General features: G+C 37.3%; 49 protein-coding genes (2 of these 49 cut by a window edge). 24 read left to right on the forward strand and 25 right to left on the reverse strand.

The annotated features are described in order from the left end of the window. Positions 1-455 carry the 5' end (the start) of a hypothetical protein gene (locus IW16_RS05060; RefSeq protein WP_131327837.1) on the reverse strand. 2,215 nt of this gene lie to the left of the window's left edge, so 455 of the gene's 2,670 nt are visible here — the first part of the coding sequence; its start codon is at positions 453-455; its stop codon lies off the left edge, out of view. Positions 456-665: 210 nt separating this feature from the next. Between IW16_RS05060 and IW16_RS27060 the strand changes: the two genes are divergently transcribed. From IW16_RS27060 to IW16_RS25600, 3 genes are all read left to right on the forward strand, one after another. After that, positions 666-2,354 (forward strand): M23 family metallopeptidase, encoded by a 1,689-nt coding sequence (locus tag IW16_RS27060; RefSeq protein ID WP_034740308.1) that lies wholly within the window; start codon positions 666-668, stop codon positions 2,352-2,354. A gap of 76 nt (positions 2,355-2,430) precedes the next feature. After that, on the forward strand, positions 2,431-3,723 hold the full coding sequence (locus IW16_RS05070; protein WP_034740310.1) for a phenylacetate--CoA ligase family protein: 1,293 nt from the start codon (positions 2,431-2,433) through the stop codon (positions 3,721-3,723). 89 nt (positions 3,724-3,812) lie between these two features. After that, positions 3,813-4,418: a hypothetical protein gene (locus tag IW16_RS25600; protein WP_051889922.1), complete on the forward strand. Its 606-nt coding sequence runs from the start codon at positions 3,813-3,815 to the stop codon at positions 4,416-4,418. A gap of 33 nt (positions 4,419-4,451) precedes the next feature. Here the strand turns inward: IW16_RS25600 and IW16_RS05080 are convergent, their stop codons facing one another. Continuing rightward, positions 4,452-5,702 carry an NAD(P)/FAD-dependent oxidoreductase gene (locus IW16_RS05080; protein ID WP_034740311.1) on the reverse strand — a complete coding sequence of 417 codons (1,251 nt, stop codon included), beginning with the start codon at positions 5,700-5,702 and terminating at the stop codon, positions 4,452-4,454. 97 nt (positions 5,703-5,799) lie between these two features. Between IW16_RS05080 and IW16_RS05085 the strand changes: the two genes are divergently transcribed. From IW16_RS05085 to IW16_RS05125, 9 genes are all read left to right on the forward strand, one after another. Next, on the forward strand, positions 5,800-7,320 hold the full coding sequence (locus tag IW16_RS05085) for an HAL/PAL/TAL family ammonia-lyase (RefSeq protein ID WP_034740313.1): 1,521 nt from the start codon (positions 5,800-5,802) through the stop codon (positions 7,318-7,320). A 73-nt stretch (positions 7,321-7,393) separates the two neighbouring features. Continuing rightward, positions 7,394-8,125: a 3-oxoacyl-ACP reductase FabG gene (gene fabG / locus IW16_RS05090; protein WP_034740315.1), complete on the forward strand. Its 732-nt coding sequence runs from the start codon at positions 7,394-7,396 to the stop codon at positions 8,123-8,125. A 99-nt stretch (positions 8,126-8,224) separates the two neighbouring features. Next, positions 8,225-9,445: a beta-ketoacyl-[acyl-carrier-protein] synthase family protein gene (locus tag IW16_RS05095; RefSeq protein ID WP_034740317.1), complete on the forward strand. Its 1,221-nt coding sequence runs from the start codon at positions 8,225-8,227 to the stop codon at positions 9,443-9,445. 4 nt (positions 9,446-9,449) lie between these two features. Continuing rightward, complete coding sequence (locus IW16_RS05100; RefSeq protein WP_034740593.1) at positions 9,450-9,704, forward strand: acyl carrier protein; 255 nt, start codon at positions 9,450-9,452, stop codon at positions 9,702-9,704. A 116-nt stretch (positions 9,705-9,820) separates the two neighbouring features. Continuing rightward, the gene (locus IW16_RS05105; protein WP_034740319.1) at positions 9,821-10,705 is read left to right on the forward strand and encodes an LpxL/LpxP family acyltransferase; all 885 of its coding nucleotides are present in this window, start codon (positions 9,821-9,823) and stop codon (positions 10,703-10,705) included. Positions 10,706-10,874: 169 nt separating this feature from the next. Beyond that, positions 10,875-12,410, forward strand: a complete 1,536-nt coding sequence (locus IW16_RS05110; protein ID WP_034740321.1) for a phytoene desaturase family protein — start codon at positions 10,875-10,877, stop codon at positions 12,408-12,410. Then, positions 12,397-14,079 carry a C45 family autoproteolytic acyltransferase/hydolase gene (locus IW16_RS05115; RefSeq protein ID WP_084694496.1) on the forward strand — a complete coding sequence of 561 codons (1,683 nt, stop codon included), beginning with the start codon at positions 12,397-12,399 and terminating at the stop codon, positions 14,077-14,079. The genes IW16_RS05110 and IW16_RS05115 overlap by 14 nt, the downstream gene beginning before the upstream one ends. After that, positions 14,076-14,441: a hypothetical protein gene (locus tag IW16_RS05120; protein WP_034740324.1), complete on the forward strand. Its 366-nt coding sequence runs from the start codon at positions 14,076-14,078 to the stop codon at positions 14,439-14,441. The genes IW16_RS05115 and IW16_RS05120 overlap by 4 nt, the downstream gene beginning before the upstream one ends. A gap of 232 nt (positions 14,442-14,673) precedes the next feature. Then, a complete protein-coding gene (locus IW16_RS05125) occupies positions 14,674-17,313 on the forward strand; it encodes a T9SS-dependent M36 family metallopeptidase (protein ID WP_228376904.1) in 2,640 nt (879 codons plus the stop codon). A 122-nt stretch (positions 17,314-17,435) separates the two neighbouring features. Here IW16_RS05125 and IW16_RS05130 read toward each other — a convergent pair whose 3' ends face one another. From IW16_RS05130 to IW16_RS05210, 17 genes are all read right to left on the reverse strand, one after another. Beyond that, complete coding sequence (locus IW16_RS05130) at positions 17,436-18,608, reverse strand: DUF2062 domain-containing protein (protein ID WP_034740326.1); 1,173 nt, start codon at positions 18,606-18,608, stop codon at positions 17,436-17,438. A gap of 4 nt (positions 18,609-18,612) precedes the next feature. Next, positions 18,613-19,089 carry a hypothetical protein gene (locus tag IW16_RS05135; RefSeq protein ID WP_034740328.1) on the reverse strand — a complete coding sequence of 159 codons (477 nt, stop codon included), beginning with the start codon at positions 19,087-19,089 and terminating at the stop codon, positions 18,613-18,615. A 4-nt stretch (positions 19,090-19,093) separates the two neighbouring features. Next, positions 19,094-19,465, reverse strand: a complete 372-nt coding sequence (locus IW16_RS05140; protein WP_083536076.1) for a 3-hydroxyacyl-ACP dehydratase — start codon at positions 19,463-19,465, stop codon at positions 19,094-19,096. A 4-nt stretch (positions 19,466-19,469) separates the two neighbouring features. Further along, positions 19,470-20,072, reverse strand: coding sequence for an outer membrane beta-barrel protein (locus tag IW16_RS25605; protein ID WP_051889926.1), 603 nt, complete (start codon positions 20,070-20,072; stop codon positions 19,470-19,472). Position 20,073: 1 nt separating this feature from the next. Next, entirely contained in the window at positions 20,074-20,715 is a 642-nt protein-coding gene (locus IW16_RS05150) for a hypothetical protein (RefSeq protein ID WP_034740330.1), read from the reverse strand. Further along, a complete protein-coding gene (locus IW16_RS05155; protein WP_034740333.1) occupies positions 20,681-21,307 on the reverse strand; it encodes a LolA family protein in 627 nt (208 codons plus the stop codon). Before IW16_RS05155 ends, IW16_RS05150 begins: the two co-directional genes overlap by 35 nt. Further along, positions 21,304-22,056 (reverse strand): polysaccharide deacetylase family protein, encoded by a 753-nt coding sequence (locus IW16_RS05160; protein WP_034740335.1) that lies wholly within the window; start codon positions 22,054-22,056, stop codon positions 21,304-21,306. Before IW16_RS05160 ends, IW16_RS05155 begins: the two co-directional genes overlap by 4 nt. A gap of 71 nt (positions 22,057-22,127) precedes the next feature. Beyond that, a complete protein-coding gene (locus IW16_RS05165; RefSeq protein ID WP_034740337.1) occupies positions 22,128-23,192 on the reverse strand; it encodes a beta-ketoacyl synthase N-terminal-like domain-containing protein in 1,065 nt (354 codons plus the stop codon). Further along, positions 23,189-24,388, reverse strand: a complete 1,200-nt coding sequence (locus tag IW16_RS05170; protein ID WP_034740339.1) for a beta-ketoacyl-[acyl-carrier-protein] synthase family protein — start codon at positions 24,386-24,388, stop codon at positions 23,189-23,191. Before IW16_RS05170 ends, IW16_RS05165 begins: the two co-directional genes overlap by 4 nt. A gap of 87 nt (positions 24,389-24,475) precedes the next feature. Then, positions 24,476-24,733 (reverse strand): phosphopantetheine-binding protein, encoded by a 258-nt coding sequence (locus IW16_RS05175; RefSeq protein ID WP_034740340.1) that lies wholly within the window; start codon positions 24,731-24,733, stop codon positions 24,476-24,478. A 125-nt stretch (positions 24,734-24,858) separates the two neighbouring features. Then, positions 24,859-25,401, reverse strand: a complete 543-nt coding sequence (locus tag IW16_RS05180; RefSeq protein ID WP_117590627.1) for a 3-oxoacyl-ACP synthase — start codon at positions 25,399-25,401, stop codon at positions 24,859-24,861. A gap of 7 nt (positions 25,402-25,408) precedes the next feature. Then, positions 25,409-26,542 carry a beta-ketoacyl synthase N-terminal-like domain-containing protein gene (locus IW16_RS05185; protein WP_034740342.1) on the reverse strand — a complete coding sequence of 378 codons (1,134 nt, stop codon included), beginning with the start codon at positions 26,540-26,542 and terminating at the stop codon, positions 25,409-25,411. After that, entirely contained in the window at positions 26,542-26,967 is a 426-nt protein-coding gene (locus IW16_RS05190) for an acyl-CoA thioesterase (RefSeq protein ID WP_034740344.1), read from the reverse strand. Before IW16_RS05190 ends, IW16_RS05185 begins: the two co-directional genes overlap by 1 nt. Continuing rightward, entirely contained in the window at positions 26,957-28,225 is a 1,269-nt protein-coding gene (locus IW16_RS05195) for an ABC transporter permease (RefSeq protein WP_034740346.1), read from the reverse strand. The genes IW16_RS05190 and IW16_RS05195 overlap by 11 nt, the downstream gene beginning before the upstream one ends. Next, complete coding sequence (locus IW16_RS05200; RefSeq protein ID WP_083536075.1) at positions 28,212-28,970, reverse strand: ABC transporter ATP-binding protein; 759 nt, start codon at positions 28,968-28,970, stop codon at positions 28,212-28,214. The genes IW16_RS05195 and IW16_RS05200 overlap by 14 nt, the downstream gene beginning before the upstream one ends. A gap of 1 nt (position 28,971) precedes the next feature. Further along, positions 28,972-29,967: a BtrH N-terminal domain-containing protein gene (locus IW16_RS05205; protein ID WP_034740348.1), complete on the reverse strand. Its 996-nt coding sequence runs from the start codon at positions 29,965-29,967 to the stop codon at positions 28,972-28,974. Positions 29,968-30,032: 65 nt separating this feature from the next. Next, positions 30,033-30,437, reverse strand: coding sequence for a hypothetical protein (locus IW16_RS05210; RefSeq protein WP_034740350.1), 405 nt, complete (start codon positions 30,435-30,437; stop codon positions 30,033-30,035). Positions 30,438-30,699: 262 nt separating this feature from the next. On the opposite strand from IW16_RS05210, the gene IW16_RS05215 reads away from it, so the two are divergent. Then, positions 30,700-33,612: a M16 family metallopeptidase gene (locus IW16_RS05215; RefSeq protein WP_051889927.1), complete on the forward strand. Its 2,913-nt coding sequence runs from the start codon at positions 30,700-30,702 to the stop codon at positions 33,610-33,612. Between the two features lie 77 nt (positions 33,613-33,689). Here the strand turns inward: IW16_RS05215 and IW16_RS05220 are convergent, their stop codons facing one another. From IW16_RS05220 to IW16_RS05245, 6 genes are all read right to left on the reverse strand, one after another. Then, a complete protein-coding gene (locus IW16_RS05220; protein ID WP_034740354.1) occupies positions 33,690-33,959 on the reverse strand; it encodes a hypothetical protein in 270 nt (89 codons plus the stop codon). 127 nt (positions 33,960-34,086) lie between these two features. Beyond that, on the reverse strand, positions 34,087-34,530 hold the full coding sequence (locus IW16_RS05225; RefSeq protein WP_034740356.1) for an ABC transporter permease: 444 nt from the start codon (positions 34,528-34,530) through the stop codon (positions 34,087-34,089). A 5-nt stretch (positions 34,531-34,535) separates the two neighbouring features. After that, complete coding sequence (locus IW16_RS05230) at positions 34,536-34,967, reverse strand: hypothetical protein (protein ID WP_034740358.1); 432 nt, start codon at positions 34,965-34,967, stop codon at positions 34,536-34,538. After that, on the reverse strand, positions 34,967-36,106 hold the full coding sequence (locus IW16_RS05235; protein ID WP_034740360.1) for a beta-ketoacyl-ACP synthase III: 1,140 nt from the start codon (positions 36,104-36,106) through the stop codon (positions 34,967-34,969). Before IW16_RS05235 ends, IW16_RS05230 begins: the two co-directional genes overlap by 1 nt. A gap of 1 nt (position 36,107) precedes the next feature. Continuing rightward, positions 36,108-37,022, reverse strand: coding sequence for a hypothetical protein (locus IW16_RS05240; protein ID WP_034740362.1), 915 nt, complete (start codon positions 37,020-37,022; stop codon positions 36,108-36,110). 43 nt (positions 37,023-37,065) lie between these two features. Further along, complete coding sequence (locus IW16_RS05245) at positions 37,066-40,719, reverse strand: MMPL family transporter (RefSeq protein ID WP_034740364.1); 3,654 nt, start codon at positions 40,717-40,719, stop codon at positions 37,066-37,068. Positions 40,720-41,054: 335 nt separating this feature from the next. On the opposite strand from IW16_RS05245, the gene IW16_RS05250 reads away from it, so the two are divergent. From IW16_RS05250 to IW16_RS05300, 11 genes are all read left to right on the forward strand, one after another. Continuing rightward, positions 41,055-42,194 (forward strand): EpsG family protein, encoded by a 1,140-nt coding sequence (locus IW16_RS05250; protein ID WP_223878096.1) that lies wholly within the window; start codon positions 41,055-41,057, stop codon positions 42,192-42,194. 423 nt (positions 42,195-42,617) lie between these two features. Further along, on the forward strand, positions 42,618-45,923 hold the full coding sequence (locus IW16_RS05255) for a T9SS type A sorting domain-containing protein (RefSeq protein ID WP_165571956.1): 3,306 nt from the start codon (positions 42,618-42,620) through the stop codon (positions 45,921-45,923). Positions 45,924-46,198: 275 nt separating this feature from the next. After that, positions 46,199-48,757 (forward strand): type I DNA topoisomerase, encoded by a 2,559-nt coding sequence (gene topA, locus IW16_RS05260; RefSeq protein WP_034740368.1) that lies wholly within the window; start codon positions 46,199-46,201, stop codon positions 48,755-48,757. A gap of 158 nt (positions 48,758-48,915) precedes the next feature. Beyond that, positions 48,916-49,983 (forward strand): formimidoylglutamase, encoded by a 1,068-nt coding sequence (locus IW16_RS05265; RefSeq protein ID WP_051889931.1) that lies wholly within the window; start codon positions 48,916-48,918, stop codon positions 49,981-49,983. A gap of 11 nt (positions 49,984-49,994) precedes the next feature. Continuing rightward, positions 49,995-50,771 (forward strand): SGNH/GDSL hydrolase family protein, encoded by a 777-nt coding sequence (locus IW16_RS05270; RefSeq protein ID WP_034740369.1) that lies wholly within the window; start codon positions 49,995-49,997, stop codon positions 50,769-50,771. After that, positions 50,768-51,754 carry a glycosyltransferase family 2 protein gene (locus IW16_RS05275; protein WP_034740371.1) on the forward strand — a complete coding sequence of 329 codons (987 nt, stop codon included), beginning with the start codon at positions 50,768-50,770 and terminating at the stop codon, positions 51,752-51,754. The genes IW16_RS05270 and IW16_RS05275 overlap by 4 nt, the downstream gene beginning before the upstream one ends. A 116-nt stretch (positions 51,755-51,870) precedes the next feature. After that, positions 51,871-52,998: a glycosyltransferase family 4 protein gene (locus IW16_RS05280; RefSeq protein WP_034740373.1), complete on the forward strand. Its 1,128-nt coding sequence runs from the start codon at positions 51,871-51,873 to the stop codon at positions 52,996-52,998. Positions 52,999-53,024: 26 nt separating this feature from the next. After that, complete coding sequence (locus IW16_RS05285) at positions 53,025-53,891, forward strand: polysaccharide biosynthesis/export family protein (RefSeq protein ID WP_034740375.1); 867 nt, start codon at positions 53,025-53,027, stop codon at positions 53,889-53,891. A gap of 2 nt (positions 53,892-53,893) precedes the next feature. Then, positions 53,894-56,386, forward strand: a complete 2,493-nt coding sequence (locus tag IW16_RS05290; RefSeq protein ID WP_034740377.1) for an exopolysaccharide transport family protein — start codon at positions 53,894-53,896, stop codon at positions 56,384-56,386. A gap of 213 nt (positions 56,387-56,599) precedes the next feature. Beyond that, the gene (porG, locus tag IW16_RS05295) at positions 56,600-57,490 is read left to right on the forward strand and encodes a type IX secretion system protein PorG (protein WP_034740378.1); all 891 of its coding nucleotides are present in this window, start codon (positions 56,600-56,602) and stop codon (positions 57,488-57,490) included. 5 nt (positions 57,491-57,495) lie between these two features. Then, positions 57,496-57,671: the beginning of an isoprenyl transferase gene (locus IW16_RS05300; protein WP_034740380.1), read on the forward strand. Its footprint extends 574 nt past the window's final position; only the first 176 of its 750 coding nucleotides appear in the window; the start codon lies at positions 57,496-57,498; its stop codon lies beyond the right edge, outside the window.

Below are 57,671 nucleotides of genomic sequence, written 5' to 3' on the forward strand. Positions count from 1 at the left end.
TTTTTTTCTTTAATACCTATTTCTGTATGATGAGTGTATTTTTTAGGATCAATATAGCCGGGGCTTACATTGACCCAAACTTTGTTGTCCATACGTTCTAAAAATGAGTTTTGAAATTTTGCATCCTCTATTTTAGGCTCCTGGATGACAAGCTTTTCAATCATTTTGGTTTTTACCCTTACATTATCAATTCTTGAGGGAGGTATTGCTTTTAGGTTTACTTTTTCCACTCCCTGTGAAGAATTGATAAAGTTTTGTTTCGCATTAAAGAGATAGGTACTGAAATCTGTTGAAGACGTCAGTAGTCTGAAGATCTTTTCCTCATCCACCCAAAGGTTTGTGAAAAAAGGTTCTATAGAACTGGTGACTATTTTTTCACCCTTCATGTCTGCCCATATTTCCCGGCTTATCTTATCAAAATCGTCTATTCCTTTTAAGTATTCTTTAAAATTCATTTTTTTGTTTTTTTCATTAAATAATATTTTCTGTTTTGGTTCCTGTCTCGATATGGGTTCAGATAAGGTAATATTCATCTTGATTTATGATCCCAACCTTTATGATGCAAATATCAATGCTGTAAACGCCAGAACTTGACGTATAAAAAACAGTTTCTTCATTATTTAAAATTTTGTAACTTTAAATAATCCTCTAAATCTAACGACCGCATGACTGTTTTTTGCAAACTCCTGGTGATCACTTTATTCATCAATGCTTTCACAATAAAAGCTCAGAAAAACTATCCGCAAAATTATTTCCGGAATCCTTTAAACATTCCCATGCAGCTGGCTGCCAACTTTGGAGCCGTACGTACTAATCATTTTCATATGGGTTTGGATTTGCGGACCAACAGCCAGGAGAACCTGAGCGTTGTGTCAGCCGCTGACGGTTATGTAAGCAGGATAAAAGTGGAACGTTACGGTTTTGGAAATGCAGTTTATATTACGCATCCGAATGGCTATACCACTGTGTATGCACACCTGAATAAATATTTTGACAAACTGGACGAATATGTAAAAGAAAGACAGTATAAAGATGAAAAATGGGAACAGGATATCACCTTTTCTGCCGGACAGTTTCCTGTAACCAAGGGACAGCTCATTGCTCTAAGTGGAAATACCGGTGGTTCAGCAGGCCCGCATTTGCATTTTGAAATAAGAGATACAAAAACGGAAGATTGCATCAATCCTTTATTATTCGGTTTTAATATTCCGGATCAGATAGCACCAATTATCAGTGGGCTTTATTGGTATGACAGACGTTTCAGTGCTTATGAGCCCGGAGCCAACGGAATTGCTGTGAAAAAAGCTGGAGGGGTATATACAGCTGACGTCATTCAGGTTGACTCACCAATGGTAAGTTTTGGAATTAAGGCAGTAGATAAGGCCAATCAGGGGTTTAATCTCGGGATTTATCATGCAGAATTACTAATGGATGATCGCTTGATTTACAGTTTTTCCATTGATAAAGTTAGTTATGATGATACCCGGTATTTGAATGGTTGTATAGATTATCCGAAGTTTATTAGAGATAAAATGGGTATTCAGCATTTATCAGTTTTACCAGGAATGAAACTGAAGAATTACAGTCTCCCTGATTTAAATGGAATAATTAATCTTCAGGATGAAGAAGTTCACAACATAGAAATTGTGCTAAAAGATGTCAATGGAAATACAAGCAGATTGAAAACAAAAATCCGTTTTAATAAAAAAATAGATAAAGTTACTCCTGCTGGTGAAATTGTAATGGCTGGCAACGGAAAAACGATTACTACACAAAATGGCGAAATCAATTTCAGCAAAAATGCAGTGTATGACACAGTGAATTTTCAAATGTATGAAAAATCAAATACTAATGCGGATGCAGTTTCAAATACTGTTGTTCTGCACTCTCCCTATATTCCGGTGCATGATGATTACACCTTAAAAATAAAACCCAACAGGAAGCTTACCAATGAAGAAAAAGGAAAAGTAGTTGCTCTTTTAGATTATGGAAGCGATACTAATGTGGTCAAAGGAAAATGGAATGGTGACAGGGTGGAAGCAGAGTTTAACAGATTGGGTACAGCAGTGCTGTTGCTAGATGAAAGTTTGCCTTCTGTTTCTTCAGGTTGGAAGGATGGAGTGTTGATCAACAGTAGCTCTTTACGATTGAAAGGAACAGTTAAAGTGGGCGACATTGTTTCATTTCGGGCAGAACTGGATGGAAAATGGCTTCGCTTTGCCCGCACTAAGGATGATTTTGTCTATATTTTTGATGAAAAATGTCCGAAAGGCTCAGGTCTGCATACTTTAAAGGTGACGACAACCAATACTGCAGGAAATACCAATACACAAACTTTTACCTTTCAGAGATAAAATATTTGGGCTCTAATTTTTTAATCGCTCAATCTTTTAATTTAATTAAATAAATTTGTTACTTAAAATTAAATCATTGGAATTCTATCCGGCTATCGAAAAATCAGACCTTCAGGACATCAAAAAGTTTCAGGAACATAAACTTCGGGAACTTGTAGTTTATCTTGAAAACAATTCACCTTTTTACAAGAGACTGTTTAAAGAAAATAATATCAATATCCTTGATATTCAGACCTTGGAAGATTTGCAAAAAATTCCTACCACGACAAAGAATGATCTGCAGGAGCATAACGATGATTTCTTTTGTATTTCACCTGATAAAATCGTAGACTACAGTACAACTTCCGGAACACTGGGAGATCCTGTTACTTTCGGACTGTCAGACAGTGATCTTGAAAGGCTGGCTTACAATGAAGCCATTTCCTTTGCCTGTGCAGGAATAAGGAAAGGAGATGTAGTCCAGATGATCACGACAATAGACAAAAGGTTTATGGCAGGTCTGGCTTACTTTCTGGGCCTGAGAAAAATGGGAGCGAGCGTTGTGAGAATGGGGCCCGGTATTCCGGAGCTGCAGTGGGATTCTATTTTCAGATATAAACCTAAATATCTGATTACCGTTCCTTCTTTTCTTTTGAAAATGATCGATTATGCCGAAAAACATGGAGTTGATTATAAAAATTCCAGTGTTTATGGGGCAGTGTGCATTGGTGAAAGTATCAAAAATCAGGATTTTACAGATAATATTCTTTCGCAGAAGATTAAAGAGAAATGGGATATTAAGCTATTCTCTACCTATGCTTCCACGGAAATGAGTACCGCTTTCACAGAATGTGAATTTCAGACAGGAGGACATCAGCATCCTGAACTGATCATTACCGAGATTCTTGATGATGACGAAAATCCTGTCGGTGAAGGAGAGAATGGTGAGCTAACCATTACTACCTTAGGTGTTGAAGCCATTCCTTTGCTTCGTTTCAAAACAGGAGATATTGTAAAAGCACATCATGAACCCTGTGGCTGCGGGAGAAGTACCATGAGACTTGGACCGGTTGTAGGACGAAAGCAGCAAATGATCAAATACAAAGGAACAACGCTCTATCCCCCTGCAATGAATGATATTTTAAATGATTTCAATACCATTTTGTGCTATCAGATCGTTATTCAGTCTAATGAAATAGGGCTGGATGAAATTATCATCAAATTAAGCACAGAACAGGATCATGAAACCTTTGTGAATGAAGTTCGTGATCATTTCCGCGCAAAATTGAGGGTAAGTCCTAAAATTGAAATCATTGATTTTGATATTTTGTCGAAAACTGTTTTTAATCCCAATAGCCGAAAGCCCATTACGTTTATAGATTTGAGATAATCTTTCGTTACAAAAAAAATAGAAGGTAGCTCAGGACAATTGCTTTTTGTACTACATTTGAAACTTAAAATTTTAGAAAATTATAAACCATGAGAAAATTATTTTTGCTGTTGTTGATGGTAATTACAACAACAGCTTTTGCACAGAATCAAATTAATTTCGAATCAGGAAACTTTGATTTCTTAAAAGATCAAACCGAGGTCAATGTTCAATTGAAATTTGATCATGCTGTTTATCAGGAGAAAAATTTTACCGAAGCACAGTATATTGAAAACAGAGAAAAGGATATTACAGCAAAAAAGAATGAAGAAGTTTGGAAAAACTGGATATTTCAATGGGAAAATTTTAAGAAGTCAGAATATGTAGAGTATTTCTTTAAAGGGATCAATAGTAAATCAAAAAAAATAATTTTTAAAAATGATGTAAAGGCTAAATATACATTAATTATTGATGCAAAATGGATCTATGCAGGATGGTATGGCGGAATGATAGGTTCACAGGAGGCGAAATTAACTTCGGAGTTAACCTTTGTGGAAACTGATAATCCTTCGAAAGTAGTGATGAGGTTACAGGCCGATAAAATTCAGGGAAAAAAGATGAATAAAGATTTTTCCTGGGAATATGGTAGAATTGCCGCAGCTTATGAAATCACAGGAAAGAAGTTGGGGACAGAAATCAAAAAAGCTATTAAATAAAACAAAAGCGGTCTGAAACTCAGACCGCTTTTTTTATGATTGTTCCTGCTGTTTTTCCAGCTTAATAAGATTCGCAAGGTTTTTAATAACAGTATCATGTTTCTTTACAAAAGGATTGTCTTTATTCCAGACATATCCTGCGAGTACAGCACATATTTTTCTCTTTACATCTTCATTTTCAGGTCTGTGAAAGAACAACTCCTGAAGATTTCCCGTATACCATTCCTTCACATAAGTAGTGAAAACATCCACCCCATAAAGGATATAATCGGTGTAATCTTTCTGCCAGTCGATTTTCTCGCCATTAAGCTGTCTCAGAGCTAATTTTGCGGCAAGCATTCCTGATTCTGTCGCGAAGGCCATTCCCGATGAGAAAACCGGGTCAAGGAACTCAGAAGCATTCCCGGTAAGCGCATATCCGTCACCGAAGAGTTGTTTTACGGAACATGAGTAATCTTTCAAATGCCTTGGTTCAAAAAGGAAATCTACATTGCCGAAACGTTTTACATAATAATCAGATAGAGAAATGGCTTTTCGTAAAGCTTCTGCAGCATCTCCATTTTCAGATAACTGATCGATATAATCGGTAGGCCCCACAATTCCAACGCTTGTATTTCCATTGGAGAAAGGAATAACCCAAAGCCATACTTCAGTTTCAATAATGTCAAAAGAAATCAAAGTTCCTTCTTCCCCTTCCTCTCTGTTGACGTCTTCTACATGAGAAAAAATAGCGGAGTGAGGAGATAGTTTTGAAGGTTTTTCAAGATCAAGAAGTCGCGGCAAAACTCTTCCGTAACCGCTTGAATCGATTACAAACCTGGAATGTATTTCTTTGGTTTCACCGTCTTTAGATTTTACAGTTGTGATAGAGTCTGTGCCGTTGAATTGAATATCAATAACTTCGGTCTCAAATTCCAGGTCAATACCTTTGTTGATCACTTCCTGGGCCAAAGTATTATCAAAATCAGCTCTTGGAACCTGCCAGGTCCAGTCCCAGCCTTCTCCAAACTTGTCGCTGAAATCAAAAATGCAAACCTCATCACCCCGTAAAAAACGGGCTCCCAGTTTTTTTTCAAAGCCCATTTTATCCAAAGCAGGAAAAAGCCCGGCCTCGTCAAAATGATCCATTACTCTGGGAATTAAGCTCTCACCTACTACAAGTCTTGGGAATTTTGTCTTTTCAACAACTTTTACGTTGACATTGTTCTTCTTTAAGTATGAAGAAGATACGCATCCGGAAGGTCCAGCCCCGATTACGAGAACATCAACAAATTCTTTGCTCATCTTGATTTTTTATTTTAATAATAACTTCTATCTTTGCCGCAAAATTAGTGACAATTAATTAATATTTTACAAAATTAGCAACTATTACTTTTAATTGATGAAAATAAGCAACTTTTTAGAACTGAAGGATTTTCAAAAAATTATCATTGAGAATGAAAAAATCGAACTGGACGGGCCACTTTTAGAGAGAGTAGAAACGAGTTTTCAGTTTTTGAAGGAGTTTTCACGAAATAAAGTAATATATGGTGTGAATACCGGTTTTGGGCCGATGGCTCAGTTTAAGATCAGTGATGAGGACACGCATCAGCTTCAGTATAACCTTATTAGAAGCCATTCTTCAGGGATTGGAAACCCATTGCCTGCTCAGGAGGTAAAAGCCTGTATGCTGGCAAGACTCAATACACTTTCGCTTGGTAATTCCGGAGTTCACCAATCTGTAGTTCATTTACTTAAAGAATTGATCAACAGAGATATTACACCTTTGATCTTCGAGCACGGAGGAGTGGGAGCAAGTGGAGATTTGGTCCAGCTTGCCCACCTTGCTTTGGTATTAATCGGAGAAGGGGAAGTTTTTTACAAAGGCGAAAGAAAGCTCACAAAAGAAGTTTTTGAAGCAGAAGGATTAGAGCCGATCAAAGTAGAAATCCGTGAAGGACTTGCTTTGATGAACGGAACTTCTGTGATGTCTGGGATAGGTATTGTCAATGCCTATAAGGCCAATCAGTTGACTGATATTTCTATCAGGCTTTCCTGTGCGATCAATGAGATTGTTCAGGCTTATGATGACCATCTTTCAGAGGCCTTGAACGGCACCAAAAGGCATTATGGTCAGCAGAAAGTAGCAGAAAGAATGCGTGCGCATTTAGCAGACAGCAAATTGATCAGAAAAAGAGAAGACCATCTTTATACGCACTTTGAAGAACAGGAAAAAGTATTTAAGGAAAAAGTTCAGGAATATTATTCTTTACGATGTGTTCCGCAGATCTTAGGTCCTGTTTTAGATACTTTGCAGTATACTGAAAATGTTCTTGAAAATGAGATCAATTCAGCGAATGACAACCCGATTATCAATGTAGAGGATAAACATGTGTACCACGGTGGAAATTTCCATGGAGATTATATTTCGCTTGAAATGGATAAACTTAAAATCGTTGTTACCAAACTTACGATGCTTGCTGAAAGACAGTTGAACTATCTTTTGAATGCAAAGATCAATGAAATCTTGCCTCCTTTCGTAAATTTAGGTAAATTAGGGTTTAATTTTGGAATGCAGGGTGTTCAGTTTACGGCAACATCAACTACAGCAGAAAGTCAGATGCTTTCGAATTCCATGTATGTACACAGTATACCTAATAATAATGATAATCAGGATATTGTGAGCATGGGAACCAACGCTGCAGTGATCTGCAGAAAAGTGATTGAGAATGCATTTGAAGTATTGGCGATTGAAGCTATTACCATCATTCAGGCTGTAGAATATCTTGGTTTTCAGGATAAAGTTTCGTCTTCTACTAAAGAACTGTATGACGAAATAAGAAAGATCATTCCTGCTTTCTCAGATGATATGGTGATGTATCCGTATCTGGAGGAAGTAAAGAAATATTTAAAGGCAATGTAATTATTACCATTGATTAATTGTCTTACCTTAAGAATTAAAAATTAGCTTAAAAAAACTAACTAAACACTAACACATGAAATGTGCAATTATAACAGGCGGCTCCAGGGGAATTGGAAGAGCGGTCTGTATAAAACTGGCAGAAGAAAAAAACTATCATATACTCATCAACTACGCTTCAAATGAAGCAGCAGCAAAGGAAACTTTGGCTAAAGTACAGGAACTGGGTGCTACAGGAGAAATTTTGAAGTTTGATGTAGCCAGTGCAGAAGAAAGCCTGAATGTTCTTACGGAATGGCAGGACAGAAATCCTGATGCGATCGTTGAGGTGATTGTAAATAATGCCGGGATTACAAGAGACGGATTATTCATGTGGATGCAGAGTGAAGATTGGAACAGCGTGATCAATACAAGTCTTAACGGCTTTTTCAATGTAACTAATTTCTTTATCCAAAAACTCCTGCGTAATAAATACGGAAGAATTATCAACATGGTCTCTGTTTCCGGAGTGAAAGGAACGGCAGGCCAAACCAATTACTCAGCAGCAAAAGGAGCTTTGGTAGGAGTTACAAAAGCCCTGGCTCAGGAAGTTGCCAAAAGAAATATCACCGTAAATGCGGTAGCTCCGGGATTTATCAGAACTGATATGACCCAGGATTTCAATGAAGATGAGCTTAAAGCTATGATCCCTGCCAACAGATTTGGAGAAGCGGAAGAAGTAGCTGATCTGGTGGCATTTTTAGCTTCAAAGAAGGCTTCCTATATTACCGGTGAGATTGTGAATATCAACGGAGGAATCTACTCTTAAATAATATAACAGGATAGCAATATACCAGCGTAATAGTGTTGTTGTCATCTCATTTGGATTGCTGCATTGTTAAACGGATATTGGTAAATTAACAGAAAAATGGAAAATAGGGTTGTAATTACCGGAATGGGAATTTATTCTTGCATCGGGACCTCTTTGGAAGAAGTCAAAGAATCCCTATATCAAGGAAAGTCCGGTATTGCTTTGGTACAGGACAGAAAAGAATTCGGATTCAGATCTGGTCTTACAGGTGTAGTGCCGAAACCGGACCTGAAAAACCTACTCAACAGACGCCAGCGGATAAGCATGGGCGAGGAAAGTGAATATGCCTACCTTGCAACAAGTGATGCCCTTAGACAGGCTGGAATAGACCAGGATTTTCTGGATGCTCATGAAGTAGGAATTCTGTACGGAAACGACAGTGTTTCTCAGGCAGTCGTGGAATCTATCGATATTGCCAGAGAAAAGAAAGATACGACATTGATGGGGTCGGGAGCGATCTTCAAATCAATGAATTCTACGGTAACGATGAATCTTTCAACGATTTTTAAGCTGAAAGGAATTAACCTTACCATCAGTGCAGCATGTGCCAGCGGTTCTCATTCTTTAGGATTGGCATATATGATGATTATGAATGGTTTTCAGGATATGATTATTTGTGGAGGTGCTCAGGAAACCAATAAATATTCAATGGCAAGTTTTGACGGACTGGGTGTTTTCTCGGTGAGAGAAGATGAGCCTACAAAAGCGTCAAGACCTTTTGATTCAGGAAGAGACGGATTGATCCCAAGTGGAGGAGCGGCCAGTCTTATTGTGGAGAGTTTAGAGTCTGCACAGAGAAGAGGGGCAACTGTTCTTGCAGAGATTGTTGGATATGGTTTTTCTTCAAATGGCGGACATATTTCCACACCTAATGTGGACGGACCTGCGATGGCGATGGACAGAGCGCTGAAACAGTCTGGATTAAAAGCAGAAGATATCGATTATATCAATGCTCATGCGACTTCTACACCCATCGGAGATGCCAATGAAGCCAAAGCAATCTATGAAATTTTCGGAAGCGAAGTTCCGGTAAGTTCTACCAAGTCCATGACTGGGCATGAATGCTGGATGGCAGGAGCTAGTGAAGTAGTTTACTCCATTCTGATGATGCAGAATGATTTCGTTGCACCAAACATCAATCTGGAAAACCCTGACGATGAGGCAAAAAAGATAAATTTAGTATCAAAAACGAAAAATCAAAAAATTGACGTATTTTTGTCAAATTCTTTCGGATTTGGGGGAACCAACTCCGCATTAATAGTAAAAAAATTTGATTAAAAACATGGAAAGGGAAAAAATTGTTGACATCGTTAATGATTTCTTAGTAAACGAATTCGAAGTAGATGGGGATGAAATCAGTAATGACGCCAACCTGAAAAAAACGCTGGGGCTGGACAGCCTGGACTATATTGATATGGTCGTAGTGATCGAATCTAATTTTGGAGTGAAATTAGGAGAAGCAGATTTTAAAAAGATGGTCACGTTTGATGACTTCTACACGACTATTGAAAATAAAATCACAGAGAAAAACGCATAGCTATCGATTGAATATTTATTCTTTTAATAATGTAACAATAAAACAGTGTACCAGTGCAACAATAACTTCAACGGAAATTGTTACACTGGTATATTGATAAATGGACCCGTTAAAATATGAACAAGTGGAAAGGTAAATCTAAAGGAACCATTACAGGATATAAGATATTCGTCTGGTGTATTAGAAATATCGGGATTAGAAGTTCGTATTTTGTACTGTATTTTGTCGCTTCCTATTATTTTTTATTCCTAAAAAAAAGCAACCGATATATCTTTTACTATTTTCAGAAAAGACTTGATTATGGATACTGGAAAGCAAAATCCTCCGTATTCAAAAGCTATTTTACTTTTGGAAAAGTCCTGATTGATAAAACCGCTATTTCTGCCGGACTGAGGGAGAAATATACTTATGAGTTTGACGGGATTGAAAATCTTAGAAATCTTTTAGCCGAAAAAAGAGGAGGTGTTTTGATCAGTGCCCATATTGGGAATTTTGAAATTGCGGAACATTTCTTTGCAGATATTGATTTTGACTGCCAGATCAATCTGGTTACCACAGATCAGGAAGTGACGGTGATTAAAGAATATCTGGAAAGTGTTTCAGTAAAACAGAGCAATATCAAATTCATATACGTGAAGGATGATATGTCGCATATTTTCGAGATCAATCAGGCACTCTCAAATAATGAACTGATCTGTTTTACGGGAGACCGTTATTTCGAAGGTTCAAAATATCTTGAAGCTGATCTGCTGGGGAAAAGTGCAAAATTTCCGGCTGGACCGTTCCTTATTGCTTCCCGTCTTGGTGTTCCCGTAGTTTACGTGTATGTGATGAAAGAAAAAAATCTGCATTATCACTTATATGCAAGAGTCGCTAAAAATATTAAAAACCGTGATTCTCAAGGACTTCTCAATTCTTATGTCGAGAACCTGGAATCGATGATCGTAAAATATCCTCTTCAATGGTTCAATTATTTTGATTTTTGGGATGATATTGATTAATTTTTCTAATTTTATCCCAGAAAACTAATAATAATTCAGAATTAAAAACGATTAGAGAATTTGATCTATTTTAAACCTTACCTTGTAGCAACTCTTTGTTGATATTTGTTGTATCTGGTTTAATCTTACAATAATTCAACAATCATACAAAAACACAGCTTTTCTCCTTTTGAAAAAAGAATACGACATACTTGTGATCGGCAGTGGATTGGGAGGTCTTGTTTCGGCTCTAATTTTAGCGAAAGAAGGTCTGAAAGTCTGTGTCCTGGAAAAAAATAATCAGTATGGCGGAAACCTGCAGACTTTTTCAAGGGACAAACTGATCTTTGATACAGGAGTCCATTATCTGGGAGGACTTTCCCAAGGACAGAATCTTCACCGTTTTTTCTCCTATCTTGAAATTATGGATGAGCTGGAACTCCAGCAAATGAATGAGGACGGATACGACAGGATTTCTTTTGGAGATGAAGGTGTAGAATATCCTCATGCTCAGGGCTATGATAACTTTGTTGAACAGCTCGTTGCCTATTTCCCCGAGGAAAAACAAAATTTAGAAAGCTACTGCGAAGAGATCCAGTACGTCTGTGCACAGTTTCCGAGGTACCAGGTCATCGGGAAAGACAACTATAATGAAGAGATTCTCCACCTCAATACCAAAAGATTCATAGAATCTGTTACTCAGGATAAAAAATTGCAGGCTGTATTGCTCGGTTCTAATTTTTTATATGGAGGAGATTCGGAAAATATACCCTTTTATGTGCATGCCCTTACGGTGAATTCCTATATCCAGAGCGCGTACAAATGTGTAAAAGGCGGAAGCCAGATCACAAAACTGTTGATCAAAAAGCTACGCCAGTATGGAGCAGAAGTACATAAGCATTCTGAAGTGTCTGAATTTGTTTTTAATGAACATAATGTGCTTTCTTCCGTGAAAACGAAAACGGGGAAAGAGTATTCGGCGAAGAAGTTTATTTCCAATATAGAAATACGCTGTGCCATGAAGCTGATCGGGGAAGAAAGGCTGAGGAAATCTTTTTTGAACAGAGTATTGAGCTGGGAGCCGGTTTCATCATGTTTCAGTGTATATCTGGTTTTAAAACCGCAGTCTTTTCCCAACTTTAATTATAATATTTATCACTATTCATCTGATGAAATGGTTTGGAATGCATTCCGGTACAAGAAAGACCGCTGGCCGGAAACATATATGCTTTCTTCTACACCTTCAAAACATCATCCCGAGTTTGCAGAAAGTCTTACCGCGATATCCTATATGGATTTTGATGAGGTTAAATCGTGGGAAAAAACGGTAAATACCGTTGCTGAAGAATATGAAAGAGGGATGAAATACGAAGAGTTTAAGCTGGAAAAGGCAGAAAAAATGATCACTGCTTTAGAAAAGAGGATACCTAACCTCAGACATTTTATCAAAAGTATTTATACTTCATCACCGCTTTCTTACAGGGATTATATCGGCAGTTTTGAAGGAAATATGTACGGATATATGAAAAATTCTGATAACCCTCTTAAAACAATGGTTTCTCCACGCACAAAGACCGACAATCTTTTCCTGACAGGACAGTCTGTGAATATGCATGGAATTCTTGGGGTAACCATCGGAGCATTCAACACCTGTGCTGAAATCCTGGGAAAAGACCTTATTGATAAGCGGCTGAAACAAATGACCAATAAGAATGAAAAAAAATAACAGGCTCGCTGCGGCATTATGGGGAATTCAGTTGTTCCTTATTCTCTTCCTTGTTTCGTGTGGTGTTTCAAAATCTGTTCATCATATTCCCGATATCAGTCAGTATAGTCTGGAAACTCCTCAGGTAAATAAGATCAACGATTCTACATTCAGCTATAAACAGAATTATTTAACCAAAAATAAACAGCAGCTTTGGGAGCTTTACATCAAAGGAAACCCTTTACAGCTTGGATATAATAACGGAGCTTTGACGCAAAGTCTGATGCAGAAACAGGAAGAAATTTTCTTTTCAAAAGTGGAAGGTTTTGTTCCTTCGAAATTTAAACAGAAGCTTCTTCGTGGATTTTTAAAGTGGTACAACCGTAAAATGTATCTGAATGTAAGAGAAGACTATCAGGCAGAACTGTACGGGCTGTCACAGTACTCCTCAGATAAATATGATTTTATAGCCCCTAAGTATCTTAGAAACTTATATCTTCACGGAGCACACGACATTGGACACGCTATGCAGGACCTTGCTATGGTTGGCTGTACTTCACTGGCGGTGTGGAATGAAAATACTGAAGACGGACAGATGCTGATCGGAAGAAATTTTGATTTTTATGTCGGTGATGATTTTGCTAAAAATAAACTTATTGAATTTATAGAGCCGGAAGATGGAATTCCATACATGTCTGTAAGCTGGCCGGGAATGACCGGCGTAGTTTCCGGAATGAATAAAGATGGAATTACCGTGACAATCAATGCCGGGAAATCTAAAATTCCTCTGACTGCGAAAACACCAATCTCTTTGGTGACAAGGGAAATTCTGCAGTATGCTAAAAATATTGACGATGCAATTGTGATTGCCAAAAAGAGAAAAGTTTTCGTTTCAGAATCTATTCTTGTAGGAAGTGCCCGGGATAAGAATGCCGTGATCATTGAAGTATCACCTAAAAATTTTGGAGTATACAGGGTTGAAAATACCGGTAGGGTTTTATGCACCAATCATTTCCAGTCTGAAGCTTATAAAGACGATAAAAGAAATCAAAAACATATCATAGAAAGCCATTCCGAATACCGGTACGAAAAGCTCCAGGAGCTTTTGCAGAAAAATAAAAAACTGAATCCTGAAAAGATGGCGGCTATTTTAAGAGACAAATCAGGTTTAAAAGATCGGAAGATTGGCTACGGAAATGAAAAAGCGATTAATCAGCTGCTGGCTCACCATGCGGTTATATTTTCCCCTGAAAAAAGACTGGTCTGGGTTTCTTCCAATCCTTATCAGCTGGGAGAATTTGTATGCTATGATCTCAATGAGATTTTTTCCGGTAAAAAAGCAGAAGAAACCTTACAGGCAAAAACAACATTGAATATTAGCCGTGATCCATTTGTTGATTCTAAGGAATTCGAAAACTATGAGATGTATAAATTGTTGGGCGAGGAAATAAGTGATGCCACAGACAGTAAAGACATACTTCTTACAGATGATTTTATACCTTGGTATCAGTCTATGAATCCTGATCTCTGGCTCGTTTATTATGAAGCCGGCAAATACTATTTCAGTAAAAAGGAATTTGAAAAAGCTAAAACAGAGTTTGAAAAAGCTCTGACTAAAGAAATTACCACCGTTCCGGACAGGCAGAATGTAGAAAAATACCTGAAAAAAACTTTAAAAAAATTAAAATGATCCCAAAACATATAAAATTCCTGTTCTGTATTCCTTTTATCATCATTATAGCTTATACGGCATATCTTCTTTCCAGATACAGTTCTATTCCGGATATTATCCATATTCCAGGCTATGGTGGGAAAAATGACGGATTTGGAAGTAAATTATTTCTTTTTGTTCCCATTGTATTAAATCTCGCTATTTTGGCTTTTATATGGTTAATCATAAGGAAACCGGACAAAATTAAATTTACTTTTGAAGGGAAAGAAGAGGATCAGGAGAAAACGTATGCTCAGTACCAGTTGGTTTTGATCATTCTTGCCCTATTTGTAACCTTGATTATGAGTCCGTTATCCTTTTCAGATGTTGTTTTTAAATGATATCTTTAACTGAGTCAGTTAAGACGGCTAAGGGAGTCGTATAATTCTCGATTTGACTTAAAATTCTGTGTCAAATAATTAGACTTATTTGATAATTTCATATGTAAAAGAGCTTTTTTGGTTGATGTGATGTAAATGTTTTTCATGTTTAGGTAAAAATAATGTAACATTTTGTTGTTTTTGCTACTAACTGGTGAATAATCCAAATCAACATCCAATAAAAAGTATAAATATGAAAAGAATTCGACTTAGTGTTAAGTTTTTATTACTTTCTTCTTTTTTCGGTTTTAGTCTGTTATCTGCCCAAAAATATGAGCAGATTATAAAAGATTACGTTAATTCCGAAAAGAAATTTCAAAGGATAAATCCTGAACTGAAAGCATTTAGCATCGTTAACGTTGACCCTTCGCAAAGTTTAAATGGAGACATTGTAGGAATCCAGCAGACCATTAATGGGGTTCCTGTTTTTGGGAGCTCAGCCAATGTTCTGATCAGAGAAAATAAAGTATTGAGCTTTGCAGATACTTTTATTCAAACCTACCCGTCTGTTGTAAAAGGTAAACAAACTGCAGGTAAGGAAGGGCTGATAGCAGAAGCCGTAAAGAAATTTAACGGACGGCCAACGGTTAAAAACAGTGAAGGAAAAGAAGAACCTTTAAAAACCAAGCTGGTTTATTTCGCAAAAGGCGGTGAACTGATCCTGGGATATCACTTACGTATAGAAGAACAAAGCAGCAGTAATGTGTGGAGCGTGATTATCAGTACTGATAACGGCTCTGTTCTGTATCAGGAAAATACAACGCTTTCCTGCAGTTTTCATTCTGACTCCTATGAACATTTAGCAGACCCGCATGCTGATGCTCCAATGTATCTTGAATCTTCTGCTGAATTGAAAGATGCAAAAAACAAAAATTTTGTTTTGGTTCCTGACAATGCTTCTTATAATGTATTTGCATTTCCTGTAGAAGCTCCGACCTTTGGAGCCAGAACACTTCTTGCAAATCCGTGGGATTTAGTAGCTTCGCCCGAAGGATGGCATTCTGATGGAACTAATAATTATACGATCACAAGAGGAAATAATGCATTTGCTTATACTGATGAGGCCAATACAAATACCGCGCAGTTTTCTCCTGACGGAGGAGCAACAAGGACTTTTGATTTCCCGCTGGATATTACTCTTTCTCAGCAAAGTTATACATCTGCTGCAGTGACCAATCTATTTTATACATCAAACAAGATGCATGATGTATTCTATAAATTTGGATTCACAGAGTCGGCAAGAAACTATCAAACGAATAATTTCGGAAAAGGAGGAGCCGGTGATGATCCTGTTTTGGCAGAATCAAGGGATGGCAGTGGGCTGAATAACGCGAACTTTGCTCCGGGAGCAGACGGAACCAGCGGAAGGATGCAGATGTTCCTTTTTGTACCCAATGGAGCAAGATATCTTTATTATAATTCCCCTACAAGCTATGTCTCCAGAACTCCTGTAGCGGCAACAGCCAATTTTGGACCTCAGCTGATCGGAAGCCCTGCGGTAACCGGTGATCTTGCACTTTCCGTACCTGCAGATGCCTGTACAGCAGTTGCTGCCGGAAGCTTAACAGGTAAAATTGCTGTTATTACTGCAGCAGGACCTGCAAACTGCGGTTTTGCCCTTAAGACTAAAAACCTTCAGAATGCCGGAGCAATAGGTGTTATCCAATATCATCCAAACAGTAACCAGCCTGTAGGTATGGGAGGAACAGATAATACCATCACAATTCCTACGATCATGGTAGGAAAGTCAGAAGGAGAATTCTTAGTCGGTGAATTAACTAATGGAGTGGCCAGTAACGCTACATTAAGAACTGATGCCGTTTATAAAGACGCAAGTTTAGATAACGGAATTATAGCACACGAATATGGACATGGAATTTCTAACCGTCTTACTGGCACAGGAAGCAGTTGTTTGGCATATTCCACGTCCAATGAGCAAATGGGTGAGGGATGGTCTGATTTCTTTGCCATGATGGTCACTAACAGACCCGGAGATAATGCATCGGTTCCAAGAGGAATAGGAAGTTTTACTTCTGGAGAGGGTATCAACGGAGCTGGTATAAGACCGGCCAGATATTCTCCTGACTTTGCTGTGAATAACTATACCTACGGAAGAACGAATGGAATGAAAGTAAACGGCAGTATATTTGGAATTGCAATTACGGTACCTGATGTTCACAGTATTGGTTTTATCTGGGCAAGTATGCTATGGGATCTTAACTGGAAATATGTAGATAAATATGGCTATAACAGCAATGTCCTGGCAGATCCGAACAGTGGAAGTGCGAGAGTTTTACAGCTGGTAATGGATGCCCTGAAATTGCAGCCATGTAACCCGACCTTTGTACAGGGAAGAGATGCTATTTTAGCAGCAGATCAGGCAAAGACAAACGGTGAAAACAAATGTATGATCTGGAAGGTTTTTGCTAAAAGAGGGCTCGGTGTTAATGCTGCTCCCGGAGGACTTAACGGATTGTTTATCGGGGCTAATCAGCCGGCACCTGACTTAAGCGATCAGGTGGAAGATTTCACAATTCCTGCAGAATGTGGTGTTCTGGCAGTAAATGAAGCTTCTTCCAATTCAAAAGGTATATCCATCTATCCAAATCCGGTGAAAACTGAATTTACCATAAAGACGCCTTCAGGAATAGATCTTTCAGGAATTACTACGGTTTCCATTTATGATTTTACCGGGAAGCTGGTTTCTTCAGAAAAAATCAATCTCAACAAACAGACGACAGTGAATGTAAATACACTGTTGAACGGAGCCTATATGGTGAAGATCACCGGTAATGCCATTGATTACAGCCAGAAAATAATTGTTTCAAAATAAAAAGTAGAATTATAATTAGATGAAGTCCTGAAGTTATGCTTCAGGGCTTTTTTGTTTTAAATGTTAGAAATAATTGTAGGGAATAGTTACTTTAACTTGCTTCCGGAACTTCATTTCTTATCCTAATTATTTTCAGGATTCAGTTTGCTTAGAAAAAGAAAGGTAGCGATTCCGCAAAAAGCAGACATCGAAGTAGCCAGAATAGCACTGCCTATTACGTATTGAAGGAGATTATTTTTGATAAGTTCAAAATTGAGTTCACTGCTCAGGATATTGCTGTCGCCGTGTACAAAAGGAGAACCTAAAAATAAACAGGCAGCAATAATAAAAGGAATAAAAGGAGGAAGACTCACATTAGATGCAACAAATGCTAATACTTTGTTCAGCTTAAAGAGGACCGACAGTGAGATAACGAGAAGCGTGTGAAATCCCCAGAAAGGAGAAAACCCTATAAACACCCCAAGCGCTACAGAAAAAGCTTTGGTACGGTTACTGCCGTCGCTTTCCAGCACATCTTCCTTTATGAACCTTTTAAAACTTTTTTTTTTGAAATTATTCACGAAATTTCTCGGAATAATATAAAGCAGAGTGATGGTTACCAAAATAGTATTCAGAATACTGATCCGGGTAAAGTCTTTGAAAGGTCTGAAGTGAGAAACTCTTTCTGCAGGATCATATAAAACTTTTATCGGAACATTCTTTACCGGAACATGTCTCCACGCCGTTCTTACAATGATCTCGATTTCAAATTCAAATTTTGGGGTAAAATATTTCTTTGGAATTTTCAGTAATGGATACAGTCTGTAACCGGATTGGGTATCTTCCAGTTTTATCCCCGTCTCGAACCAAAACCAGAAATTGGAAAACCTGTTTCCGAAACTGCTCTTTTTAGGAATTCCGTCCTGTGACATGTTACGGTTTCCAATTAGAAGGACGTCTTCCTTTTCATGCAGCAGAGCTTCTACAAACACAGGAATGTCATCAGGATAATGCTGTCCGTCCGAATCGATGGTGATCGCATAATGGTATCCGAGTTCTTTTGCCTTTCTGAATCCTATTTTCAGCCCGTTTCCTTTTCCTTTGTTCTCCAGTAAAGATATAACCGTTATATCGGGATATTGTGCCAGTATGTGGGCTGTAGAATCCGTAGAACCGTCATTGACCGCAATAATGTTTCCGGTGTAATCCAAAACACCGTCTATCACTCTTTTCAGAGTTTTTTCATTGTTGTAGGTAGGTATTAAAATACAGATCTTTTGGTAAGCAACTGCATTTCGTACTTCGGACAGGGTCATTGTTTTATTTTATAGTGGCTCTTTCTGCTTCTGTAAAGGATTTGGACTGCATCACAAACTTTTTTACGTAAGTTTTCAGAGATGCGTTCTGCTTGCTGTAATTATTGATAATGAAAGCTTTATCATCTTTAATGCCACCACGATATCCTACTATTTTTGGAATGTTTTCCTGAACACTCAATCTGATTACGCGAAGTTCTATATTGTTCGGATTGTTTTTGATAATGCTTTCAAGACTTGTTGCACCGGTTTTTACAAGGGCTTTTCTGTTCTTTTTAGCAATCTTAGCTTCCATGATCTGTGCAGCGGCTTTGTAGCCTGTGGTTACGGCATCAGAACCGGATTGTTTTTCTGCAAGATTGATGAACGCCTGAGTGTTTTCGTTAGATTGATTGGCTTTTGCATAGCTGTTTCTTAAAGACTCAAGGTCAGTCTGGAAGAAAAGGATAAAAGCGGTTACAAGAGATAGGAGAAGTTTCATGAAATTATTTTTTATAGCTTACAGACATTTTTAATGCAATAGTCTCGCCAAAAGAAGTGATATTTTTTACTTTAACATCTTCTTCATTTTCAGTAATATCCAGCTGAAGCTTCAGATCAGGTGTTTCAAACGGGTTGATAATCGCCATGAATTTTACATTCGAAGCGGTTTTTAAAAATAATTTTGAACCGGTGAATTCTTCCGTAAGTTCTTTTACGATCTGCATCATACAAACTCCCGGCGTCACCGGATTGCCCGGAAAATGGCCTTTGAAAATATCATGATCTTTATTTAAATGAATATAAGCGGTATAACTTTCGTTTTCTGCTTTTTCATAAGATTCTAAAGTGTAAAAGTCTGTTAGGATAGTCTGCATAAAATTATTTTTTCATGTTAAATGTATAATAAACGCCCGTTTGAAATGTTACATTCGTATGGTCGCTATTAATGTGTACAAAGCCTTTTTTGATTCGGGCCTCTACTCCGAAATTCTTCGTAATATCATATCCTGCTCCAAATAAGAAACCTAAATCAGCCTCTGTAGGAGATTCAACGTTTTTATGATCGGTAAGGAGTTCTAATGTCGGACCGAAATGGATATTAAACTTATCGAAATAAAATTTATTGACTACGGCCGCTCCCACATATGAAACACTTACAGTTTTAGAAGCTACTGAAGGATCCTGGCTCTCATATTTTGCTCCCTGACGGGTATAATAAATTTCCGGTTGGAGGGCGTAGAATTTCGCAAATCGTATATTCGCCTGAAAACCTATATAAAAATCGATTTTCGATTTGATGTCATAGGAATTGCTTCCGTTATGATAATAATTTTGATTATCTACATAATACCAGTAGTCGTGAGCAGGACCATCGGAAAGATGGGAAATATTAGCACCCACCCGTATTCCCGGATTGAAAGTTACCTGAGCCAAAGACAGACCTGAAATTAGGACAATGGCCAAAAGTAGAATTTTTTTCATGTTAATTCTGTTCAGTTTCGGTTATTTGAAATAGTTTTATATTGATCTTAAAATCCTTATGCTTCAGATTCAGACTATCCGCGAAGATATGTTTTTTTGCTGCAAAAGTGAAATCGATTTTTTCCTTATTCTTCTTCGTATAAATGATATTTTTCAGCAGGCCGTTCTCCTTGTTGAAAAACAGATAGTAAGCCTTCTTGTCAGCTTTTGACAGATATATTTTAGAATCATCATTTTCAAAAGATGCATTTACAGGATATTGCTTTCTCAATAGCTCACGGAAGTCATTCTTCAAAAAATTAATGACAATCTTTTTATCCAAATCGGGAAGCACATAATTCAGCTTAAAATCATTTTCAGAAATCTCAAAATCTATTAATTTATTTCCGAAATCAGAGGTCATCGCTACACGGTGGCTGGTTTCATTCAGTTTTTTGATGATCAGAATTCCGCTTACATGATTCTTATAAATATCCATCTGACATTTATACACATAATCTTCACCGGATGAAAAATATAAATTCTCAACCGTTTTCTCAGAAGTCTGAACAGGTTTTGCATCTGTAAGCCGGTAGCTTTTACAGGAAACCAGCAGCACAATAACCAGACTATAAACTAAACTCTGAAGCTGCAATCGATGCATTGATCTTGGTGTTTTTGAAAACAATATTCGTGGTATCTCCTGAAGCTTCCGTCATGTTCACCTGCGAAACCGTAGATTGATTTTTTGGGAAGTGGAGCTCAATCTGTTTGATATACTTCAGTAATTGGGCAGATTTCGGGATGAATTTTGCCACATTGAAGTTTCCGTTTTTATAATAAGATACTGTAAACTCAGGATCGCTGAACATTTTTCCGTTGGAACTTCCTACAATCAGCTTATTGATCTTTTCAAACGTCTTACTTTTTGCATCTACAGACGATTTCTTTCCCTGATCGTTAATGAAGATTTTACTGTCTTTAAAAACAATACTGTACTGGTAAGGTTTGGTATACTTCCAGCTCAGCATATTGGGGGATTTTAGAGACATCTTTCCATAAGTAACAATGTTCTTATCCAGAAAATCCATTTTTTTGGTCTGGGTAAAATCGCTCTGAAGTGTTTTGATCTCCTGGGTTTCAGAAGATACTTTCGTCACAAATGCTTTAGCTTCCGCTCCGGACATTGCTGTCATCTGTGCAGAAATGAAACCTGAAATTAGAAGAAATGCTCCGAAAGCAATATTTTTAATCATTTTTCTTTTGATTTTGTAATTGAATCGACCGTAAATGTCGAGTATTTTTTATCCTTCAAAAATAACAATAAATCTACCAATACCTTATACGTCTTTTCAGAGGTGTCATGAAGAAGAATGATACTTCCTTTCTTCAGACCTTTGGTAACTCTTTTATAGATTTTCTTTTCATCGTCTGTAACGGTGTCCAATGAACGGACATTCCAGCCGATGCTTTTTTTATGAGTTCTTTTAACAGCTTTCGCAATACTGGGATTGGTAACCCCGAATGGAGGGCGGTACAAGTCAGTTTTAATCTGGCCAATTTTTAAGATGATTTCGTCACATTTCTCAATTTCCTCAGTCATTTTTGAAGCAGACAAAAAGCCTGTATTGTTGGAATGTGACAGCGTATGATTTCCAATAGTATGACCTTCGGCAATAATACGCTGAAAGGTTTCCGGATATTGTTCTATCTGTTTTCCGATGCAGAAAAAAGTTGCTTTTATCTGATGTTCTTTAAGCAGATCCAAAAATTGAGGAGTGAATTCAGTAGGTCCGTCATCAAAAGTCAGTGCAACTTCATTTATTTTTGTTCTCTTTCGGATAATGCTATCAACGAAGTATCCCAGTGTAATATCAAATGATCCCCAGACCACTACGAAAGAAAAAGCCAGAAAACCAGCCAGATAAACCCAGAAACTTCCATGAAACGCATAAATGAATGCATTGCAGAAAAGATAGAATAAAATGAATGGGTAGTGCTTCATCTTCTGTTATTTTGAATTGTACTTATCTTGCTCTTATATTAGGCAAATGTACAAATTCGATACTTTGTCCTTTATTGAGCTTTTTCCAATAGCATAAGACTGTGATCACTTCCTCCCAGATGATTGTAAAGAAGGATATTTTTAACTTCTGCTTTTTTTTCTGAGTTAATCATCATGACTTCAGGGATTTGCTGTCCTTTAAGAATATGGCAGGCCATAAACGTTGAAAAGCCACTTGCTGTATTAAATTCACCACTCAAATGTTTATAATAAAGGAGAGATGAATTTTGAAAAAGATCCATTGCTTTTGTATAATAAACATCTGATTCTCTATCGCCGCTAAATCCTAAGATCACAGCGTCGATATCTTCACTTTTTAAATTGTTTTTGGCTAAAAAATCTCCAACGAATGACTGGGTTTCCTGCAAATCCAACCTGTTGATGATCTGAATATCTCTCAGCTTAGCGTAAGCATTTTCCGTTTTGTCTTTTCCTAAAACAAAAAAAGCGGCACCTTCACCCCAAATCACCCCATCCGTCTCAGAATGCAGATAATCAGCAGGAAGATCATCCTCTTTTTTGATGGTATTATTGAGACAGTACAGTTCCATCGTTCTGTTGGTTTGTTCATCTGCAGCACCTACAAGAACATTTTCGGCTTCTCCGTCATTGATCTGCAGTTGGGCATCCAGAAAAGAGAATTCCAGAGATGAAGACGTATTGACATACGTGAAATTGTATGCGTGGCACTGAAGTCCCAGAGCAATCTGCCCTGCAACGGTATTGTGAGTGGATTGAATAAAGAATGTGGGAGTCAAAAACTCTTCGTTATTATCGATCACGTTTTTCAGAAACTTTTCAGAATCCTGTGAACATCCCATTCCTGTTCCTACAATAATAGCATCCGGTTTTTCGATTCCGGCTTCTTTTAAAGCGTAATGCGATGCCACGGAGCTCATTTTTACCGTTTTAGACATTCTTCTGCTCATCGCAGGGGGAATGAATTCTTTATAGTTAGGTTCTACAGCTTTTAAGATCTGAACAGATTGGTCAGCCGTAAGGCCCTGAAAAAAATGATCCTTTAAAGTGTCCTGTACAGAGATGCAGGATGCACTGTTGATGTATACTGCACTCATGATTTTGAAAATATTAAGGTAGAACAGTTACCACCGAATCCAAATGAATTGGATAGAACATGGTTAATGTTTTTCTCTTTCAGTTCTGTAACGGGAGTTAAATCAAACTCTTCCATTTTCGTTTTGAAATTCAGGTTGGGAAAAATCGTGCTGTGCTGCATGGCTAAAATAGAGAATACAGCTTCAATGCCTGCTGCTGCTGCCAGTGTATGTCCTGTAAAAGCTTTGGTAGAACTGAATTCAGGAACCTGTCCTTCACCAAATATCCTGATCATGGCAATCCCTTCGGACAGATCATTATTGGGAGTAGCTGTTCCGTGAACGTTGATATAACCGATGTCCTCTTTGGCTAATCCAGATATTTTTAATGCCTGCTGCATCGCCAGAAAGGCTCCCTGTCCGTTTTCTGAGGAAGCGGTCTGATGATGGGCATCATTCGCATTTCCATACCCGGAAAGATAGGCCAGTACTTTTTTGTTTTCTTTTTTTACAACCTCATCAGATTCAAGAACGATAAAGGCTGCGGCTTCTCCAAGATTCAAACCTTTTCGATCATTGTCAAAAGGAGTATTGTAAGAATCCGTAAGGATCATCAGGGTATTAAATCCGTTTAAAGTAAATTTTGAAAGGGAATCTGTGCCTCCCACGATCACACGGTCCAAAACTCCGTTTTTGATCAGTTTAGCTCCCATCATAATAGCATTAGCCGCTGAAGAGCATGCTGTGCTGATGGTAGAAACCATACCTTTTAATCCAAGATAATCGGCAATAGCCAGCGAGGAATTTCCTGCATCATGAGCGTCGATATATTTTTGCTTTTCAGGAAAATCTTCGTAAGAGTAGAAATATTTTTCAGTGATGTCCATCCCGGCTACACTGGTGGAAGAGATCAGACCGGTTCGGTATTCATTGATATCTGAAATTCCGGCAGATTCTACAGCTTCTCTTGCTGCAGCCATGCCTAATAAAGATGTTCTTGTTACATTATTGTCTTCAGGCAGCTGAAGTTTCTGCACAAGGTCTTCATTAGACCTTTTTATTTCACCTGTTTTTATAGTTCCGGCATGACGGGTTTCAAACATCTGGATGTCCGAAATTCCGTGTTTTCCAGTTTTTAATGAAATAAAATTTTCCTCCACGTTGTTTCCGATGGAGGAAATGATGCCCATTCCTGTTATGGCAATTTTTCGACTCATTTTATTTTAAAATGTAATAATGTATCAATCTACCAGTGTAACAATATTGGCAGACTGGTAGATTGATACATTGCTAGATTGAATAAATTATTTCGTTCTGTTGTCTTCAATGAACTGAGCCATCGTATCGATAGACTGGAAAATTTCCTTCCCTTTTTTAGGATCGGCTAATTTAATTCCATAATCTTTATCCAAAAGAACAATAAGTTCAAGAGCATCAATAGAATCAAGACCCAATCCACCTCCGAATAAAGGATCTGTGTCTTTGATCTCTTCTACAGCAACGTCTTCCAAGTTAAGAACTTCAATGATTTTGTGCTTTAATTCTGTTTTTAAGTTTTCCATAAGATAGATTAATAGTGTACCAATGTATTTAATGTACCAGTGTAACAATGCTTGAGTGTATCCATTTCGATCTTTAGACCTGTTACATTGCTAGACTGTTATATTGTTACATTGTTATTTTATTTTTATAAGGTTAGCAAATATACAAAAGCTTTATAATTTTCCTGATAAAGTTCCGTCCAGCCACAGAGAACTTTTTCTGCTTTACCGGACAGCAGGATCTGTTCTGCATAGTTGTTTAAAAAAGATTCATCAAATTCGTCAAGAACAAAAAAAGCATTCTCCGTCTGCATTTTATGTCTAATGCTGATCTCGCCTACACAGATGTTAGGTAAGGTGTAAACAAATACGGCCGGACTCGGAAAGTAATTTTCCTCCGAGTTGATACTTTCCTGATATTTAAAATCTGTATCCAGACTGGATGACCGGTTGGCAAGAATCACTGCCGTTCTGCTGTGGTCTTCATCTTTTAAAATCATTTCTGAGGCGAGAAAAGCAAGCTTGCTGAGGTTATCCATCTTGTGAAATTTGGAATAATTAAGTTCTAAACTTTTATAAGCTTCTTTCGCAAAATCGTGAAATGTTTCCGTCTGGCTTTCAAAAACAGGATGTCCGTTAACGGTTATTTTTGAGTGTTCTATCGTACAGCTGTCAGTTTTCTTCATCATTTTCATTTTAACATGTTTCTAAAATAATCGCTGCATTGCATCCACCGAATCCTGAGGCTGTTTTTAAAATGTACTTAACAGGTGCAGACTGATTTTCTGTAATAATATTCAAAGGTTGAGAAACTCCCGTTTCTTCAAAATTTTTAGAGGGAATCAGTATTTCGTGGCGGGCGCTTTCCATAGAGATGATACTTTCCAAAAGACCCGATGCTCCTAAGCAGTGGCCATAATATCCTTTCATGCTGTTCAGTGGAACATGCTGAAGTTCCATTCTATTGAAAGCAATCGCTTCCATCTCATCATTGTAAATGGTGGCGGTTCCATGCGCAGAAATAAAGTCGATCTGTTCAGAGGTGATATTTGCTTCTGTTATTGCATTTTTAATACTTGCATACAGTCCATCACCCGTTCTGGAAGGTCCGGATATGTGATTGGCGTCATTGACTGCTGAATCACCCAGTATCTTAAACCTGAATTTTTCGTTTTCGTTCGGGACAGAGGTAATATAAACCGCTGCTGTGGCTTCACCGATATTGATTCCGTTTCTGTTTTTATCATAAGGCTTACATGGTTCTGTTCCGATGGCCTGAAAAGAATTGAATCCTGAGATCACAAACTCTGAAACTTCATCACCGGCAATCACGAAAGCATCTTTATACTTTCCGGCCTGAATCATGTTTTTGGCAACAGCAATGGCCATTACGCCCGAAACACAAGCATTGGAAACGACAATAGGTTTTGTTTTAAATCCAAAATGATCAGCAATCTTTTGTGCTAATTTCGAAAGGTAGACTCCTTCAGGTAATACAGTTTGATTTTTTAATAAGCTGATATTTCCCTTGGTAGTAGATAATATGAAAGCAGTTTCTTCTGTAATTTCATACTTTTCAACAAGGGGTTTAAGACTCAGAAGAAACATTTTTTCCAGTCTTGTGAAATTAAGACTTCCAAAATTGTTTTTAAATTCTTCTTCAAGTTTTTCAGTATCAAGAATAGAAGCATAGAAAGCCTCCTGATTGTTGATCACTTTATGTAATGTTACTCCTGATTTTCCTTCGACCAGATGATTCCAGTTGGAACTTACATCAAATCCTAAAGGAGTAACGCAGTTGTAATCGGTAATATAGATTTCTCTTTTCATTATAATCCCATTTTATCTTTCCATGCCTGAAAAAAATCAGGATTATAAAGACATAAACTTCCATTACTGTCCAAGAAAACCTGAATGGTTTCTCCACTGCATACGAGCTGATCATCCTGATTGAACAATTCATAAGTATAGATCAGTTTTGCAGATACCGAATTCACAAACGTGGTAACGATCCGGAACGTTTCTCCATATTTTAAAGGAAGGAAATGTTCACACGTACTTTTTACGATAGGTGTCACATACCCTTCTCTCTGAATATCAAGATATGTAAGCCCGTGTTCTCTTCCGAAAGCTTCTCTTCCGTCTTCAAAGTACACAATATAATGTCCATGCCAGACAATACCCAGCGGATCAGTTTCATTAAATCTTACCCTTACTTCTTCCGTACAGGTTAATATGTTTTCTTTAGACTGCATTTTGTTTTCGTTCGTAAAAAATAGAAATAGTAACCATTGCAATATAGAATGCAAAAAGGAATGCCAGTTCTTTGGCAATTCCTCCGATACCGCTATTTCTTAAAATAATATCATAATAGGCGTTCAGTCCCCAGTTCATAGGAGAAAATTTAGCCACAGTCTGCATAAATTCCGGCATTAAGAATACGGGAACCCATATTCCACCGATTGCGGCCAGAACTACCACTGAGGTGGCTCCAAAAGGCGCAGACTGTTCCTGTGTATCAGCAATAGTTCCGAGTAAAACACCAAATCCAATAGCTGCCAATCCCGAAAATAGGGTGACTACAATAAGCTGGAACATTTTTCCGGAAACATCGAATGCCGGCAGATCCATATATGGGAAAAGATAGATTCCTACCGCTACCATCAGTAAAAACTGAATGATGCAGATGATCAGATACGTAAATGTTTTTCCTAAAATATGAACAAAATAAGGGGTTGGGCTGATCCTCGCTCTTACGCTTGTGCCTTGACTTTTTTCCTTGACTAAATTAATAGAAAGCGGAACTACGATAAAGAAAATCGCAAAAAGAGTCCATGCAGGAACATTATGCTGAACGGAATTCGGCATTACGTCCATGACCCCTTTTTTCGGAGTGATCTCTTTGAAACTGATGAGGTTTTTGTTTTCATCAAGATTTTCTTCGGTGCCGAGCTGGTCCTGAAATGCTTTATAGATCTTTTTGTTTTCGATCTCAAAAACCATTTTATTCACGGAATTCATTACCGAATTTTTGAATCCTGCGTTGGTGGCAGGGTCAAAGTAGAGGTGGATTTCTTTTGCTTTTGGTGCTGTTTTTTTTACAGCGGCGGAATCCCCTTCCAATCCAAATGAACTTACAATTGTCTGAACCTTGGAATCAATATTTGAATTTAAATCTTTCGTTAAATTTTCAGGAATGACAATCGCCATTTGGTACTCTCCGGAAAAAACAGCATCCTGCGCTGATTTTTCATTATAATTCGTCAGGAGCTGGAATGTTTTGCTGGTTTCCAGTTCCTTTTGTATGTTTTTGGATACCTCAGACTTGTCATTGTCAATGAAAATAATTGGGATTTTTGAACCTTCAAGATTTTTGAAAGTAGAATCCTGAATTAAAGTGATTGTTACAATTAATAATAACGGCATGACGAAAATAATGACTATTCCCCCAATATCTCTCTTCAGAAGAAGGATTTCCTTCACGAAGCTTCTCCAAAGTTTATACAACAACATCTCTTAATTCTTTTCCTGTTAATGATATGAAAACGTCTTCCAGGTTTTCAGCGTTTGCGATCTGCGATACCAGTTCTTCCGGTGTTCCTACGGCGTGGATTCTTCCTCTGTCGATAATAGCGATTTTTGTACAGAACTCTTCTGCTTCAGAAAGGTGGTGGGAGGTATAAATGATACACGTTCCGTTTTTATTCAGTTCCTGTAAGAAATCAATGATTACTTTTTTAGACTGAACGTCAACACCTACGGTAGGTTCATCCAGAAATAATACTTTCGGATTGTGAAGTGTTCCTGCGATCAGGTTGCAGCGGCGTTTCATTCCTCCGGAAAACTGTTCTACCTTTTTATCCGCAAACTTTGAAAGTCCCATGATATCCAAAGATTCGTCGATGGTCCTCTTAAGTTCTTTATGCTTTAATCCATACAGACTTCCGTAAAACATTAAATTTTCTTTAGCGGTAAGGGTAGGATACAGGGCATACTCCTGAGGTACGATTCCGATAATTTCTTTGATCTTGAAGCTGTCCTTCTGAGGAGACAGACCACTGATGGTAAACTGTCCTGAAGTAGGTTTTATCAATCCGGAAAGCATAGAAATAAGGGTAGTTTTCCCGGCTCCGTTAGGTCCCAGGATTCCATAGATCTCGTTTTTCCCGATATTCAGTGAGATGTCATTGACAGAAAACTCCTCAGAGTTTTTGTACTTTTTATACAGATTCTTAATCTCAATCATATTGTCCGCCATATCAGATTGCTTTTCTCAGTTTTTTATAGAAAGCCTCTTCCAGATCAGCAATATGGAGCATAGATTTTGAAAGGTTGTTATAAATATCACTTTTTGAATTCCTGTTTTTGTAAACACGGGCAATATCTACGGCAAAATCTCTCCACAAATCTCCGATAGCCGTAATTTCTTTGGACAGTTCTTTTAATTCATCGTTTTTAAGAATGACTGCTGCTTCCTGAAGAAATGCTCCGTAGATAAATCTAAAGCCTCCGCCTCCGGTGCCAATCTCTTCCTGCATTCTGATCAGTTGTCCCAGATAATGGTTAGTGACTTTGGTGCCTTTCTTTTCAGCCCATTTCGGGATACTTCTGGCCACCCATCTCATCGCTTTTACACCGATCAGAGGAACCGGAGCCAGCATATTTTTGCAGGTATCTTTAATTCCTTTTTTGATGGCTTCTTCGATGTTTACATTTTCAGGGATATAAGTAGGATAGTACATATGTCCTTTTGGAGGCAGTGCCCCTTTGGCATATCTTACCTTTTCCAGTTCAGCTTCAGATAATGAGGTTGTATAATCCATTACCGGATCGCTGATCAGAAATTTTCCGTCTTCTTTTCCATAAACTACAAGATTGTGGGCGTTGAAGTGGAATTTATATTCTTCAGGAAAATAGGTAAGGTTAAAAACTCCTACCTGAAGTCCTGTCGGGATATTCTGTTGTAAGTTTCTTTCCAAAGCGGATTGTGCCTCTTTGGGATTAGAAAATTTTTCTCTTTTGATTTTAATTCCCAATCTTTTCGCTGCTTTGCTGAAAATAGCACCGGGCATCGGACGATAGCTGAACCCTGGAGCGAAGTTGACTTTCAAAAATGGCAGATAGACAAAAAACAATCCGGAACCGATCCCGAAGATCATAGGTTCGCTGAGTTTTAAGCCTCTGTTGAGTAATAGATTGGAGGCAACACCGTTTTCGCAATGCGCGGTCTGATGGTGTTCAAAGTTAAGTTTCATTTGCTGCTTTTATCGTTTCATTGGGGAAATGAAATTCGGCATATCGCTTATGCTTCATTTCAGTATTATTTTCCGTCAAAGTTCTTTAATTCATCCACTGAAATTCCGAATGCATCGGCATATTTCTTCAGTATACTTTCGTTTAGTGTTTTAAATACTCTTGGTTTTGCGTGTCTTTTCACTCTCCACTGCCACATTCCGACATAAGAAGAGAGTACGCTGAGATCCATTTTATTCAGTTCCATGAAATAAATAATTGGACTTACTTTATTTTGGGCAACATCCTGTCTGGCTTCTTCAATTCTTTCATAAATAAGCTCCATAGATTCTTCCAGGGCTGCTTTTTTAGCTTCCCAACCGATGCTGTTTGCCGTTGTATAATTGTCGTTTTCGTCCGTCACATACAAGACTTCAGTCATGTTTGCTGACTTCAGATTACTTTCGTCCTGAGGCAGGTCTTGTTTTTTCATGTAAACAGTATTATCATTTTACTTTAAGATGAAAAATCGTTCACCTTTTTAATTGTTTTTAATCAGTTGGCTAAAATAGTGAAAATACATTATATGTAAATCATATTAAAATAGAATGCCCAAAATCAGCTGTTTTAAAGGATAAATCAGTCTTTTTAGCGGAAAATGTAATTCCGGATTTGTAATAGAAATGCTGTAACAAGTGTATCATAAATGTATACTAATATGGTTCAGGAAATTTGGATTAAAATAAATAAGACCTATGAAGAAATTTTTTATTTCGGTTTCTCTCTTTTGCATGATCAATGCAATGGCGCAGAAATTTGACACACAGACCCAGACCGATAATCAGGGCTATACTTATCAAACCGTAAAGAATGATAAGTCGGGAGTAAGAGTATATACCCTGAAGAACGGACTGAAGGTATATCTTGCAAAAAATGATGATGCTCCAAGAATTCAGACTTATATTCCTGTAAGAACAGGGTCTAACAATGATCCGAGCGACAATACAGGTTTGGCACATTACCTTGAGCATATGGTTTTCAAAGGAACTTCACATCTTGGAACTCAGGACTGGGCAAAGGAAAAAGCATTATTGCAACAGATCTCCGATCTCTATGAACAGCATAAAGCTGAAAAGGATCCTGAAAAGAAAAAATTACTTTATAAGAAAATAGATGAAGTTTCTCAGGAAGCATCTCAATATGCTATCGCCAACGAATATGATAAAGCAATCTCTTCATTGGGTGCAACGGGCACAAACGCCCATACCTGGCTTGATGAAACGGTTTATAAAAATAATATTCCAGCCAATGAGCTTGAAAAATGGCTGCAGGTAGAGAAAGAACGCTTTTCCGAACTGGTACTGCGTCTTTTCCATACAGAATTAGAGGCGGTTTACGAGGAATATAACAGAGCTCAGGATAACGACGGCCGTCTTGTAAATTATGCAATGATGGAAGCTCTTTTCCCTAAACATCCAAACGGACAGCAGACAACGATAGGTACTTCCGAGCATTTGAAAAGTCCATCAATGGTTGCTATTCACAAGTATTTTGACACTTATTACGTGCCTAATAATATGGCAGTTGTACTGGTAGGGGACCTTGATTTTGATAAAACCATTAAAATGGTAGATCAGTATTTTGGAACGTTCAAGTACAAAGAACTGCCCATGAAGAAGATGGTGTCGGAACAGCCTATGGAAAGCATTGTGACGAGAACTGTGAAAAGCCCGAGCACACCAAGAATGACTCTGGCCTGGAGATCCGATTCTAATGGAAGCCAGAATGCAAGGTTAGCAGACGTAGTGGCTGAAATTTTAAGCAACAGGGGAGATGCAGGTCTTATCGATCTTAATATGAACCAAACACAAAAAGTACTGGGTGCGGGCGCTTACGAATCTGCCTTTAAAACCTATGGTGCTTTTACAATGTCTGTCACTCCGAAAGAAGGACAGAGTTTTGATGATGCTAAAAAATTGCTGTTAGATCAGCTGGATCTTGTGAAAAAAGGTCAGTTTCCGGATTGGATGCTGAAAGCGATCGTCAATGATAAAAAAGTACAGCGCATGAAGTCGTGGGAAACGGCAGATGGATTGGCTACTACACTGTACAGTACTTATATCAACGAGCAAACCTGGGAGCAGGAGTTGAATGATATCAATCAATACGAAAAAATCACAAAGGCTGACGTTGTAAAGTTTGCCAACGAATTTTTCAAAGACAATTACGTGGTTGTTTACAAAGAAAAAGGAGTAAATGATAAACTCGTTCGTGTACAGAATCCGGGGATTACCCCAATCAAACTGAACAGAGAAGCACAGTCTCCTTTCCTTAAAGGTATTTTGAGCAGTAAAGTAGCTGAGATAAAACCTGAGTTCATTGATTATAAAGCAGCAATCCAGACGACTCAGATCAAGGATAAGAAGGTGAGCTTTATAAAGAATAAGTACAATGATGTGGCACAGATCAGCTATATTTTCCCTTTCGGTACGGATAATGATAAGGAGCTTTCAGTTGCAGTGACCCTTTTCGAATATCTTGGAACGGATAAATATACTCCGGAACAATTGAAAGGTGAATTCTATAAACTGGGAATATCTTACAGCTTCAGAACATCCAATGACCAGATTTTTATCACATTAAGCGGTCTTGAAGCAAATATGAAGAAAGGGGTAGAGTTGATGAACCATTGGCTGACGAATGTAAAAGCAGATAAAGACATTTATAACAAGACGGTAAAAACTATTTTAGAAGCAAGAGATGCCACTAAAAAAGATAAGACAAGAATCATGGCTGCTCTTTCCAATTATGCTAAATATGGCAAAAACTCGAGAATGGCAGATGTCGTTTCAAAGGAACGTCTTGAAGGGATCGATGTTGCGGAACTGACAAAGAAGATTAAAGTGCTGAACCAGTCTCCTTATGAGATCTTACTTTACGGGCAGGATCAGTCCGGTTTAGAAAAATCGGTGAAACCTTATATTTCTGAAACAAGTGTTCAGCCGTTAAAGGCGAAAGATTATCCGGAGCCTGCTTCAGAAGGAAAAGTATACTTTACGAACTATGATATGGTTCAGATGGAAATGGCTAAAGTTGCAAAAGGAAACGGATTGAACTTAAGTAACTTCGGTAAAGTTAATGTCTTCAATGAGTATTTCGGAAGAGGTTTGTCTTCTATTGTCTTCCAGGAGATCAGAGAAAGTAAGTCACTGGCTTATTCTGCTTATGTTTCTTACGCGAATGCAACAGAAAAAGGGCATGCAAATTATATCACAAATTATATCGGAACTCAGTCCAATAAGCTTCCTTTAGCAGTTAATGCAATGAATGAGCTGATGATCTCTCTGCCTCAGATCCCTGCGCAGTTTGAAAACTCAAGAGGCTCTGCACTGAAGCAAATCGCATCCAACAGGATTAACAGAACAAATATTTTCTTTAATCAGATGGCGCTGAAAAAGCTGGGTGTTGATTATGATATCAGAAAAGATGTTTATGCTGAAATTCAGGGATTGACCTTGCCACAGCTTACGAGTTTCTACGATACAGAAGTGAAGCCTGTAAAATATAATACAGCCATCATTGGTAAAAAAGAAAATCTGAATATGGAATCCATTAATAAAATGGGAACGTTCCAGGAGGTATCTCTTGAGGAGATCTTCGGGTACTAACCTCTTATGATACCAATTTTTTTCAACGGGGCATAGATGCCCCGTTTTTTTATGTTCCAGAATTTGAAAAAGAGGATTTATTTGTTTTGACGGTAATTCAGTTTTACCAGTAAATACACTTCATTCTTGTCAAGATCATTGCACCAGGTACGCTGTGAAACAACAGCATCATTATACAGATCAAGATCATCCATATTGTTATAGTATTCCATTCTTTCGGAGGTCTTGTATCTAAAAAATGAAATAAGATTCACTTCATCCCCAATTTGCGGAGCGATTGGAAACTCAACAGAATTTTCAAAATCAAATTCAACGTTATCTGAATAGAACCTTACTTTTACGCTCATAATTTTATTTTCATCAAATATATCGAAAAATAAAGGGTATGCGTATCTATAGTATGACTTAATAACCTTATGTAAAGAAAAAACCAGCCTGTTTCAGGCTGGTTTGATATTTTCACTACAAGTTATTTTAAGATTTCACTTCCTGAATAAACAGATTAATTTCTGCTCTGATCAGCAGTTGCTCATTATTAAATGTCTCGCAAAATATGTTACAGATATTTTCATACTGTGAGATCAGCGAAGCTTTTGAAATGATCTTATCTCCTGTCTTTGGGAGTGCAAAGAGTTCGATTTTTTTAATATTGGTGATAAAACCGATCACTTTGGTATCTGCTTCAGGATTTTCAAAGAAGCTCTGTCCGAGAATAGATGAGCAGGTCTGAGCGAGATTTTCGATAAGGCCGGCTTCAACAAATTCACCATCATGAACAAAAATATTATCTTCTTTTATTTCAAAGGAAGTCACAACTTTTTCTTTGGTCAGTTCCAGAATGTAATCTGCCATAAGCATTGGCTCGCGGTGCGGCAGAAAGTTGTGTATATTGATGATATTCTCTTCCTTGATTTCCATTACATTTATTTTACTGCAGTTTTCATTTGGGATTTTGCAATGACCCCGCCATTCAGCTTCGTTACAATGTCGACCAGCGTTACTCCCATTACTTCATTAAGGATCGTTACTTCCGATACCAGACGGTCTCCTGTTTTAGGAAGGCTTTCCGCCTCAAAAGATTTGATGGCCCCAATATATCCGGTGGGAGCATCCTTACCTAAAAGATAATACTTGTATCCGGTATGTAAAGCGACACTTTGTGCCTGGTGTTCAATCAGCCCTGAAGCCTGAAACGTTCCGTCCTGGATAAAAATATTATCATCTTTGATCTCGAATCCTGATACAAGATGGTTTTCGGAATATTCCGTAAGTTCATGAACCATGACAAACGGAAAACGCTGTGGAATAAGGCTTTCCACAAAATCCTGATCGGATGTTGGCAGTTGATGTTTCATTAGCAAACCGTTAATAGAGCACAAGAGTAAGCGAATCTTCCACTTTCAGGAACACACAGCAATACTTTTTCGCCTTTTTTCAATGTTCCTGAATTCATTAATTCTTCCAGTGCCACAAAGATAGAACCTGCTCCGATGTTTCCAATGTCAGAAAGGTTATAGAACCATTTTTCTGCAGGGAAATCCATTCCTTTTTTAGCAAATTCATCTTTTAGGCCATCTTTAAAATAGCCGGAAGAGATATGTGCCAGAACGTGGTCAATCTTTTCAGGATCCAGGTTATGTTTGTCAAAAGAAGATCTTAAGCTTTCTGCTCCTTTTACCAGAATATATTTATCCAGAATTTTGGTGTCTTGCTTTATAGCAAAGATAGACTGCTTCAACCATTCATCAGAAGGGTAGTCTGCCCATGATTTAAGGCTTCCGTCTTCCTGTTTGTCACATCCTGCATACATACATGCTTCGATCTCGTGAGCATAAGAGTAAAAATCAATAAACTCTATTTTTAAAGAAATTCCGTTTTCTCTTGGTTTGTTTTCAAGAAGGAATGCACCTGCACCATCAGAAAGCATCCATCTCAGGAATTCTCTTTTGAAGGCAACGATTGGTCTTTCTTCCAGTACTTTTAAATTTTCAGCTTCATGGTTGAATTTATCGGCTGTCATCCATGCTGACATTCTCTCGGATCCTGCACATACAGCATTTTCATTGACACCTGCCTTTACGGAAAGAAATCCGTAGTTAAGGGCATTCATCCCGGAGTTGCATAAACCTGTAGCCGTATTAATTTCAATAGATTTGCCGATATTCAGTTCACCATGAACCATTGAAGCATGAGAAGGCTGCATTTGATCCGGGGAAGTAGTTCCTACGGATAACAGTTTCATGTCTTCTTTTTTGAAATTTTCATCGAATAGTCCTTCTACAGCTTTTGCTGTCAACTGTGCATTGGTGTGAGTAGGATTTCCTTCTTTGTCCAAAGCATAGTATCTTGTTGTGATCTTGTTGTTTCTTAAAATCAATGATTTTGCTTTAGAAGGAGCGTCATTTATCAGACCAAGATAAGTCTCCATTTCATCATTTGATACCGGGTTATTAGGTAAGTATGTTGATGCTTTTGTTATAAATACGTCGTACATTCTATTTTAAATTAATTCCTTGTAAATATCTTTTTTGTTTTTGTCTTTTAGACCAAAATATAGGGGTTGTCAGTAAGTGTAAAACTAAGACGATAGGTGAGATAATCCATATCGCAGCCATCAAATATACCTTAAAGAATTTTATCAGCAATGGGCGTTTCTCTTTTTTCTTAATAATCAGATTAGACCATATGGTGAATATCTTGTTTCCTACTTTTTCTACTCTTACCAGGAAGGCACGGATCTCTACTGCTCCGTTCTTTACCAGATCAGGCTGCAAATCAGATAGGTTTCCACTGCTGAAATGCTTTTCAATAATGCTGCCATATTTTACAGATCCTGAAATTTCTTCATCCGAAACTCCGGCAGCAGGAAGCATTCCTGATTTTTCTTTCTGCCCTGTGGTCAGCCAGCGTAAGATGGTAAGTACACTGGTATAATTATCATGCCTGTCTACTAAAGCAATATTTCCTGCCAATTTTGCTCCCAGATCTTTCAAATACACTTTCAGTTTCTCCTGAGAAAGCATCCACATATTTCTCGTCCCGGAAATAGTAACCACATCCGTGCCTTTCAGTATTTTTTCTGCAAAACTGCTCTTTAAAAAAGAGATGATAGGAATAGAAGGGGTAAGATACCATACCTGATATCCGAATAAAACAAGGTCATACTTTTTGTTCAGGATCTCTTCAGAAGGAGGAAAGATTTCTTTAGGAATCTGAAGATAGGATTCAGGAAATGTATTGAAGAAAACATCGCCCGGCCAGGGAAAGGGAAAGTCCTCTTTCAGCTGAATATTATAATAGGTAACGTCATATTCTTCCTTTTTGTTTTCAAAAGGTTTAGCTATATTTTTCACAATCTCTTCCAGTTGGCCGGTTTGTGAATAGTAGATTATGAGTATGTTTTTTTTCATTAATATTCTTTAGCGATTACAAAAATATGCTTTTCATATTTATTTAGTGTTTTTTGAATATTTTTATTCCTTTTGAATTAAATTCTTGATAATAATCTTTATTATCGAGTTCTTGGCGAACTGCATTAAGGAATATGATCGTTTCAGGAATTGTCTCCAGTGTATTAATATCAAAATTTTGATCAGAAACCAAAAGTACATCAATCTTTTTATGGACCTCTGAAACGGTATTGATATAATGTAACTTTCTTCTTTTTACGAGATAAGTCTGCATTGCTGTTTGTCTTCTTTCTTCATCTTTAATGAATGAGAAAACTCTTCTCTCCGCCTGATAAAGAGTCAAAAGAATATCTTTCTGGCCAAAATCACCTGCCATATGCAGGATCGATGCATCCTTTGAAATATGCTTGTTTAATTCAAAATAAACAGATTTGTTAGCATTGAAATCATCCTTCACTTCTTTTACCACTTCACTGTCTTTAAATAAGTAACTTAAGAATAATTTTTTTCTGAAATAATTTTCATCTTCCAGCTCATTTCTAAGTTCTGCAAACTTCTCTCTGAAACAGGCATTGATCTTTTTCGTTCTTTCAGAATAGTTTTCTCCGAAACTCAAATCATCTTTACTGATTCTTTCCCCTACTTTTACGGTGATACTTCCGTCGTAGATGATAAAATCTCCTTTTGGCAGTACTTCAGAATTTCCATGAATATATAAAGGAAGTATATCTAATCCGAACTGTTCAGCCAGATAAAAAGCTCCTTTGTGGAATCTTTTTACATCATTGGTATAAGAGCGCTCTGCTTCCGGGAAAACGACCAGAGAATACCCCTGATCGATTTTTTCTTTCAGTTTTTCCATACCGTTCTCAATTCCTTGTGAGACGGGGTAAAAGCCCAGTGCCCGTACCAGTTTTCCAAAAACCGGAGACTCATATACCCAGTCATTGACCAGATAAATGATTTTATGGGTTGCCATCGCAATGGCCAGTGTATCAAGAAAAGAAGTGTGGTTGGCAATGATGACTGCCGGTCTGCTAAAATCTTCTGAAGGATTTTTAATGACTCTCTTTCTTACAAAGGGGCTTATGTATAATACAGAGGTTAAAAATTTAGCTAAAATCAATTTGATGACATCTAAAGTTTTCCCTTTTGATCTTTTGATAAAAACACTTCCGATCAGTGAAAAGACCAAGCCTCCCAATCCATAATAAAAGAATGAAATGATACATCTTAAAAATAGCCTGAAAGTAATAGGCGAAAGTCCTTTCTTTGCCCTGTTCGTGATCAGTAATCTAAACCAGAAAGGATAGAGGGTTGAGGTAATGATGATCACAGAAAACATTCCGATCAGTGCTACCAGTGCCAATGAATGCAGAGCAGGATGTTTGGCGAAAATTAAAGAACCGATCGATAAAATCGTTGTGAAAACAGCAAGGATAATCGAAGTTCTGTAAGTCGGAAGCTCATTTTTTCCTGTGGTATGTTCCTTCTGCATTGCTTTCGTCAGAAATATGCTGAAATCATCTCCCACACCAAATACCAGTGTACAAACCACTGTACTGAAAATATTCAGTTCCAGCCCCAGAAAATACAGAATGCCTGCCGTAACAACTCCTGTCAGGACTATTGGAAACATAGTGAGGACTGTAAGTTCAAAATTCCTGAAAAAAACAATAATCGTCAGAACGATAGCCAGAAGAGAATAGTTGATCAGCGTGCTGAAATCCCTTTTCAACAGACCTAAAAAGTTTTCATTCATCTGTTGACGGTCGATAGCAAGCGCATCATGGTTCTTTTCGACGTCTTTTATGAAGGTGTCTCTTTTTCTTTCGTCCAGTTTTACAACATTGGAAACAGTATAAAATCCATTTTCACTGCTCAGGAACTCTGAGATCTGTAATGCTTTTATTTTCTCATATTCCTTGAGACTTAACGCGGTATAATTTTTATTTAAAACCGCATTAAAATTGTCAAAAGCACTGCTGTTGAAGCCAAATTGAGTTCCGCTGTTCACAAGTTCTGAAATGGTATGGTTCTTTTTATTGGTATCCCAGAATCTGTTCCAAACTTCAATTCTCTGTTTCTGATCTTTTTCAGAAAGAACAACATTGCCGAGCGAACTGTAGCTTAAAATTTTTCCCTCCTTTTTTTCTTTCTCCAGAAAGCTGCTCAGTCTTGAGTTTCTGGCCAGTGCTTCTTCCTCAGAGTCTCCGTAAGAAATCGTATAAATGGATTTTGAAGTAATGTCAGAGAGTTTTTGCAGTTTAGCCTCGCTTATTTTTAATTCTTTGGGTATATAATTAAGATCACCAATGTCTTCATTGAATCCTACATGCCTGAATCCAAACAGGCAGGCAATGATAATAACGGAACAGCCAATGATCAGAGGTTTGTTTTTCTCATATGGATAAGAGCCAATTCTGTCTATAAAATTGGTGCTGTGATTTTCTTCCTTCTGCTTAGGTTTGTAAAGCTGAGGTACAATGATTAATGCAGTAATGGAAGATAAGATAACCGTAATGGCAGCGAAAAGGCCAAGATCTTTCAGAGCTTCAGAACGGACAAATACCAGACACAGGAAAGAAACCGCAGTTGTTGCACTGCTCAGTACAATAGGTTGTGTAATCTCTTTGTAAAGTTCTTCGATATTATTGTTATGTTTATAATGTGTAAGAATATGGAGGGCATAATCTATGGTAATCCCAATCAGAATGGCACCCACACTCAAAGAAATAGCGGAGATCTTATCTTTAATAAAATAGAGAATCAGAAGAGCAAGCAGTACTGAAAATACAGTCGGAAGAAATACAATAATAGGAGTGAAGAAATTTCTGAAATAATAGATCAGCAGGATAAGAAGTACCGTCATAGAGATCATGACCGTATTCTGTATATCTTTTTTGATTTGTTGTGCATTGGCAACAGCAATCACTGGAGATCCGAAATAGCTGAGTTCAGTCTTTCCTTTGAACTGCTTATTGACAATATCTTTTATCTCATTGAGCGTATTGATGAAAGCTTCATTACCCTTTGTATCGTTGCTTTTGTTTTTTGGTTCAATAAAGAGCAGGAGGTTTTTTCCGTCTTTGGTAACGATATAATTATCTTCCAGCTTGAAGTCTTTGCTGATGTTCAGGGCATTTAATTTCTTGATCCCCAAATAAGCAATTCCCAATGGATCTTTCTTGATGAAATCTTTCGTAACGAGACTTGTTGGCGAAACCAGTGAGACGTAATTATTCTCTACCTGTTTTGAAATGCTGTCTTTCTGAAGTTTTCTCTCAATTTCCTTATAATCGTTTTCATCCAGAAAAAGCGGAAGATTCTGATTGACAAAATCAAATGTGTCCGAGATTTCACTGTCGTTCACCTTTCCCTGAATACTGCCTATGTATTTTTTTAAAGGTTCAACCTTTTGTAGAAAAGTATCAGCCGTTTCAGAAAGCTGGAAGCTGTCTTCATTGGATTTGTTTTCTATAATCACGATGATCTTGTCAGAAAAATTGAGCTGTTTAAGAACTTTTGCAGTAAGATCGGATTTTTCATTTTTAGGAATGATCTGGTTGATATCCTCTTCAAAATTGATTTTTGAAGCAAAAAATCCACATATTACAGCTATTCCTAAAGCAATTACTGCAGAAAGAATTCTGTTTTTAGAGATCAGATAATATAAAAATATAAAAAAACGATGCATTACATTGTGAAATCAAGTGTGCAAATTTAATTTTTTCAGTATTAGTTCAAAACATTTCGGCTATAAGTTTTGTCTGAAAATCAACAAAATATTCTAGGCAGAATAAAAAAATATTCTACTTTTGCAAAAGTTCCCTTTCAAAAAATATATTTTAAACCAATATTATTATTAAAGAAATAAGAATCTGTTTTAGATATGTTGAAAAAAAATGATGAAAAAATAGACGGATTTCTATCAATAATAGTACTCCAATTTTCTACTGTCCTGCCTGGCTTATTACGGCTTAGGATATCTTTTCTGCGCATTGCATTATTTCAAAAAACTATAAAATTAGCATGAGTTTATTACATCCGTATTTTATAGTGGCCATGTTTTATATGCTATTTTTTAGTGTACAGGAGGTTTTTGGAAAAAAAGTAGACAAAAAATGGTTTTGGTTTTTAGGGATCTATCTTTTGTTACTGATTGGTTTCCGCGATAATGTGGGACCGGATTACGGAAGTTACAGAGGATTATACATCTATTCCGATACAAAAAGTTATAGCAGCATATTTTTGAAGATGCTTCATATGGAAGGCTCTGACCATTTGGATGTAGAGTGGCTGTATACTTTAATTAATAAGATACTGCTGAATGTTTTCGATGCCCCCTTTTATGTTCTTACTTTCATTATAGCGGCTTGTGCCATTTTTTTTAAGATAGAATATACCGAGGACAATACATTTTATCCCTTTACCTTTACGCTCTTCATGTTTGTTCCTTACTTTTTTGTGGGGGAGAGCGGACAGATCCGGCAGAATCTCGCGACATTCATTGTTTATTTTGCCATACGGTACATTAAACAGCGGCAACTCTGGCATTACCTGTTCTTTATATTTCTCGCATCGGGAATTCATACAGTAAGTTATCTGTTTCTGCCCATGTACTGGTTTGCACGTGTGCCATTAAATAAGACCATCATGCTCATCATGATCATCTGCTCTGTGTTTCTCTCTCCGTTTGAGATTTACAGGGTATTTGGAGATTTTCTGGGAAGTATGGCGTCTGATAATGTTCTTGTAGAAGGTTTAAATGGATATATGGACGAGTCAATAGAAAGACTGAATGGCGGTTTCGGAATTCCAGAGGCCATGATGATGATCCTTACATTCTTCCTCTTTGCTTTTGATACCAAAATGAAAAAACTGTATCCATACTATGAATACCATCGGAACTATGCAGTAGTCGGAATATGTTTTTATTTTATTTTCAGGAATAATCCCGTGTTCTCATCCAGGTTGGTAGGAGCTTTTATCGGATTTTCTTATGTGTTGATTCCCAATACAATGTATGTCGTGTCAAGTGTCATGAAAAAGATGATTTATGCTTTTATCATAGCCCTTGTTATATTTAATTTTGTTGTTTTCTCGGTATTTAATAATATAAAAGTTGGTCGATTTACAATAGAACTTTATAGAAATCATATTCTTCCTTAAATACTTATCTATTGACTTAAATAATATATAAGGCAGCTCTGAAGCTGTCTTTTTTTTTGCAGCAGTTTTTTACATTTAAGTGCTTTTTTATAACAGTTATTAAATCATCATTCCATATAAAAATATCTTTGGTAGAGGGAAGGATTGTGTGGTATGTTTTTTTTATTCGTAATATTTAAATATTGCGTTATTATTTGTCATAATGTAAATATGATGTTGTTATTTGTGGTTTTTGTGTTAAATAATTGTTAAAGGCTTAAAAGTTGTATTTCTTGAATAGCACACAACTTCAAGGATATGAAAAATTTAGTTAAAAATTTTGCGGCAATTTTTTGCTTAGTGTCGATTGGTACCTATTCAATGAATAGTAGGGAATTGCAGGAAATCCCTTCTTTGTATAGAGATGCGAAAAAATTAGTAACTGTGAGTGATACCTTACGTCAGCCTGTTGGCAGAGTTCCTGCCCTGGATTGGACGAAAGCCCCCAACAGCTATATTTTTGACCCCGGTCAAAGCGAAGGTGGTCTTTTGGTTCCGGTGAAAAAGGCTTATGTTATGTGGATGGATGATAAACTCATCAGGGATGGCGGAATTCCTTCCGGTAAAGTAACCGCCGATGTACTGTGGGAGGATGTCCATGGTCTTATCAAATCCGGAACGCGCTATTCTCTTGAGATTCTGGATTCTGACCAGAATGCTAAAATAAAAGTTCCCATTAACAAAACAAAAAAGGGAAATGCCGTTATCGCTTTCAGAGTGGATGGTGAGATCTACTGGAGCTGGCATATTTGGGTTACCGACGATCCTTCAAACGGATCAACTTACAAAAGTTTTAATAATATTACAAGGATGAAGGCAGACGGAACTGTTGAGCCAATTCCAGACTCAGACTGGAAATGGATGGACCGTAACCTGGGCGCTCTGAGTAGTTCTATCACTTCTTCAGACTGGAACCGAAGCATAGGTCTTCTTTATCAATGGGGACGGAAGGACCCGATACCTCCTTTAGTGACAAGAGGAAATGATTTCTATGAAGTATCAGGTTCGGTGGGAAGAGTCAGACATAGAGGAGCGAAGAATTTCACCAATGCAGTCAGTATTGATAATCTCACGAAGTTTGTTCCGCTTTCCAGTGCTGAAGTGAGTAAAAACATCAGGCTGGCTGTTAAGAATCCATTAAGTCTCATCTATGTAAATAAAGATGATAATACCGGTCAGGCATACTACAACAATAATCTCAACCTTCCGGTCAATTGGTTCGGGCGTTCTGCCGGAATAGAAGATAGCAGGCTTTCGGAGCTTAATCTCTGGTCGGATAATTCGCAGGGAAGGATCAGTGCCAACTACAATATGGAAGAAAGTGCGCAGCCTTACAGAGATAAATCTCCCTATGATCCATGTCCCAATGGCTGGAGGATGCCATCGATGTTGATCGCGAATTTAGGCTCTCAGTCGTATGCAGACGATATCAGGATAGATTTTTCACCTTTTGGGGTCAGAACGAATATGTCTAAAAACCTTTTTGAAACAAATAAATATCATATTATTAAACCTACGGATGCTGGAGTTCCTGTGTTTATGACAGGATTTCGAATTTATCCTAATCTGGGATTTGATCTTTCCAATGCCGGTGGAAATAATATGGGCGTTTTTCCCGGTACGGGTCAGCTGATCAGAAATGCACACCAGGGACAGTATACAGATCAGCATCATATTGCTTTATGGACGGCGACGATGGCGAGACACTTTGATGCATCCCCGGCCGTCATTACCAGAGGACTTTATATGATCCCTGATAAGGGGCAGCCGGATATTCCCGATCCTGATTATCCAAATATTAAAGGAAGGTATTTTTATATGCCAATGTCTGGAATGTATACCTCCGAAGCCAACGGCTGCCGATGTATTAAAGATCCGCTTTATGTTGTGAACAGATATGATTTCCCTTCTGAATACTTTGCAGCCCCATTGGAAGAATACAGGGAAGGAATTAATAATCCCAATACCTATCAGGCGGTTAAGGATGCGCAGCTTTTTACCGTTGAAATTCCCGTATGTAAGGCTTTTTCCGTTCAGAGTCAACTTCTGAATAATCAGGAAATCCTTAATCCTTCAAGCTTTAACAGTTTAAAAGCAAATGTATTGTGGACGACCAATACAACTCTGATTAACAGGATAAGTATTGTTAATCCATCTCCCTCTTCATTACAAAGTATCAGCAACTCAAAAATTTTAGTGGAAATAAGGCCCAATCAAAGTGGAAATGCGGTAGTGACGCTTCATAATGGAAGTATTTACTCACCGGTATACTGGAGCTGGCATATCTGGATTACTGATTCTTCTGTAGGAACCTTTAACTATACTACAGAGTCTCCTGTATCAGAAGCTGTAAATTATGTGAATTATGTAAACAAAGCAGACGCAGTGATGCAGACAGAGTTCATGGATAGAAATCTTGGAGCGGTTGATACTTTTCCTATGGTTGCCAATGGGCTTTCTCCTACCACTGCAGAGCTTGCTAAAATAAGAGCCTCTACAGGGATGCATTATCAGTGGGGAAGAAAAGACCCGATTCCGACGTTTCAATATGCCGACAACAAAGCATCTTTTAATGTGTTTTTGGGAACAGCAGCAGATAACGGAACGGTTTCATATACAACACTGACTCCCGCTACGTATAATAATATGTCTGGAAATTATATTGTTCCTTACAATACTTATGCTGCTGCAAATGTACAGAGCACAGACCGTCCGGCAGATAAATTAGCCAAAGTGATCTCTTACTCTGTTAAAAATCCCCTGGTGTATATGATTCCCAGTTCTTTTGCTCCGTATAATAATGTAACACCTAATTACACCAACGGAACGGACTGGCTGTCAGATGAACCAAACCTGGCTCCTGACAGGTGGGGAAGAGGAGGGAAGAAGTCTCCCTTTGATCCGTGCCCGGAAGGCTGGAGGATTCCCGACCTTAGCAGTGTAGCTCTGATTTCCAATCAGGATTTTGGACAGTCACCATGGTATAAAAAAGATAAAAACATAGCCACATTTTATAATGCAAGTACAGATTATTCTGCTACCAGAGTAAGGAATCCTTCCACGACCTCTACGATTGGATATATGTTTTTGGGAGGTTCATACAAGGTTGGTAACTTTCCGGATTCCGGGTCACGTGGATTCAGAAGTGTTCTTGCGAATCAATCTCCGCAGGGAACTTTTAATACAGTCAATTTTCAGTATCCCGGTGTCTGGACTGGAGCGTTGGCAGCTAATTATCTGGGAAGGTCAATTAATATCCTGTTTGATGCTGCATCTACCGCTAACCGTTTTATTGCTTTCCATGATAATAATGATCCGTATTTCGGGACAAGCTGCCGTTGCGTGAGAATAAAATATGATACGGATGGAAATGAAGCGGGTCCCATTCCAGGCCAACAGGTCGTAATTCTGGCCTCGGGTAGAGCGGCTTCCGCTTTAAGCAATACTGAAGTAAAAGAAAAAGTAAGAGATAACGAAATCTCTTTTTTTCCAAATCCGGTAAAAGATATCCTATATATCCGTGCATCGCAACAGACGGACTATTTTTATAACATTTACAGTATGTCAGGACAATTAGTAACGTCAGGAAAATTTGAAAATGGGAAAACAGATTTGTCTGCTCTCACTTCAGGAATATATTTGGTGAGAATTAATAATTCCGAAAAAATGGTGAAAATAATCAAACAATAGACCTGAAAAAAGCTGTATTAGAGCAGAATGGGGTTTCCCTGTTCTGCTTTTTTACCGGTTACATATACTTTGCATCTATTGCAAATGATGAAAAATTCTATATCATCTATTTTATTGAAGCTAAATTGTGAGGTAAAATGTAGGTACTAAAGGACTTGATATATTCCAAAATGCCCTTGGGAGGGGCTGTTAAACCCATCTAAATATTAAATTAAACTGTTTTAACAAAAAGTATATAATAAAAAAGCTTTACTTTTGCAAAAAATTTTTTTAGAATGTCGAAAAATTTAGTAATCGTAGAGTCCCCGGCAAAAGCAAAAACTATTCAGAAATATTTAGGGAAGGATTTCGAAGTGAAATCAAGTTTCGGACACATCCGTGATCTTCCAAAAAAAGGAATGGGAATAGACCTTGCCACATTCAGTCCTGATTACGAAGTTTCGGCTGATAAAAAGAAATTGGTAACAGAATTAAAGGCTGCGGTAAAGAAAGCTGAGATGGTATGGCTTGCTTCCGATGAGGACCGCGAAGGGGAAGCTATTGCATGGCACCTGGCGGACGAATTGAAATTAAAGCCTGAAAACAGAAAAAGAATTGTTTTTCACGAGATTACTAAAAATGCCATTCTAAAAGCGATCGAAAACCCCAGAGATATCGACCAGAATCTTGTCAATGCACAGCAGGCAAGAAGAGTTCTGGACAGGATTGTAGGTTTTGAAATGTCTCCGGTTCTTTGGAAAAAAGTAAAACCAGGTCTTTCTGCAGGAAGAGTACAGTCCGTAGCAGTAAGATTAATTGTAGAACGAGAAAAAGAAATCCGTGAATTTGTTCCGAAAGCAAGCTTTAAACTGGATGGAATCTTCTTAAATAAAACCGAGCAGGAAATTTCTGCCAAACTGAAAAAAGACTTTGAAAAAGAAGAGGACGCAGAACAATTCCTTGAAAAAGCAAAAACAACAGAATTTAAAGTTCTGAATGTTGAGACAAGACCGGGAACCCGTACAGCATCTGCTCCATTTACCACTTCCACATTACAGCAGGAAGCATCATCAAGATTAGGATATAACGTAACCAATACCATGCGTCTTGCACAGAGACTCTATGAAGAAGGATACATTACCTATATGAGAACAGACTCGGTGAACCTATCTCAGGAAGCTATCGAAGGTGCTAAAAAACAGATTACTTCAGAATATGGAGCTGACTATTCTTCACCAAGAAATTATACGACCAAATCAGCATCTGCACAGGAGGCTCACGAAGCCATCCGACCAACTGATTTTGCAGTGAAGAGTATCGGAGATGCTCAGTTAAACAGATTATACCAGCTGATATATAAAAGAACACTGGCTTCGCAGATGGCTAATGCCAAAATTGAGAAGACTGTTATTGAAATAGGAAATGCTTCACTGCCCCAGCATTTTGAGGCACAGGGTGAAGTGATTATTTTTGATGGTTTCTTAAAAGCTTATGGTATCGTAAAGGCAGAAGACGATGATGAGGAAAACAACGAAAAATTACTGCCTAAAGTAAGTGTAGGTGAAATTTTAAGCTATAAAAAAATTACAGCTTCAGAAAAATTTACAAGACCTAGTGCAAGATATACGGAAGCAGGACTCGTGAAAAAACTGGAAGAATTAGGAATTGGACGTCCATCTACGTATGCGCCTACGATTCAGACCATCCAGAACAGAGAGTATGTCGACAAAAGAGAGATCGATCCTCACACCCGTGAAGTGGTCAAAATGTCTCTGATAAAAGATAAAATCAAAAAAGAAGTCCTTGAAGAAAAATTCGGGGGCGATAAAAATAAATTTATCCCTACAGATATCGGTGAAGTTGTTAATGATTTCCTGACAGATAATTTCAAAGAAATTCTGGATTACGGATTTACGGCAAGAGTAGAAGAAAGTTTTGACGAAATTGCCAATGGAGATCAGAAGTGGAAAGAAATGATGACCAATTTCTACTCCAAATTCCATCCGAGAATTGAAGATGTAGAAGAAAATGCCGACAGAGCAAATGGAGACAGACTTTTAGGGGTAGATCCTAAAACCGGAAAAAATGTTCATGCAAGAATCGGAAGATTTGGAGCGATGATCCAGATTGGTGAAACAGAAGACGAAGAGAAACCTATTTTTGCCTCATTAATGACCGGACAGAATATTGCAACCATCTCTTTAGCCGAAGCACTGGAACTTTTCAAACTTCCGTTTGAGCTTAACGAATTTGAAGGACAGGGCGTTTCTGTAGGAGTAGGAAGATTCGGACCTTATGTAAAGTGGGGCGAAACATTTATCAGCATTCCGAAAGGAGAAGATCCCCTTTCTGTGAGTCAGGCGCGTGCAGAAGAAATCATCAATGGAAAGAAAAAAGCTGACGCACCAATCGCTACTTATAAAGGAGATCCGGTAACCAAAGGAACCGGGAGATTCGGACCTTTCATTAAATACAAAGACCTGTTTATTAATGTTCCGAAAAAATATAATTTCGAGAACCTTTCACAAAGTGATATCAACGAACTGATTGATGCTAAACTGGAAAAAGAAGCTAACCGATACATTCAACAATGGGAGAAAGAAAAAATCTCTATCGAAAATGGAAGATGGGGCCCTTTTGTGAAATTTGGAAAAGCCATGTTCAAGATCCCGAAGAAAAAAGACGATACCAAGTATGAAGCTGAAGAGCTGAAGGACGTGTCTCTGGATGAGGTGAAAAAATGGATTACGGATCAGGATAAAAACGCTTTTGCAGAGAAAAAGAAGCCGGCCGCCAAAAAACCTGCAGCTAAGAAAACAACTGCTGTTAAAAAACCGGCAGCAAAAAAGAAGTAATGTTACAATAAGAATACAAAGCCGTTAACAATAAGTGTTGACGGCTTTTTTTATCAACAAAATATGCCGCAGCTATGAACTTGCTGTGGTTTTTTTGTATGTTTGTTTGGTAAAGCAATTAATAAACTAACATATTCCCAAGTTTTCAAATTAAAAATATGGATTTTGAAGATTTTATCATTTCACCAAGAAATTTCAAAACAGAAAGCTGGCAGATCGGCAGCAGGATTACGAAAGATATAAAAGAAGACAGTATTGTTCTTCTGTTTGTTTCGGATTACAGAGGGGCAGGAGGCGATGCTGAAGTGCAGGATTTTACCTCGATCAGGAAAGAATTTTATAAACTCTCAAAGCTGGACTTTGAAATTCCGATCGTAGATCTTGGAGATCTGGTTTCCGGGAAGTCTGTTCAGGATTCTCATTATATTCTACAGGAAGTTTTGTCAGCATGCCATTACAAAAGAGCGCTACCGGTGATTATCGGTGGATCCAACGACTTTGCCTTTTCTATGTTTTCAACACTCAATTTTCACAAACAAAACATCAATTATACCCAAATCAGTAATATTATTTCCCTGCAGCAGGGGGAGCATATCAATGAGTATACATTTCTGGGAAAGATATTAGGTTCTAAAAATTTCTCCATCAAAAACTATCATCATTTAGGTTATCAAAAGCATTTGAATGAAACAGATTCTGTAAGGTTGATCAAAGAAGTTGAATTTGATATCATACGTCTTGCAGAAATGATGAATTCCACAGAAAAAACAGAGCCTTTCTTCAGGAAAGCAGATTTGGTAACGTTAAACTGTGATGCCATTGAAAGCTTCAGCGAACCATTTTCTATGAATCCACAGGTCAATGGATTGAACAGAAGAGAAATCTGTGCGTACATGAAAGAGATTGGATTAAGCGAAAATTTAAAATCTGTAGGAATTTTCAATTATAATATTTATTCAGAAAACCAGTTGAATCACCAGTTGCTGGCACAAATGATATGGTATCTGATTGAAGGAATCAATATACAGAGATCACATCCGAAAGAAAGGCATTATGAACTGTTCTATGTTTTAATTGACGAAGACCAGTACGCTTTTAAACGGGATACCTTCAGTAATCTATGGTATTTCGGAGATGATGAAAATACAGAAAACTGTATTCCCTGTTCAAGGAAAGATTTTGAAGAAGCAAAAAGAGGAGTGCTTAATCCCAGGCTCACCTTTTAAGTAAACACACGATGAAAAAAAAGATAGTATTAGGTATTGTTCTGCTGACTGGAGTGTTGTGCTTCTTTTATTTTTGGAATAAATACGCCTATGCTGGTGAAGAACCTTATTTTCCTTCCGGCACAAAGCCCGAAAAAGGCTTACAGATTGGTATTATTGGTGATAGCTGGGTCGTAAGGCAGAACCTGGATTCCCTTGTAGAAAGAAAGCTTTTGGATAAGGGGATTCGCGCGACCATCTATTCGTCCGGAAATCCAGGTGCTAAAACGAAAAAGATCTATGAGAACCTTTTTAAAGACGAAGGCGAAGAATTTTCTTCGAAAAAAGTAATTGATAAAAAACCAGATTACTGTATTGTAATAGCCGGAGTCAATGATGCAGCGATGCATTTGGGACCGGAGTTTTATACCCGTCATATGATAATGATTATTAAAACATTGATGCATTACCATATCAAACCAATTGTTGTTTCTTTACCCGAATTTGGAGTTAAAGAGGATTTTGAAAACAAAAATATGATAAGCAGACTCAGTAACAGAGGTGCTGAGCTCCTCCTGAATGGTGGAGCTGAATTTAAAATACAAGATTATAGAAATCTTTTGCTGGAAAATTTGAAACATAATGGGTTAGACAAAAAAGTTGTGGTTTTAAACTTTGACGAGGTAACCCATGATTATGACAAAGACCGTAACTTGTTTGGAGATCCGCTGCATTTGAATAAAGAGGGTTATCAGAAGTTCAGTGAGTTTTTAGCAAATGGGATTGTTAATTTAGCAGATAAAGAATGATCGTATCAATTATAGTTCCTGTTTATAATGTAGAAAATTATTTGGCGAAATGCCTGGATTCTCTGGTGGGTCAAAGTCTTCAGGATATTGAAATTCTAGTGATTAATGATGGCAGTAGTGACCGTTCCGGTCTTGTCATTGAAGAATATGTGCAAAAATTCCCCAATATAATAAAAGCTTTTACCAAAGAGAACGGAGGTTTGAGCGATGCCAGAAATTTTGGTTTGGATAAGGCTGCGGGTGAGTATATAGGTTTCGTAGACAGCGATGACTATGTCACGGAGAAGATGTTTGAAGAAATGGTCCAGTTGGCAAAAAAGCATGAAGCTGAAATAGTCATTTGCAATATCCAGAAAGTAGATCAGGATGGAAAGGTTACCCAAAAGCTGACCCAGATTCCCCATATGTCCGAAAAAATTGTATTGGAAGAGAATTTTTCAGTTTTTTCAGATATCAGTTATTTTGCCTGTAACAAACTGTTTAAAAAAGAACTCTTTGATCATAAGAGATTTAAAAAGGGAGTTCACTTTGAAGATATTCAGCTGATACCACAGCTGCTTTTGGAGTGCAAAATTTTGGCTCAGACACAGGATTTTCATTATCAGTATCTTGAACGTTCCGATTCTATTACAAAAACACATACCGAAAAAGGTCTTGATATCCTGAATGCGGTAAAGGATGTGGAGTATGTGTTTGATAAATCGGATTATTCTCATAAAAGAAAAGAACTGAAGAGTTTTCAGATTTTTGAAGGGGTATACTCTTTTCTGGCGTATCTGGCTTTTGTGAAAAATGAAAATACTTTTAGTAAAATGGCAGAAGAACTGGCGGTTTTCAGAGAAGAAAGGAAAATTAAAATTCGAGATATATTAAGCTATAGTCGTTTTGGTAAGAATTATCTTTTATCTTTGCCGTTGAAAAAAAAGATTTTTTATCTGTTGTTTTTTGCCGGACAAAAAAAGCTGATAAGAAAAATGTTATAACACAAATGATAAGCATAATTATTTCGATAATCACTAAAACTGTGACACATAGTCTCTTATGAGGCTATGTCGTGAGTTTTATCAGAAGGCGAAATGATGTGCTTGATAAAAAAAGAATGAAAAATTTTGAATTGTTCTTAAGCGAATCGGGAATTTCTATTTTTTACGTAAAAATAGGGTTAGGCTTTCTGTTTGCTTTTTTAATTACCTTTTTTTCTATCCCCACTATCATAAAAATATCCAGAAGAAAGAATCTTATGGATGAACCTGGAATTAGGAGTTCACATCTCCGGAAAATTCCTAATCTTGGGGGTATTGCTATCTTTTATTCCATTGGGATCTCTGCGTCTATTTTTGCGTATGAGCTTTTTGATCTCTACAAATTTTTATTTGCCTCATTAATTATTCTTCTTTACATAGGAGTGATGGACGACATCGTTGTGATGAGAGCGTATAAGAAACTCGTGGCTCAGATCGTTGTATCTTCCCTTGTGGTGATAGGATCGGACATTAGAATCCGAAGTTTATTCGGGGTTTGTGGGATCTATGAGCTTGGCTATACCGTAAGTGTGATATTCAGTGTCATTACTTTTATTGTTCTTATTAATGCATTCAACCTTATTGATGGAATAGACGGTCTGGCTGGAGGATACTCTGTAATTTGCAGTGGTTTGTTCGGAATAAGTTACTATAGACTGGGAGAATATAATTATCCCCTTGTTGTTTTATCCGTTATTATTATAGGGACAGTGCTTGCTTTTCTCTATTATAATTTATCGAATTACAGAACCAATAAAATATTTATGGGAGACACAGGATCTATGCTTCTGGGCTTTCTCCTGGCATTTACATCGATCTGCTTTATTGATATTTTTATAGATAAGGAACTTCCAAATGTTCCGAGATATCATCTCCAGTCGGCACCTGTAATTGCTGTAGCCATTCTGATTCTGCCAATCGTAGACACCTTAAATGTAATCGTTGTGAGACTGTGCAATAAAAAATCTCCTTTTGACGCAGATAAAAACCATATTCATCACAAACTTTTAAAACTGGATCTTACACACAGACGTTCCACATTCTATATTATTGTGTATTATCTTATGATCGTTACTGTAGCTTATTATTTACGGCATATCAATATAAATATGTTGCTATTGATAATCATTTTATTAGGTTTTTTTGGCGCATATCTCCCAGATTTGATTTATCGTTTACGAAATAATAAGAAAATAACAATTTAATTTTTACTTTTGCAAAACATTCAAACATGATGAAGAACTTAAAGTATTTATTTTTACTATTACCCTTTTTTATTACATCCTGCATTACCAAGAAAGATGTAAGGTATATGCAACCCAGCGAAAGCCTTGTAATTAACGAAGAAGGACTTATTCCATACAACATCCCTACGTATAGAATTACCAAAAACGACATTCTTAATCTCAATATTGTAACCACTCCTAAGGGAGATGCAGCTCAATTCTATTCATCTTTGAATTCTTCCGGAGGTGTAGGAGGATCAGGGAACAGTGCATTGGCCGGAGGAAGAGGTGGAGGTGGAAATAGCGGATCTGCTAACGGAGGAAATATTAATTTTTATTTTAACGGACTTAAGGTAGATTCCAAAGGTGATATTAATGTATTCGGAATAGGATTTGTTAAAGCAGAAGGAAAAACAGTGGAGGACCTTACCCGGGAACTTCAGGAAAAAGTAGATGAAAATTTTCAGGAAGGAAAAGCTGAAGTAAGACTGAACACAGATGGAATCACCTATTATATTCTTGGAGACGTAGAAACAACAGGTCTTTCAGGTGAAAAAGTTGTCCATAAAAATACACTGACTATTACCGAAGCAATTGCTATTAATGGTGGTTTAAACAGAACAATTGACCGTAAAAATATTGTTATTCACAGAAAACTGCCGGAAGGTATCAAAGTAGCTAAAATAGATCTTACCAGAGAAGATATTATGAATTCACCTTACTACTACGTGCAAAACGGTGATGAAATCTATCTGAATACCAGAGGGAAAAGCCTTAATGGATTTGGAAAAGATCCTATACAGACTTTAACAACCGGGGTATCGGTGATTACTACAGCACTATCAATTTACCTGCTTCTTAAAAACCTTTAACCATGATTCCAGAAAAAGACACCAAAGTAGGGACAAACGAGCCCCAGAAGGACAAGTATGGATCGTTTGCATTATTTGATATTGAGCACTTCATGCGAAGAATACTCAAAAACTGGTACTGGTTTGTATTGATGCTGTTTATCGGCTACATGATTTCATGGATATATAGTAAATACTACGCGCAAAATATTTATTCTTCAAATCTTTCCTTAAGTATATCCAACAATACTTCAAGTTACTTTACACCTAACCAGTCTATCAACTTTATCTGGGGGCAGAGTGGAAATCAGGATGGAGTTTATCTTAAAAAAATGCTTTTATCGAGATCTCACAATGAATTTTTGGTAAAGGGATTGGATCTTTTCGTTAATTACTCTACAAAGGGAGTCATTAAATCAACGTACATCGACAGAACTGATTCACCAATTTTTCTTCAGGTAGATAAAAAACATCTTCAGCAGATTAATTATCCTATTACCCTTATTCCCAAAGGCAGAGACTCATATGAAGTAGTTCTTCCGGAAGAAGGACAGTCTACGAATTTATACAGCTACGAATCGGAAGGTTTTCATTCAATCAATGGATACAACAGACCTGCGAATAAGGTCATAAAGATCAATGAATGGTATAATTCTCCGAATCTTAGATTCAGACTTCTTAGGAATATGGTAACACCTAAGATACAGGTTGATAACATTATTGTAACTCTTAATTCTGTAAATCAAAGTGTTAATGAGATTGTTTCAACAATCGGAGTAGAATTTGACAAGGAGATCGGTACGATCATGATCATCAGCAAGAAAGGATTTAATCTGAACAGTACTGTAAATTTCCTGAATAAATCAGTAGCTGAACTGCAAAAGAAGAGGCTTGCCGATAAAAATATAGTTAATAAGAATACAGATTTTTATCTACAGAATAACGTAGATAACATCAGAAAAAAATTAGATTCCAGTGCTGCAGTTCTGAACTACTTAAAAACATCAGAAAAGCTTTATAATATTAAAGACAGAGATGAAAAGTCTTTGGATAAAATCAAAGATCTGGAAGCTAAAAAAGCGGATATTGTAAGTAAATTAAGCTCACTTAACAATATTAAAGCAACCCTTCAGGCTCAGGACTTCGAGAAAATGATCAGCACCAATGCTGCCGGTTTTGAAGACGGTTTCTTCTCTGCTTCTGTCACAGAACTTAAGGCACTGTATACAAAGAAAAGAGAAATGGCCTCTATTTATAAGCCAAATTCGGAACCAATCAAAGAAATAAACAGGCTCATTGACGAAGCAAGAAGCGGTTCAAACGGTACATTGAGAAATTATTATACAAAATATTATGATGAGATCAATAAAATTGACCGCGAAGTTACAGAAGCCAATACCGAACTGAATTTATATCCTGAAAAAGAAAGGAAATATCTGGATGCAGAAAGAGGGTATAACATGATCGAGGCTACCTACAACAGCCTTTTGTCCAGACAGAATGAAGCGCAGATGAAAGTGGCAACCAATCAGTCTGATATTACAGTCATTGACCCTGCCAAAAACCTGGGACAAGGTGCAATAGGTCCAAATATAAAAGCAATAAAGCTGATTATTATGTTGGGGTTATTGCTGTTGCCATTGATATTTATCCTGATCGGAGAGGTTCTTGACAATAAGATCCGAAATATTAAAGAATTGTTGAGTGCAACGAAGATTCCACTTCTTGGGGTGATCGGAAACAACAGTAACGACAATATGCTTACCGTTTTGGAACAGCCTAAATCATCAGTGTCAGAAGCATTCAGAGGAATAAGAGCCAGCATGAGGTTTTTGATGGAAAACAATGAAGAAAACGGAAAAGGAAAAACAATTCTTATTACCTCTTCCATTGGAGGGGAAGGTAAAACCTATGTTTCTATCAATTTAGCTTCGGTAATAGGATTAAGTGATAAAAAGACGATTCTTTTGGGAATGGACCTTAGAAAACCAAAAATCTTCGGAGACTTTAAGATTGATAATAAATATGGTATCTCAAACTATCTTACAGGAGAGGTGGAAATAGAGCAGATCATTAATAAAACCAAGATTCCAAATCTTGATGTTGCTACTTCCGGACCAATTCCTCCAAACCCTTCGGAACTCTTAATGAGCGAAAGAAACATCAGATTTATAGAAGAGCTCAAGGAAAAATATGATTTCATCATTATTGATTCTCCGCCGGTAGGTCTGGTAGCTGACTCTTATGAGCTCATGAAATATTCTGATGCCAATATTTATGTTGTCCGTCATGAATATACCGAAAAGTATATGCTGAAGATGATCACCGAAAAGTATCATACCGGAGAAATTAATCATTTAGGACTTATATATAATGATTACAATACGAAGCAGGGATATGGTTACGGATATGGCTACGGTTATGGGTATGGGTATTTTGATGAAGATAAAAATTACAAAGAACCTTTATTGATAAAAATACGAAATAAGGTACAGGCAATATTTAATAAAAAATAGCGTTTTAAACCCTCAGCGAATGGGGGTTTTTTTATACTTTCAGTATTTGGAATCTAAGGAAAAAAGAATATTTTTGGCACTTTGCCGTTTACTTTATAACAAATTATGTTTTTTTGTTTATTTTTAACTATACATTAAGAATATCATTAATATAAAAAAGTTTTATATTTGCAAAAATTAAATTTTAAAATAACCATAAATCCATATTCTTTTATGAATAAAAAATTATTGTTTAGCTTTCTTGCCTTCCTTGGAATGGTAAGTCTTAAGGCACAAAGAAACGAATTGGGAGTTCGTCTAGGGATGAGTAACCTAGTAGGGGACGTAGGGAATACCAATTACATTTTACAAAAGCCGTTGGATTTAGACAGGATGTCAGAATGGGGATTCCCATTTTATGGAGGTTTATTATATAGATTTAATTTTAATCCGCACCAAACCGTTAGATTGGACCTTGGATACAACCAGATTCAGTTTAGCGATAAAGCTGCAAAAGAAGAATATAGAGTGAATAGAAACTCATACGGAAAAAACAACGTATATGAGGCCAGCTTAATGTTCGAATACAATTTTTTCCCTGTTAATAATGAGCAGGTAAGTATGGTAAGCCCGTACATTTTTGGAGGTATTGGTGCTTTAATGTTTGATGCCCCAAAAGCAGATCTTGTTAATGATTTTAGAAGAGATGCAGATGGAGTGGCACAGGCTCCCCTCAATGAACTGGATTTTAAAAGTACTCCAGTATATACATTAGGAAAAAAAGTAACAATGCATATTCCTTTTGGAGTTGGTTTAAAATATAAATTCAACCATAATTGGGGTATATTTGCAGAAGCTACATTTAGATATACAATGACTGACCAGCTTGACCATAGTAGACTTATGTCTAAAGATGTAACATCAAGCTTTAATGCAGATATTTTAGATCCTACTACAGGAGGATCACTGCTGCAGTCAGGAAACTATTATGCTGTCTCTAAAGAAAGAGAGCAAGAACTTATTAACAAAAGAAATATAGGGGATGATCGGTCTAAGGACTGGATGAATACTTTTAGTTTAGGACTTACCTATTCATTCGGAAGACCTCCATGCTATTGTGATTAATTAATATGTCGTTGATTAAAGATAAAATAAATTCTGAGAATTTACCGAAACACGTCGCTATCATTATGGATGGCAATGGAAGATGGGCAAAAACTCGTGGTGAAGAAAGAACTTTCGGCCACAAGAATGCCATTAATGCAGTGAGAAATGCCATTAATGCCTGTAATGAAATTGATATACC

This window comes from Chryseobacterium vrystaatense (genome assembly GCF_000737765.1).
GTDB classification, from domain to species: Bacteria; Bacteroidota; Bacteroidia; order Flavobacteriales; family Weeksellaceae; genus Chryseobacterium; species Chryseobacterium vrystaatense.

Excerpts from the sequence above, each read along its gene's own strand:
- IW16_RS27060 (WP_034740308.1), top strand. The coding sequence starts at position 666 with ATGACTGTTTTTTGCAAACTCCTGGTGATCACTTTATTCATCAATGCT.
- IW16_RS25600 (WP_051889922.1), top strand. The coding sequence starts at position 3,813 with ATGAGAAAATTATTTTTGCTGTTGTTGATGGTAATTACAACAACAGCT.
- IW16_RS05080 (WP_034740311.1), bottom strand. The coding sequence starts at position 5,702 with ATGAGCAAAGAATTTGTTGATGTTCTCGTAATCGGGGCTGGACCTTCC.
- IW16_RS05085 (WP_034740313.1), top strand. The coding sequence starts at position 5,800 with ATGAAAATAAGCAACTTTTTAGAACTGAAGGATTTTCAAAAAATTATC.
- fabG (WP_034740315.1), top strand. The coding sequence starts at position 7,394 with ATGAAATGTGCAATTATAACAGGCGGCTCCAGGGGAATTGGAAGAGCG.
- IW16_RS05095 (WP_034740317.1), top strand. The coding sequence starts at position 8,225 with ATGGAAAATAGGGTTGTAATTACCGGAATGGGAATTTATTCTTGCATC.
- IW16_RS05100 (WP_034740593.1), top strand. The coding sequence starts at position 9,450 with ATGGAAAGGGAAAAAATTGTTGACATCGTTAATGATTTCTTAGTAAAC.
- IW16_RS05105 (WP_034740319.1), top strand. The coding sequence starts at position 9,821 with ATGAACAAGTGGAAAGGTAAATCTAAAGGAACCATTACAGGATATAAG.
- IW16_RS05115 (WP_084694496.1), top strand. The coding sequence starts at position 12,397 with ATGAAAAAAAATAACAGGCTCGCTGCGGCATTATGGGGAATTCAGTTG.
- IW16_RS05120 (WP_034740324.1), top strand. The coding sequence starts at position 14,076 with ATGATCCCAAAACATATAAAATTCCTGTTCTGTATTCCTTTTATCATC.
- IW16_RS05125 (WP_228376904.1), top strand. The coding sequence starts at position 14,674 with ATGAAAAGAATTCGACTTAGTGTTAAGTTTTTATTACTTTCTTCTTTT.
- IW16_RS05130 (WP_034740326.1), bottom strand. The coding sequence starts at position 18,608 with ATGACCCTGTCCGAAGTACGAAATGCAGTTGCTTACCAAAAGATCTGT.
- IW16_RS05135 (WP_034740328.1), bottom strand. The coding sequence starts at position 19,089 with ATGAAACTTCTCCTATCTCTTGTAACCGCTTTTATCCTTTTCTTCCAG.
- IW16_RS05140 (WP_083536076.1), bottom strand. The coding sequence starts at position 19,465 with ATGCAGACTATCCTAACAGACTTTTACACTTTAGAATCTTATGAAAAA.
- IW16_RS25605 (WP_051889926.1), bottom strand. The coding sequence starts at position 20,072 with ATGAAAAAAATTCTACTTTTGGCCATTGTCCTAATTTCAGGTCTGTCT.
- IW16_RS05150 (WP_034740330.1), bottom strand. The coding sequence starts at position 20,715 with ATGCATCGATTGCAGCTTCAGAGTTTAGTTTATAGTCTGGTTATTGTG.
- IW16_RS05155 (WP_034740333.1), bottom strand. The coding sequence starts at position 21,307 with ATGATTAAAAATATTGCTTTCGGAGCATTTCTTCTAATTTCAGGTTTC.
- IW16_RS05160 (WP_034740335.1), bottom strand. The coding sequence starts at position 22,056 with ATGAAGCACTACCCATTCATTTTATTCTATCTTTTCTGCAATGCATTC.
- IW16_RS05165 (WP_034740337.1), bottom strand. The coding sequence starts at position 23,192 with ATGAGTGCAGTATACATCAACAGTGCATCCTGCATCTCTGTACAGGAC.
- IW16_RS05170 (WP_034740339.1), bottom strand. The coding sequence starts at position 24,388 with ATGAGTCGAAAAATTGCCATAACAGGAATGGGCATCATTTCCTCCATC.
- IW16_RS05175 (WP_034740340.1), bottom strand. The coding sequence starts at position 24,733 with ATGGAAAACTTAAAAACAGAATTAAAGCACAAAATCATTGAAGTTCTT.
- IW16_RS05180 (WP_117590627.1), bottom strand. The coding sequence starts at position 25,401 with ATGATGAAGAAAACTGACAGCTGTACGATAGAACACTCAAAAATAACC.
- IW16_RS05185 (WP_034740342.1), bottom strand. The coding sequence starts at position 26,542 with ATGAAAAGAGAAATCTATATTACCGATTACAACTGCGTTACTCCTTTA.
- IW16_RS05190 (WP_034740344.1), bottom strand. The coding sequence starts at position 26,967 with ATGCAGTCTAAAGAAAACATATTAACCTGTACGGAAGAAGTAAGGGTA.
- IW16_RS05195 (WP_034740346.1), bottom strand. The coding sequence starts at position 28,225 with ATGTTGTTGTATAAACTTTGGAGAAGCTTCGTGAAGGAAATCCTTCTT.
- IW16_RS05200 (WP_083536075.1), bottom strand. The coding sequence starts at position 28,970 with ATGGCGGACAATATGATTGAGATTAAGAATCTGTATAAAAAGTACAAA.
- IW16_RS05205 (WP_034740348.1), bottom strand. The coding sequence starts at position 29,967 with ATGAAACTTAACTTTGAACACCATCAGACCGCGCATTGCGAAAACGGT.
- IW16_RS05210 (WP_034740350.1), bottom strand. The coding sequence starts at position 30,437 with ATGAAAAAACAAGACCTGCCTCAGGACGAAAGTAATCTGAAGTCAGCA.
- IW16_RS05215 (WP_051889927.1), top strand. The coding sequence starts at position 30,700 with ATGAAGAAATTTTTTATTTCGGTTTCTCTCTTTTGCATGATCAATGCA.
- IW16_RS05220 (WP_034740354.1), bottom strand. The coding sequence starts at position 33,959 with ATGAGCGTAAAAGTAAGGTTCTATTCAGATAACGTTGAATTTGATTTT.
- IW16_RS05225 (WP_034740356.1), bottom strand. The coding sequence starts at position 34,530 with ATGGAAATCAAGGAAGAGAATATCATCAATATACACAACTTTCTGCCG.
- IW16_RS05230 (WP_034740358.1), bottom strand. The coding sequence starts at position 34,967 with ATGAAACATCAACTGCCAACATCCGATCAGGATTTTGTGGAAAGCCTT.
- IW16_RS05235 (WP_034740360.1), bottom strand. The coding sequence starts at position 36,106 with ATGTACGACGTATTTATAACAAAAGCATCAACATACTTACCTAATAAC.
- IW16_RS05240 (WP_034740362.1), bottom strand. The coding sequence starts at position 37,022 with ATGAAAAAAAACATACTCATAATCTACTATTCACAAACCGGCCAACTG.
- IW16_RS05245 (WP_034740364.1), bottom strand. The coding sequence starts at position 40,719 with ATGCATCGTTTTTTTATATTTTTATATTATCTGATCTCTAAAAACAGA.
- IW16_RS05250 (WP_223878096.1), top strand. The coding sequence starts at position 41,055 with ATGAGTTTATTACATCCGTATTTTATAGTGGCCATGTTTTATATGCTA.
- topA (WP_034740368.1), top strand. The coding sequence starts at position 46,199 with ATGTCGAAAAATTTAGTAATCGTAGAGTCCCCGGCAAAAGCAAAAACT.
- IW16_RS05265 (WP_051889931.1), top strand. The coding sequence starts at position 48,916 with ATGGATTTTGAAGATTTTATCATTTCACCAAGAAATTTCAAAACAGAA.
- IW16_RS05270 (WP_034740369.1), top strand. The coding sequence starts at position 49,995 with ATGAAAAAAAAGATAGTATTAGGTATTGTTCTGCTGACTGGAGTGTTG.
- IW16_RS05275 (WP_034740371.1), top strand. The coding sequence starts at position 50,768 with ATGATCGTATCAATTATAGTTCCTGTTTATAATGTAGAAAATTATTTG.
- IW16_RS05280 (WP_034740373.1), top strand. The coding sequence starts at position 51,871 with ATGAAAAATTTTGAATTGTTCTTAAGCGAATCGGGAATTTCTATTTTT.
- IW16_RS05285 (WP_034740375.1), top strand. The coding sequence starts at position 53,025 with ATGATGAAGAACTTAAAGTATTTATTTTTACTATTACCCTTTTTTATT.
- IW16_RS05290 (WP_034740377.1), top strand. The coding sequence starts at position 53,894 with ATGATTCCAGAAAAAGACACCAAAGTAGGGACAAACGAGCCCCAGAAG.
- porG (WP_034740378.1), top strand. The coding sequence starts at position 56,600 with ATGAATAAAAAATTATTGTTTAGCTTTCTTGCCTTCCTTGGAATGGTA.